The 55,114-nt window shown below is 72.7% G+C and carries 52 protein-coding genes (1 of these 52 cut by a window edge); 25 read left to right on the top strand and 27 right to left on the bottom strand.

Annotated features, from left to right (window positions below):
• Window positions 1–838 carry the 5' portion of a 1-aminocyclopropane-1-carboxylate deaminase/D-cysteine desulfhydrase gene (locus tag ACFWIA_RS26590; RefSeq protein WP_387009285.1) on the bottom strand. Its footprint begins 56 nt before the window's first position, so only the first 838 of its 894 coding nucleotides appear in the window; the start codon lies at window positions 836–838; its stop codon lies beyond the left edge, outside the window.
• 205 nt (window positions 839–1,043) lie between these two features.
• Window positions 1,044–1,277 carry a hypothetical protein gene (locus tag ACFWIA_RS26585; protein ID WP_385491867.1) on the bottom strand — a complete coding sequence of 78 codons (234 nt, stop codon included), beginning with the start codon at window positions 1,275–1,277 and terminating at the stop codon, window positions 1,044–1,046.
• A 294-nt stretch (window positions 1,278–1,571) separates the two neighbouring features.
• Here ACFWIA_RS26585 and ACFWIA_RS26580 point away from each other — a divergent pair, with 294 nt between their 5' ends.
• The 4 genes from ACFWIA_RS26580 to ACFWIA_RS26565 all read left to right on the top strand — a co-directional run bounded on the left by ACFWIA_RS26580 (window position 1,572) and on the right by ACFWIA_RS26565 (window position 5,238).
• Window positions 1,572–2,972, top strand: a complete 1,401-nt coding sequence (locus ACFWIA_RS26580) for a family 2B encapsulin nanocompartment shell protein (RefSeq protein WP_387009262.1) — start codon at window positions 1,572–1,574, stop codon at window positions 2,970–2,972.
• On the top strand, window positions 2,969–4,093 hold the full coding sequence (locus ACFWIA_RS26575) for a family 2 encapsulin nanocompartment cargo protein polyprenyl transferase (RefSeq protein WP_387009260.1): 1,125 nt from the start codon (window positions 2,969–2,971) through the stop codon (window positions 4,091–4,093). Before ACFWIA_RS26580 ends, ACFWIA_RS26575 begins: the two co-directional genes overlap by 4 nt.
• A gap of 140 nt (window positions 4,094–4,233) precedes the next feature.
• Window positions 4,234–4,836 (top strand): GNAT family N-acetyltransferase, encoded by a 603-nt coding sequence (locus tag ACFWIA_RS26570; RefSeq protein ID WP_387009258.1) that lies wholly within the window; start codon window positions 4,234–4,236, stop codon window positions 4,834–4,836.
• 15 nt (window positions 4,837–4,851) lie between these two features.
• Window positions 4,852–5,238, top strand: coding sequence for a VOC family protein (locus ACFWIA_RS26565; RefSeq protein WP_387009256.1), 387 nt, complete (start codon window positions 4,852–4,854; stop codon window positions 5,236–5,238).
• Between the two features lie 141 nt (window positions 5,239–5,379).
• Here ACFWIA_RS26565 and sodN read toward each other — a convergent pair whose 3' ends face one another.
• Window positions 5,380–5,775 (bottom strand): superoxide dismutase, Ni, encoded by a 396-nt coding sequence (sodN, locus tag ACFWIA_RS26560; protein ID WP_387009254.1) that lies wholly within the window; start codon window positions 5,773–5,775, stop codon window positions 5,380–5,382.
• A 141-nt stretch (window positions 5,776–5,916) separates the two neighbouring features.
• On the opposite strand from sodN, the gene sodX reads away from it, so the two are divergent.
• Entirely contained in the window at window positions 5,917–6,345 is a 429-nt protein-coding gene (gene sodX, locus ACFWIA_RS26555; protein WP_387009252.1) for a nickel-type superoxide dismutase maturation protease, read from the top strand.
• On the opposite strand, the gene ACFWIA_RS26550 is transcribed toward sodX, so the two are convergent.
• On the bottom strand, window positions 6,252–6,878 hold the full coding sequence (locus ACFWIA_RS26550) for a CGNR zinc finger domain-containing protein (RefSeq protein ID WP_387009250.1): 627 nt from the start codon (window positions 6,876–6,878) through the stop codon (window positions 6,252–6,254). The two genes, sodX and ACFWIA_RS26550, sit on opposite strands and share 94 nt — an antisense overlap.
• 177 nt (window positions 6,879–7,055) lie before the next feature.
• Between ACFWIA_RS26550 and ACFWIA_RS26545 the strand changes: the two genes are divergently transcribed.
• Window positions 7,056–7,817: a class I SAM-dependent methyltransferase gene (locus ACFWIA_RS26545; RefSeq protein WP_387009248.1), complete on the top strand. Its 762-nt coding sequence runs from the start codon at window positions 7,056–7,058 to the stop codon at window positions 7,815–7,817.
• Window positions 7,818–7,932: 115 nt separating this feature from the next.
• On the opposite strand, the gene ACFWIA_RS26540 is transcribed toward ACFWIA_RS26545, so the two are convergent.
• The 3 genes from ACFWIA_RS26540 to ACFWIA_RS26530 are packed head-to-tail and all read right to left on the bottom strand — an operon-like array spanning window position 7,933 to window position 10,651.
• Window positions 7,933–8,694 (bottom strand): amino acid ABC transporter ATP-binding protein, encoded by a 762-nt coding sequence (locus ACFWIA_RS26540; RefSeq protein WP_387009246.1) that lies wholly within the window; start codon window positions 8,692–8,694, stop codon window positions 7,933–7,935.
• On the bottom strand, window positions 8,691–9,632 hold the full coding sequence (locus ACFWIA_RS26535; protein WP_387009244.1) for an amino acid ABC transporter permease: 942 nt from the start codon (window positions 9,630–9,632) through the stop codon (window positions 8,691–8,693). Before ACFWIA_RS26535 ends, ACFWIA_RS26540 begins: the two co-directional genes overlap by 4 nt.
• Window positions 9,633–9,679: 47 nt before the next feature.
• A complete protein-coding gene (locus tag ACFWIA_RS26530; RefSeq protein WP_387009242.1) occupies window positions 9,680–10,651 on the bottom strand; it encodes an ABC transporter substrate-binding protein in 972 nt (323 codons plus the stop codon).
• A 581-nt stretch (window positions 10,652–11,232) separates the two neighbouring features.
• On the opposite strand from ACFWIA_RS26530, the gene ACFWIA_RS26525 reads away from it, so the two are divergent.
• The 6 genes from ACFWIA_RS26525 (at window position 11,233) to ACFWIA_RS26500 (ending at window position 16,382) form a co-directional block, all read left to right on the top strand.
• Window positions 11,233–12,501, top strand: coding sequence for an NADP-dependent malic enzyme (locus ACFWIA_RS26525; protein WP_387009240.1), 1,269 nt, complete (start codon window positions 11,233–11,235; stop codon window positions 12,499–12,501).
• 154 nt (window positions 12,502–12,655) lie between these two features.
• On the top strand, window positions 12,656–13,618 hold the full coding sequence (locus ACFWIA_RS26520; protein WP_387009238.1) for a zinc-binding dehydrogenase: 963 nt from the start codon (window positions 12,656–12,658) through the stop codon (window positions 13,616–13,618).
• Between the two features lie 114 nt (window positions 13,619–13,732).
• The gene (locus ACFWIA_RS26515) at window positions 13,733–14,389 is read left to right on the top strand and encodes an RNA polymerase sigma factor (protein WP_387009236.1); all 657 of its coding nucleotides are present in this window, start codon (window positions 13,733–13,735) and stop codon (window positions 14,387–14,389) included.
• A complete protein-coding gene (locus tag ACFWIA_RS26510; RefSeq protein ID WP_387009234.1) occupies window positions 14,386–15,474 on the top strand; it encodes a CU044_5270 family protein in 1,089 nt (362 codons plus the stop codon). Before ACFWIA_RS26515 ends, ACFWIA_RS26510 begins: the two co-directional genes overlap by 4 nt.
• Window positions 15,475–15,570: 96 nt before the next feature.
• Entirely contained in the window at window positions 15,571–15,780 is a 210-nt protein-coding gene (locus ACFWIA_RS26505) for a helix-turn-helix domain-containing protein (protein ID WP_387009232.1), read from the top strand.
• The gene (locus ACFWIA_RS26500) at window positions 15,780–16,382 is read left to right on the top strand and encodes a Clp protease N-terminal domain-containing protein (protein WP_387009230.1); all 603 of its coding nucleotides are present in this window, start codon (window positions 15,780–15,782) and stop codon (window positions 16,380–16,382) included. Before ACFWIA_RS26505 ends, ACFWIA_RS26500 begins: the two co-directional genes overlap by 1 nt.
• Window positions 16,383–16,458: 76 nt before the next feature.
• On the opposite strand, the gene ACFWIA_RS26495 is transcribed toward ACFWIA_RS26500, so the two are convergent.
• Window positions 16,459–17,583 carry a helix-turn-helix transcriptional regulator gene (locus ACFWIA_RS26495; protein ID WP_387009228.1) on the bottom strand — a complete coding sequence of 375 codons (1,125 nt, stop codon included), beginning with the start codon at window positions 17,581–17,583 and terminating at the stop codon, window positions 16,459–16,461.
• 1 nt (window position 17,584) lies between these two features.
• Complete coding sequence (locus ACFWIA_RS26490; protein ID WP_387009226.1) at window positions 17,585–18,457, bottom strand: DUF4097 domain-containing protein; 873 nt, start codon at window positions 18,455–18,457, stop codon at window positions 17,585–17,587.
• Between the two features lie 189 nt (window positions 18,458–18,646).
• On the opposite strand from ACFWIA_RS26490, the gene ACFWIA_RS26485 reads away from it, so the two are divergent.
• Window positions 18,647–19,375 (top strand): hypothetical protein, encoded by a 729-nt coding sequence (locus tag ACFWIA_RS26485; protein ID WP_387009224.1) that lies wholly within the window; start codon window positions 18,647–18,649, stop codon window positions 19,373–19,375.
• Between the two features lie 511 nt (window positions 19,376–19,886).
• On the opposite strand, the gene ACFWIA_RS26480 is transcribed toward ACFWIA_RS26485, so the two are convergent.
• From ACFWIA_RS26480 to ACFWIA_RS26460, 5 genes are all read right to left on the bottom strand, one after another.
• Window positions 19,887–20,060 carry a DUF6104 family protein gene (locus ACFWIA_RS26480; protein ID WP_387009284.1) on the bottom strand — a complete coding sequence of 58 codons (174 nt, stop codon included), beginning with the start codon at window positions 20,058–20,060 and terminating at the stop codon, window positions 19,887–19,889.
• A gap of 121 nt (window positions 20,061–20,181) precedes the next feature.
• Window positions 20,182–24,009 (bottom strand): multifunctional oxoglutarate decarboxylase/oxoglutarate dehydrogenase thiamine pyrophosphate-binding subunit/dihydrolipoyllysine-residue succinyltransferase subunit, encoded by a 3,828-nt coding sequence (locus ACFWIA_RS26475; protein ID WP_387009222.1) that lies wholly within the window; start codon window positions 24,007–24,009, stop codon window positions 20,182–20,184.
• 394 nt (window positions 24,010–24,403) lie between these two features.
• Complete coding sequence (locus ACFWIA_RS26470) at window positions 24,404–25,513, bottom strand: ATP-binding protein (protein WP_387009282.1); 1,110 nt, start codon at window positions 25,511–25,513, stop codon at window positions 24,404–24,406.
• A gap of 92 nt (window positions 25,514–25,605) precedes the next feature.
• Window positions 25,606–26,346: a response regulator transcription factor gene (locus tag ACFWIA_RS26465; RefSeq protein ID WP_387009220.1), complete on the bottom strand. Its 741-nt coding sequence runs from the start codon at window positions 26,344–26,346 to the stop codon at window positions 25,606–25,608.
• A 110-nt stretch (window positions 26,347–26,456) separates the two neighbouring features.
• A complete protein-coding gene (locus ACFWIA_RS26460; RefSeq protein WP_387009218.1) occupies window positions 26,457–27,188 on the bottom strand; it encodes a spermidine synthase in 732 nt (243 codons plus the stop codon).
• A gap of 187 nt (window positions 27,189–27,375) precedes the next feature.
• Between ACFWIA_RS26460 and lon the strand changes: the two genes are divergently transcribed.
• Entirely contained in the window at window positions 27,376–29,808 is a 2,433-nt protein-coding gene (gene lon / locus ACFWIA_RS26455) for an endopeptidase La (RefSeq protein WP_387009216.1), read from the top strand.
• A 78-nt stretch (window positions 29,809–29,886) separates the two neighbouring features.
• Here the strand turns inward: lon and ACFWIA_RS26450 are convergent, their stop codons facing one another.
• A complete protein-coding gene (locus ACFWIA_RS26450; protein ID WP_387009214.1) occupies window positions 29,887–30,834 on the bottom strand; it encodes a GH25 family lysozyme in 948 nt (315 codons plus the stop codon).
• A 227-nt stretch (window positions 30,835–31,061) separates the two neighbouring features.
• On the opposite strand from ACFWIA_RS26450, the gene ACFWIA_RS26445 reads away from it, so the two are divergent.
• The gene (locus ACFWIA_RS26445) at window positions 31,062–31,589 is read left to right on the top strand and encodes a MarR family winged helix-turn-helix transcriptional regulator (protein ID WP_387009212.1); all 528 of its coding nucleotides are present in this window, start codon (window positions 31,062–31,064) and stop codon (window positions 31,587–31,589) included.
• A 119-nt stretch (window positions 31,590–31,708) separates the two neighbouring features.
• Here ACFWIA_RS26445 and ACFWIA_RS26440 read toward each other — a convergent pair whose 3' ends face one another.
• Complete coding sequence (locus tag ACFWIA_RS26440) at window positions 31,709–32,485, bottom strand: protein phosphatase 2C domain-containing protein (RefSeq protein ID WP_387009210.1); 777 nt, start codon at window positions 32,483–32,485, stop codon at window positions 31,709–31,711.
• Between the two features lie 394 nt (window positions 32,486–32,879).
• Here ACFWIA_RS26440 and ACFWIA_RS26435 point away from each other — a divergent pair, with 394 nt between their 5' ends.
• From ACFWIA_RS26435 to ACFWIA_RS26415, 5 genes are all read left to right on the top strand, one after another.
• The gene (locus ACFWIA_RS26435; RefSeq protein ID WP_387009208.1) at window positions 32,880–35,840 is read left to right on the top strand and encodes a nitrate- and nitrite sensing domain-containing protein; all 2,961 of its coding nucleotides are present in this window, start codon (window positions 32,880–32,882) and stop codon (window positions 35,838–35,840) included.
• 23 nt (window positions 35,841–35,863) lie between these two features.
• Window positions 35,864–36,484, top strand: coding sequence for a roadblock/LC7 domain-containing protein (locus tag ACFWIA_RS26430; protein WP_387009280.1), 621 nt, complete (start codon window positions 35,864–35,866; stop codon window positions 36,482–36,484).
• Window positions 36,481–36,915 (top strand): DUF742 domain-containing protein, encoded by a 435-nt coding sequence (locus ACFWIA_RS26425; RefSeq protein ID WP_387009206.1) that lies wholly within the window; start codon window positions 36,481–36,483, stop codon window positions 36,913–36,915. The genes ACFWIA_RS26430 and ACFWIA_RS26425 overlap by 4 nt, the downstream gene beginning before the upstream one ends.
• A complete protein-coding gene (locus tag ACFWIA_RS26420; RefSeq protein ID WP_387009204.1) occupies window positions 36,896–37,543 on the top strand; it encodes an ATP/GTP-binding protein in 648 nt (215 codons plus the stop codon). Before ACFWIA_RS26425 ends, ACFWIA_RS26420 begins: the two co-directional genes overlap by 20 nt.
• 80 nt (window positions 37,544–37,623) lie before the next feature.
• Window positions 37,624–38,880 carry a styrene monooxygenase/indole monooxygenase family protein gene (locus ACFWIA_RS26415; protein WP_387009202.1) on the top strand — a complete coding sequence of 419 codons (1,257 nt, stop codon included), beginning with the start codon at window positions 37,624–37,626 and terminating at the stop codon, window positions 38,878–38,880.
• Between the two features lie 18 nt (window positions 38,881–38,898).
• On the opposite strand, the gene ACFWIA_RS26410 is transcribed toward ACFWIA_RS26415, so the two are convergent.
• Both ACFWIA_RS26410 and ACFWIA_RS26405 read right to left on the bottom strand, forming a co-directional pair.
• Window positions 38,899–40,056: an NlpC/P60 family protein gene (locus ACFWIA_RS26410; protein ID WP_387009200.1), complete on the bottom strand. Its 1,158-nt coding sequence runs from the start codon at window positions 40,054–40,056 to the stop codon at window positions 38,899–38,901.
• A 103-nt stretch (window positions 40,057–40,159) separates the two neighbouring features.
• A complete protein-coding gene (locus ACFWIA_RS26405) occupies window positions 40,160–40,447 on the bottom strand; it encodes a hypothetical protein (protein ID WP_387009198.1) in 288 nt (95 codons plus the stop codon).
• Window positions 40,448–40,677: 230 nt separating this feature from the next.
• Between ACFWIA_RS26405 and ACFWIA_RS26400 the strand changes: the two genes are divergently transcribed.
• Both ACFWIA_RS26400 and ACFWIA_RS26395 read left to right on the top strand, forming a co-directional pair.
• Entirely contained in the window at window positions 40,678–41,601 is a 924-nt protein-coding gene (locus ACFWIA_RS26400; protein WP_387009197.1) for an ADP-ribosylglycohydrolase family protein, read from the top strand.
• Between the two features lie 100 nt (window positions 41,602–41,701).
• Window positions 41,702–42,316, top strand: coding sequence for a Uma2 family endonuclease (locus ACFWIA_RS26395; RefSeq protein ID WP_387009195.1), 615 nt, complete (start codon window positions 41,702–41,704; stop codon window positions 42,314–42,316).
• Here ACFWIA_RS26395 and ACFWIA_RS26390 read toward each other — a convergent pair.
• The 5 genes from ACFWIA_RS26390 to ACFWIA_RS26370 all read right to left on the bottom strand — a co-directional run bounded on the left by ACFWIA_RS26390 (window position 42,313) and on the right by ACFWIA_RS26370 (window position 47,740).
• Window positions 42,313–43,791 carry a penicillin-binding transpeptidase domain-containing protein gene (locus ACFWIA_RS26390; RefSeq protein WP_387009278.1) on the bottom strand — a complete coding sequence of 493 codons (1,479 nt, stop codon included), beginning with the start codon at window positions 43,789–43,791 and terminating at the stop codon, window positions 42,313–42,315. The two genes, ACFWIA_RS26395 and ACFWIA_RS26390, sit on opposite strands and share 4 nt — an antisense overlap.
• A gap of 44 nt (window positions 43,792–43,835) precedes the next feature.
• The gene (locus ACFWIA_RS26385; protein WP_387009193.1) at window positions 43,836–45,194 is read right to left on the bottom strand and encodes an FtsW/RodA/SpoVE family cell cycle protein; all 1,359 of its coding nucleotides are present in this window, start codon (window positions 45,192–45,194) and stop codon (window positions 43,836–43,838) included.
• Between the two features lie 49 nt (window positions 45,195–45,243).
• Entirely contained in the window at window positions 45,244–45,603 is a 360-nt protein-coding gene (locus tag ACFWIA_RS26380) for an SH3 domain-containing protein (protein ID WP_387009192.1), read from the bottom strand.
• Window positions 45,604–45,713: 110 nt separating this feature from the next.
• Window positions 45,714–46,889 carry an ATP-binding protein gene (locus tag ACFWIA_RS26375; protein WP_387009276.1) on the bottom strand — a complete coding sequence of 392 codons (1,176 nt, stop codon included), beginning with the start codon at window positions 46,887–46,889 and terminating at the stop codon, window positions 45,714–45,716.
• A 107-nt stretch (window positions 46,890–46,996) separates the two neighbouring features.
• On the bottom strand, window positions 46,997–47,740 hold the full coding sequence (locus ACFWIA_RS26370; RefSeq protein ID WP_387009190.1) for a hypothetical protein: 744 nt from the start codon (window positions 47,738–47,740) through the stop codon (window positions 46,997–46,999).
• Between the two features lie 314 nt (window positions 47,741–48,054).
• Here ACFWIA_RS26370 and ACFWIA_RS26365 point away from each other — a divergent pair, with 314 nt between their 5' ends.
• A complete protein-coding gene (locus ACFWIA_RS26365) occupies window positions 48,055–48,858 on the top strand; it encodes a nuclease-related domain-containing protein (RefSeq protein ID WP_387009188.1) in 804 nt (267 codons plus the stop codon).
• Between the two features lie 31 nt (window positions 48,859–48,889).
• Here the strand turns inward: ACFWIA_RS26365 and ligD are convergent, their stop codons facing one another.
• Window positions 48,890–49,777, bottom strand: a complete 888-nt coding sequence (gene ligD / locus ACFWIA_RS26360; protein WP_387009186.1) for a non-homologous end-joining DNA ligase — start codon at window positions 49,775–49,777, stop codon at window positions 48,890–48,892.
• Window positions 49,778–49,850: 73 nt separating this feature from the next.
• Here ligD and ACFWIA_RS26355 point away from each other — a divergent pair, with 73 nt between their 5' ends.
• Window positions 49,851–50,858, top strand: a complete 1,008-nt coding sequence (locus ACFWIA_RS26355) for a Ku protein (RefSeq protein WP_387009184.1) — start codon at window positions 49,851–49,853, stop codon at window positions 50,856–50,858.
• Window positions 50,859–50,878: 20 nt separating this feature from the next.
• On the opposite strand, the gene ACFWIA_RS26350 is transcribed toward ACFWIA_RS26355, so the two are convergent.
• Both ACFWIA_RS26350 and ACFWIA_RS26345 read right to left on the bottom strand, forming a co-directional pair.
• Window positions 50,879–51,442, bottom strand: a complete 564-nt coding sequence (locus ACFWIA_RS26350; RefSeq protein ID WP_387009182.1) for a TetR/AcrR family transcriptional regulator — start codon at window positions 51,440–51,442, stop codon at window positions 50,879–50,881.
• Between the two features lie 9 nt (window positions 51,443–51,451).
• Complete coding sequence (locus ACFWIA_RS26345; protein ID WP_387009181.1) at window positions 51,452–51,907, bottom strand: SgcJ/EcaC family oxidoreductase; 456 nt, start codon at window positions 51,905–51,907, stop codon at window positions 51,452–51,454.
• A gap of 117 nt (window positions 51,908–52,024) precedes the next feature.
• On the opposite strand from ACFWIA_RS26345, the gene ACFWIA_RS26340 reads away from it, so the two are divergent.
• A complete protein-coding gene (locus tag ACFWIA_RS26340) occupies window positions 52,025–53,758 on the top strand; it encodes a glycosyltransferase (protein ID WP_387009180.1) in 1,734 nt (577 codons plus the stop codon).
• On the opposite strand, the gene ACFWIA_RS26335 is transcribed toward ACFWIA_RS26340, so the two are convergent.
• The gene (locus ACFWIA_RS26335) at window positions 53,717–54,964 is read right to left on the bottom strand and encodes a hypothetical protein (RefSeq protein ID WP_387009178.1); all 1,248 of its coding nucleotides are present in this window, start codon (window positions 54,962–54,964) and stop codon (window positions 53,717–53,719) included. The genes ACFWIA_RS26340 and ACFWIA_RS26335 overlap by 42 nt on opposite strands.
• Window positions 54,965–55,114 lie beyond the last annotated feature (150 nt).

Below are 55,114 nucleotides of genomic sequence, written 5' to 3'. Positions count from 1 at the left end.
CCGCCGGGAACGCGCCCTCCTCGGTGAGCTTCAGCAGCGCCCACAGCAGCTTCGCGACGTAGAGGCGCTCCACCGCGAGCCCGTGCCGCCGGGCGAAGTCGTCGGCGAACTTCCGCAGGGGCGGGGGCACCCGGGCGTACCCGCCCCAGTGGAAGCGGTCGTCCAGCGACCAGCTGCCGCGCCGCTCCCCGAAGGTCGCCCGCTGGAGCCCGGCCGTCGCCTCGGTGAGGAACCCGCCGCCCACGACGGGCACCCCGAGCGCACGCTGCTCGGGGTCGAGCCCCGCAGCCAGTCCGGCGAGGGTCCCGCCGGTGCCGCAGGCCACCGCCACGACGTCCGCCCGTCCCCTCAGTTCCCGACCGAGCGGTACGCAGCCCCGGACGGCGAGCGGATTGCTCCCGCCCTCCGGGACGACGTACGCGTCCGCGGGGGCGAGGTCCAGGGCGGCCAGCAGTGCGGCCAGCGCCTCCGGCTCGGCGGCCCGCCGGTAGGTCGCCCGGTCGACGAACCGCAGCCGCATGCCGTCGGCGGCGCAGCGGGCGAGCGAGGGGTTCAGCGGGCGGTCGGCCAGTTCGTCGCCGCGCACCACACCGAGGGTGCGCAGCCCGAGGAGCCGTCCCGCGGCGGCGGTGGCCCGCAGGTGGTTGGAGTAGGCGCCGCCGAAGGTGACGACCGTGCGGCGACCCGCCGCGGTCAGGTTCGGCGCGAGCTTGCGCCACTTGTTGCCGACGAGTTCCGGGTGGATCAGATCGTCCCGCTTCAGCGCGAGCCGCACGCCCCGGGCGTCGAAGCGGTCGTCCCGCACGTCGAGCAGGGGAGAGGGCAGCCGCGCCGCCATCCCGGCGAGTGCTGCGACTGCTCCGCCTTCCCCGCCTTCCCCGACCCGTCCCGTCACCCGTCCATTCTCGCCGGACGGCCGGGAGCCCCGACGCGGGGGCGGGCCGGGACCGGGATCGCGGCCGGAGTCGGCCGAGGCGCGGCGGCGGGGGCCGGGGGCGTCTTGCGAACGGCCTCGGCCCCGCACTGCGCCGGTGGGGCGGGGGTCAGTGGCGCAGGACCCCGTCCCCGTGCACCGCGATGTGGCTCTCCAGCTCCTGGACGGCGCGCTGGGTCGCCTCCGGCGAGCCGTTGCCCTGACGCTCCGCGTAGTACGCCGCGCCGAGCCGCTTCAGCAGGTCCGCGCCGGCCCGCTGCGCCTGCACCTCGTCCAGCTTCTGCTTGCCCTGGGTGAGACCCTGCTGGACCTGCTCCTTGGCACGGTCGAGGAATCCCGCCATCGTGAACCACTTCCGTTCGTCCCGCCGCCTTCCGGCGGCTCGGTGTCGTGTTCGGTACGCGCATCCGGTGAACGCGCGGTGGGATCTTGGAGTTCCCCCCACCGCCTCCGCGTCATCCGAACGGCGGTGTGGCGCACCGGAACGCCGCTGTGTGTAGAAACGGTTCGCCACATATCGACGTCTGACCCGAACGGCGGCTTCCAATCCCGCTCTTTTGTGTGATGGCATCGGCACGCTCCGTGCTGTCAGGCTCCTCCCCGCAGGTCAGTGCACGCACCGGGAGGGCAAGTACAGATGTCGGTAGGCGAAGAGGTCCGCAACGAACAGCCGCAGCGCAGTCTCGGCACCGCGGCAGCGCGGAACCTGGCCACCACGACCAAGTCGGCACCGCAGATGCAGGAGATCAGCGCGCGCTGGCTGCTGCGGGTGCTGCCGTGGGTCCCCGTGCAGGGCGGCGCGTACCGGGTCAACCGGCGGCTGACCTACGCGGTCGGCGACGGCCGGGTGACCTTCGTGAAGACCGGGGACAGCGTCCGCGTCATCCCCGCGGAACTCGGCGAGCTACCGGTCCTGCGGGACTACGGGGACGAGGGGGTCCTCGGCGAGCTGGCCGACGGCTGCGAGCAGCGGCACTACGCACCGGGCGAGGTGCTCACCGGGTCCGGGAACCCGTCCGACGGGGTCTTCCTGCTCGCGCACGGCCGGATCGAGAAGCTCGGCACCGGACCGTACGGGGACGAGACGGTCCTCGAAGTCCTCGCGGACGGCGCGTACTTCGGTGAGCAGGCGCTCATCGACCCGGACGCCGTCTGGGGGTTCACCACCCGTGCCGCCACCGCCTGCACGGTCCTGGTGCTGCCCCGCGCGGCGTTCGCACGGGTGGCCGACCGCAGCGACTCGCTGCGGGCGCACCTCGCAGCCCTCCGGACGATCCCCGGGCAGCGCGCGAACACGTACGGCGAGCGGGAGATCGACCTGTCCGCCGGGCACGTCGGCGAGGCCCGGCTGCCGGGCGCCTTCGTCGACTACGAGGCGTCCCCGCGCGAGTACGAGCTGAGCGTGGCGCAGACCGTCCTGCGCGTCCACACCCGGGTCGCCGACCTCTACAACCAGCCCATGGACCAGACCGAACACCAGCTCAGGCTCACGATCGAGGCGCTCAAGGAACGCCAGGAGCACGAGATGATCAACAACCGGGACTTCGGTCTGCTCCACAACTGCGAGTACGAGCAGCGCATCCCCCCGCACGACGGGGCGCCGGGCCCCGACGACCTGGACGAACTCCTCAGTCGCCGGCGCGGATCGAAGCTCTTCCTCGCCCATCCGCAGGCCATCGCCGCGTTCGGGCGCGAGTGCAACCGGCGCGGGCTGGTCCCCGAGTCCATCGACGTCGAGGGCACCCGCATCCAGACCTGGCGCGGGGTGCCCCTCTACCCCTGCACCAAGATCCCGATCACCGACGCCCGGACGACCTCCATCATCTGCATGCGCACCGGCGAGGCCGAACAGGGCGTCGTCGGCCTGCGCCAGTCCGGCATCCCGGACGAGGTCGAGCCGAGCCTGTCCGTGCGGTTCATGGGCATCAGCGAGCAGGCGATCACCTCGTACCTGGTGACGACGTACTACTCGGCCGCGGTGCTCGTCCCGGACGCCCTCGGCATCCTGGAGAACGTCGAGATCGGCCGCTGGCAGTGACGCCCACCGGCCCCGACCCCACGGCGGGCGCGGACGTCCTGGCCGCGCCCCCCGCACCGACCTCCGGCGCAACGGCGGTCCCGGAGCGGGCGGGTGCGGACTCCGAGGCGGCGGCCCTGCTGGACGGGGCGCGCACCCGGGTCGACCCGGAGCTGCGCCGCTGCGTCGGCACCCTCCCCGGCCAGCTGCGCCGGATCGCCCGGTACCACTTCGGCTGGGAGCACGCGGACGGCACCCCGGCCGACGGCAACGCGGGCAAGGCCGTCCGGCCCGCCCTGGTGTTGGCGGCGGCGCGGGCGCTCGGCGGCCGGCCCGAGGACGCCGTGCGGGCGGCGGCGGCCGTGGAACTGGCGCACAACTTCACCCTGCTGCACGACGACGTGATGGACCGCGACGCCACCCGGCGGCACCGGCCCACCGTCTGGGCCGAGTTCGGTGACGCCGATGCGATCCTCACCGGTGACGCCCTCGCGGCGCTCGCCCAACGGGAGCTGGTCGAGGACGCCCACCCGGCGGCCCCCCGGGCCGCCGCCCGACTGGCCGCGTGCGTCATCGAACTGTGCGCGGGCCAGCAGTCCGACACCGCCATGGAACGGCGGGCGCCCGACGAGGTGACCCTGGACGAGTGCCTGGCCACGGCGGAGGCCAAGACGGGGGCGCTGCTCGGCTGCGCGTGCGCCATCGGCGCGCTGTACGCCGGCGCGGGGGAGGAGGAGGTGGCCGCGCTCGACGCCTTCGGGCGGCAGGCGGGGCTCGCCTTCCAACTGATCGACGACGTGATCGGCATCTGGGGCGACCCGCGGCGCACCGGGAAGCCCGCGGGCGCCGACCTCCTCGCCCGCAAGAAGTCCCTGCCGGTGGTCGCCGCGCTCGGTTCGGGCACCGCGGCGGGCGCCGAACTGGCGGCGCTCTACCGGGTCCCCGCCCGGTCCGCCGCCCCCGGCGACCTCGAACGCACGGTGCTCGCCGTGGAGGCGGCCGGGGGGCGGGACTGGGCGCAGCACCACGCGGCCGACCGGATGGGCCGGGCGGTGCAGCTGCTGGCGCGGGCCCTGCCGGGGCCGGAGGCGGCCGGGGAACTGTTGTCCCTGGCCGAGTTCGTCACCCGCCGCTCCGCGTAGCCGCGGGGGCGAACCGCGGGGCCGTTGGGCGCCCGCGCGGTTCGCCCCCGCCCGTCCGGCCAGGTCACTCACCGCCCCGTTACCCCGCGTGAGGTTCAATTGTGGCTTCCGATGCGGATGTTGACGGGAAGGCGGCAGTGATGAGTGTGGGGATTCGGACGGCGGGGGCCACGGACCGGGAGACCGTGGTGGGCTTGCTCGACCGGGGTTTCCGGGGGGACCCGGTCAGCCAGTGGGTGTTCCCGGCCGAAGGGGACTTCCGCCACAAGCACCGGCTGATGATGGGGGGCATCCTGGACATCGTGCTGGAGGCGGGCCGCGTGGACCTCACCGAGGACGGGTCCGCCGTCGCCCTGTGGCTGAGCATGCCCGAGGGCGGCCACGAGGACCCGGACGGGGTGGACGGGCCCGCGCTGATGCGGGAGGCGGTCGACCCCGGCAACGAACGGATCGAGCAGGTCGGCCGGCTCACCGGGCGCCTCCACCCCACCCACGCCGCCCACGAGTACCTGTGGATGATCGCGGTGGACCCGGACCGTCGGAGCCAGGGGCTGGGCACCACCTTGATCCGGCCGGTCCTCGAACGGTGCGACCGGGCGGGCACGGCCGCGTACCTGGAGGCCAGCAACGCCCGCAGCCGGGACCTGTACCGACGCCTGGGCTTCGAGGTCCGCGAACCGGTGCTGGAGCTGCCGGACGGTCCGACGATGTGGCCGATGTGGCGGGAACCCGCCGCGTCCTGAGGGGGAGGTCCCGACATGGCCAGCAAGTTCACCGACCTGGAGATCGACTGCGCCGACCCCCGGACCCTCGCCCGGTTCTGGTGTGCGGTCCTCGACTACGAGGTACGGGACGACCGCGACGACGTCGTCACCATCGGCTCCCCCCTGGTGCCCGAGGGCAGGAACCGCCCGGGCCCGGTGCCCCCGACGCTGACCTTCGCACGGGTGCCCGAGGGCAAGACCGTCAAGAACCGGCTCCACGTCGACGTCAACCCCACCGACCGGTCGCAGGACGAGGAGGTCCGTCGACTGCTCGACCTGGGCGCTCGACACGCCGATGTCGGGCAGGGCGAGGTGAGTTGGATCGTCCTGCTCGACCCGGAAGGTCATGAATTCTGCGTCCTGGCGGGCCGCCACCCCTGAGCGGACGGCTCGACCCGGTCGGTCGGGCCCGGCGGTGCACCGGGACGCACAGAAGGGCCCGCCCGGCGAGATCCTGCCCGGGCGGGCCCTTCTCGGTGTCGCGTCGACCGCACGGCGGCCTGCGGCGCCGTCGACCGGTGATCAAGCCTTCTTGGTCTCCCAGAAGATCTTGTCGATCTGGGCGATGTAGTCCAGCGCCTGCTGCCCGGTGGCCGGGTCGGTGGACGCCTTCGCGGCCGACAGGGCCTTGAGGGTGTCGTTGACCAGCTGGTGCAGCTCGGGGTACTTCTCGAAGTGCGGCGGCTTGAAGTAGTCGCTCCACAGGACCGAGACGTGGTGCTTGGCCAGCTCGGCGCGCTGCTCCTTGATGACCGTCGCGCGAGCCTGGTAGTGCGGGTCGTCGTTGCCGGCCATCTTGTCCTGCACGGCCTTGACCGACTCGGCCTCGATGCGGGCCTGGGCCGGGTCGTAGACCCCGCAGGGCAGGTCGCAGTGTGCGCTGACCTTCACCCGGGGGGCGAATAGGCGGGAGAGCATGGAGCGGTCCTTCCTCGTGATCGTCTTCTCAGGTGGGACATTACTCCGTGGGGAAGGGGTTTTTGCGAGCGCCCCCGGGGGCCTAGGACGAAAGTCCGGGCGGGATTCGGACTGGTGGCGGAACGGACCGGGAGGTATGCGATGCCGGAAGCGGCACAGGAGCGGGAGGCCCGTGCGCTGTTCGGGTTGGCCGAGGTGGAAGGGCCCTCGATGGTGCCGACGCTGTACGGCGGGGACCGGCTGCTGGTGCGCTACGGGGCCCGGGTGCGGCCCGGACAGGTCGTCGTGCTGCGCCATCCGCTCCAGCAGAACCTGCTCGTCGTGAAGCGGGCCGTGGAGCGGCGCGGCGGCGGGTGGTGGGTCCTCGCGGACAACCCGACGGCGGGCGGGGACAGCACGGTGTACGGAACGGTGCCCGAGGAGTTCGTCCTGGGGCGGGTCCTCGGGCGGTACCGGCCGCGGCGCCGGACCTCCGGTCAGCGGTCCTGGAGCGGGGCGCTCGGCTGGGCGCTGACCGCCGTGCGGCCGGTGTCGGCGCGCTCCGCCTCCAGGCGCTTGCGGGCGCGGTAGGCGGCCACGTTGGCCCGGGTCGCGCAGCGGTCGGAGCAGTAGCGCCGGGAGCGGTTGGTCGAGGTGTCGAGGTAGGCGTTGCGGCAGGGCGCGGCCTCGCACAGGCCCAGGCGGTCGACGCCGTACTCGGTGAGGTGGATGGCGAGGCCCATCGCCGCGATGGCCGCGTACCCGGCGGTCGCGTTCGACGGGTGGTCCGCGAGGTGCATGTGCCACAGCGGGCGGCCGTCGTCGTCGCGGTAGTCGTGGCCGGAGATCTGCGGGCTCACCGGGAACTCCAGCAGCAGGGAGTTCAGCAGGTCCACCGCCAGGGTCTCGTCGCCGCGGTCCGCCGCCTCGAAGACCGAGCGCAGCCGGGTCCGTACCGAGCGCAGCCGCGTCACGTCGGTGTCCGTGGCCCGTCGCGCGGCGGACTTGTTGGCGCCGAACAGGTCCCGCACGGCCTCGACCGACGTCAGCGCGTCCTTGCCCCGTTCGGGTTCCTCGCTGTTGACCAGGCGTACGGCATAGTCCGAGTAATAGGCGAGTTCCACTTGTAGTCCTTACGGGCGCCGTCTATGGTCGTGAAGGCAATGGGTAATGGTTGCTCATTGCCCAAGGGTATTACGTTCATCGGGTGGTTCCTCGGTGCTGCGCCCGGAACGGCCCGCCGGGTCGGAACGGGACCGGGTGCGCCTCCCGAACGGCCGCGCAGGAGAGGTACGGGACGAATGACCGGGACCACGACCGGAACCGACTGGCGAGCCTGGCAGCGGAGCTGGGACCGACAGCAGGAGTGGTACATGCCGGACCGCGAGGAGCGGTTCCGGGTCATGCTGGACATGGTCGAGGCGATCGCCGGCCCCGAACCCCGGGTGCTCGACCTCGCATGCGGTACGGGGAGTATTACGGATCGGCTGCTCCGGAGGTTCCCGAACGCGACAAGTACCGGGGTGGATCTCGATCCGGCGCTCCTCATGATCGCCGAAGGCACCTTCGCGGGCGATGACCGTGTCTCCTTCGTGACCGCCGACCTGACCGCACCGGACTGGTGGGACCAGTTGCCGCACGACTCCTACGACGCGGTCCTCACGTCGACCGCCCTGCACTGGCTGCACCGGGAACCGCTCGCTGCGCTGTACGGACAGCTCGCCGGGGTCGTCCGGGACGGCGGTGCGTTCATGAACGCCGACCACATGATCGACGAGCTGACGCCCCGGATCAACGAGGCGGACGCCGCGTTGCGCCGGGGGCGGCGCGAGCGGGAGCGGGAGGCCGGGGCGCTCGACTGGGCCGCCTGGTGGGAGGTGGTCGGACGGGACCCGGTGCTCGCCGAGGCCACCGCACGGCGGTTCGCGATCTTCGGTGAGCACGCGGAGGGGGACACGCCCTCGCTCGACTGGCACGTGCGGGCGCTGCGGGAGGGCGGGTTCGCCGAGGCGCGGGGGGTGTGGGCCTCGCCGTCCGACGCGATGGTCCTCGCCCTGCGGTAGGACGCCTTGCCGGGGACGCCCTGCGGCGGGACGCCTGGTGGGAGGACGACGAATGCGAGGTGCGCCCCGGGCGGGGGCGCACCTCGCGGTTCGTGCCGGGTGGTGCGGGCGGGGGCTACAGGACCTTCGAGAGGAAGGACCGGGTGCGCTCCTGCTGGGGGTTCGTCAGGACCTCGCGCGGATCGCCCGATTCGACGACGACACCGCCGTCCATGAAGACCAGCGAGTCGCCGACCTCACGGGCGAAACCCATCTCGTGGGTGACCACGACCATCGTCATGCCCGACTCCGCGAGGTCCCGCATCACGTCCAGCACGTCGCCGACCAGCTCCGGGTCGAGCGCGGAGGTCGGCTCGTCGAACAGCATCAGCTTCGGGTCCATCGCCAGGGCACGGGCGATGGCCACCCGCTGCTGCTGACCGCCGGAGAGCTGCGAGGGGTAGTTGCCCGCCTTGTCGGCGAGGCCCACCCGTTCCAGCAACTCCCGGGCGCGCTCCCGGGCCTGGGCCTTCGACTGCCGCTTGACCTGGACCGGTGCCTCCATGACGTTCTCCAGCGCCGTCATGTGCGGGAACAGGTTGAAGCGCTGGAAGACCATGCCGATGTCACGGCGCTTGAGGGCGACCTCGCTGTCCTTGAGCTCGTACAGCTTGTGGCCCTTCTGGCGGTAGCCGACGAGCTGCCCGTCCACGTACAGCCGCCCGGCGTTGACCTTCTCCAGGTGGTTGATGCAGCGCAGGAACGTCGACTTGCCGGAGCCGGACGGGCCGATGAGGCAGAACACCTCACCCGTCGCGACCTCCAGGTCGATGCCCTTGAGGACCTCGACGTTGCCGTAGGACTTGTGGACGCCTTCGGCCTTCACCATCGCGGTCATGCCGTGGCCCCCTTTCGGCTGGACAGGGAGAACACGTGCTTCCTGACCTTCTGCCAGGGCGTGGGCGGCAGCTGACGGCTGGAGCCGCGGGCGTAGTACCGCTCGATGTAGTACTGGCCGACGCTCAGCACGGAGGTCATGATCAGGTACCAGGCGGCGGCGAGGAACAGCATCTCGACCGGGGAGCCCGAGGTCTGACCGATGTCCGTGGCGTATTTGAGTAGTTCGTAGTACTGCACCGCCGACACCAGTGAGGTCGTCTTGAGCATGTTGATGACCTCGTTGCCCGTCGGGGGCACGATCACGCGCATGGCCTGCGGGATGACGATGCGGCGCAGGGTCTTGGAGTGGCTCATGCCCAGGGCGTGCGACGCCTCGGTCTGCCCCTCGTCCACCGACAGCAGGCCGGCCCGGCAGATCTCCGCCATGTACGCGGCCTCGTTGAGACCGAGGCCGAGCAGCGCCGTCAGGAACGGCGTCATGAAGCTCGACCAGTAGTCCTTGTAGACGAAGCCGAGGTTGATGTATTCGAAGACCAGGCCCAGGTTGAACCAGACGAACAGCTGGACCAGGACCGGGGTGCCCCGGAAGAACCAGATGTAGAACCACGCGATGGACGAGGTCACCGGGTTCTTGGACAGGCGCATCACCGCGAGGAGGATGCCGCCGCCGATGCCGATCACCATCGACAGGGCGGTCAGCACCAGGGTGCTGCCCACGCCCTTGATGATGCGGTCGTCGAAGAAGTAGTCGGGGACGGCACCCCAGTTGATCTTGCCCTGGGCGAACGCGTAGACGATCGACGCGAGCAGGGCGACGGCGATCAGGGCGGCGACGTACCGACCGTAGTGCCGGACCGGAACGGCCTTGATGGCTTCCGGCCGGGAGGACGGCGGGCTCGGGGGAGCACCGTCCGTCTTGCCGATGTCAACGGACACGGATCTTGCCTTTCGGTGGCCTTGGCGGCTTCAGCGCGGGCGCGGGGTCACTTGCCGCCGTTGACCACGGCCGCCTTCACGGCGCCGCCGTCGACGCCCCACTTGGCGACGATCTTGGCGTACTCGCCGTTCTTGATGATGGCGTCGAGCGCGGCCTTGATGGCGTCCCGCAGCTCGGTGTTGCCCTTGGCCACCGCGATGCCGTACGGGGCGGCCTCGACCTGCTCGCCGACCAGCTCGAAGTCCTTGCCGCCGCCGGAGGTCTCCACCGCGTACGCGGCGACCGGGAAGTCCGCGGAGCCGGCGTCCGCGCCACCGGAGCGCAGTCGGGTCTGGGCCTGCTGGTCGGTGTCGTACGCCTCGACGCTCAGCTTCTCGCCGGACGGGCACTTCTTCGCCTGGTCCTTGGCGAGGTCGTGGGAGACCGTGCCGCGCTGGACGACGATCTTCTTGCCGCAGAGGTCGTCCCAGGTCGCGATGGACTGGGTCTTGCCCTTGAGGGTGTAGATGGAGACGCCCGCGTTGAAGTAGTCGACGAAGTCGACGCCCTCGCCGACCTTCTTGCCCGTGTCGCCGTCGACGCCGTTCTGGCGGTCCTTGGTGTCCGTCATGGCGGACATGGCGACGTCGTACCGCTTGGACCGCAGACCGGTGATGAGGGTGTCGAACGTACCGTTCTCGAAGGTGAACTTCACACCGAGCTGCTTGCCGATCGCGGCGGCGATGTCCGGGTCGATGCCGACCGTCTTGCCGGACTTGTCCTTGAACTCGACCGGCGCGTAGGCGATGTCCGAACCGACCTTGACCTCACCCTTGTCCCGGATGGCCTGGGGGAGCTTGTCGGCGAGCGGAGCGGCGGCCTTGACGTCGTCGCCCGCCTCTGACTTGTCCTTCGCCTTCGTCTGGTCGCCGCAGCCGGTCAGCAGCAGCGAGCCGGCGACCGCGATCGCGCCGATCGCGGCGAGCCGTGACTGCCCGGACTTCGCGGCGAACGAGCGACGGGTGGAGCGTGCGGTCATGGTGAATCCTCCGGCGAGTGGGTGAGGTGCCGGTGGTCGGCGGGCACACACCTTCGGGTGTCGCGACCACGTGTGATTACGGCATCTTGCCATTCGTGCCTGGTCAAACAGTCGGCCCGCTATGTCAAAATCGGATAACGGGTCACCCCCGAATCCCGACAGGCCGGTACATCCCGACCGGACCTTCTGCGGGACTGATCATCCCGGGCCGAAAAATCTTCGGCGAGACCGAGCGTGCGCGAACAGACCAGTCGGGACGATCGTGCAGAGATGGCGACCCGTCGCGGTCTTGTCCATATGTTCACGAAATTCGCGTATGAGTCACGTCACCGTGCCGCCCCGGACTCGTCCGTCAAGCGGTCCGTCCGGTATGAAGGTTCTTTACACCCCTCATCAGGGGCTCAGGGCGCGCGTGCGGCGCGCCCGTCGTGTCAGGTCCGCATGCGTCACAGGCAGTTGCGTGTTCGAAGCGCTCCGGGCTTCCGCTCCGGGCTTCGAGGACAACGGATCCGGCACGGTGCCCGCCCACCCCTTTACCAGGAGTGGTCACCCTCAGGCTTAAGAATTAAGGGGCAAGACAAGTGGCAGCGGAGATCGTCAATCCTCGCAGCGACAGCGACAACAGCGCACCCGGCGTCGACGGGGGCACGCGCGGCAAGGGCAGTGCGGGATTCGAGGGCGACGGTGAGCCCCTCGATTCCTTCGACCCCGCGTTCGCCCTCCACCGGGGCGGCAAGATGGCCATCCAGGCGACCGTGCCCGTCCGCGACAAGGACGAGCTGTCCCTCGCGTACACCCCCGGCGTCGCCCGGGTGTGCAGCGCCATCGCCGAGCAGCCCGATCTCGTCCACGACTACACCTGGAAGTCGCAGGTCGTCGCCGTGGTGACGGACGGTACCGCCGTGCTCGGGCTCGGCGACATCGGACCCGAGGCGTCCCTGCCCGTCATGGAGGGCAAGGCGATCCTCTTCAAGCAGTTCGCCGGGGTCGACGCGGTGCCGATCGCCCTCGCGACCACCGACGCGGACGAGATCGTCGAGACCGTCGTCCGGCTGGCCCCGTCCTTCGGCGGCGTCAACCTGGAGGACATCTCGGCGCCGCGCTGCTTCGAGATCGAGCGCAAGCTCCAGGAGCGGCTGGACATCCCGGTCTTCCACGACGACCAGCACGGCACGGCCGTCGTCACCCTCGCCGCCCTCCGCAACGCCGCGAAGCTGACCGGGCGCACGCTCGGTGACCTGCGCGCGGTCATCTCCGGGGCCGGTGCCGCCGGGGTCGCCATCGCCAAGTTCCTGCTCGAAGCGGGCATCGGGGACGTGGCGGTCGCCGACCGCAAGGGCATCGTCAGCCGGGACCGGGACGACCTCAACCCCGCCAAGCAGGAGCTCGCCGAGATCACCAACCGGGCCGGCCTCAGCGGTGGCCTCGATGCCGCGCTGGCCGGGGCGGACGTGTTCATCGGGGTGTCCGGGGGAACGGTGCCCGAGGCCGCGGTGGCCTCGATGGCGCCCCGGTCCTTCGTGTTCGCGATGGCGAACCCGGACCCCGAGGTGCACCCCACGGTCGCCCACAAGTACGCGGCCGTGGTGGCCACCGGGCGCTCCGACTTCCCGAACCAGATCAACAACGTGCTGGCCTTCCCCGGCATCTTCGCCGGCGCGCTCCAGGTGCGGGCCTCCCGGATCACCGAGGGGATGAAGATCGCGGCTGCCGATGCGTTGGCGGCGGTCGTCGGCGACGAACTCGCCGCCGACTACGTGATCCCCTCGCCGTTCGACGAGCGGGTGGCCCCCGCGGTCACCGCGGCGGTCGCCGCGGCGGCCCGCGCCGAGGGCGTCGCACGCCGATAGCCCGTTCGGCAGTCGTACAAGGGCCCTGCCCCGGGAGGAATCCCGGGGCAGGGCCCTTCGTGCGGGTCCGGTCGGGCGCTCGTGGCGCAGGGTGCTGCGCGTCACCCGGGCCGGGCGTTCCTGCGGGACGGCGGTCGGGCCTATCGTCGCGGGCATGTTCGCTGCCTACGCCGCTCGCATTGACCGTGATCAACCACTGAACGGGCTGGAGCTGGGGGAACGTCCCGCCCCCGGGGCCCGGGACGGCTGGACCACCGTGAACGTCCGGGCCGCCTCGCTGAACCACCACGACCTCTGGTCCCTGCGCGGGGTGGGGCTCGGCGAGGACACCTTGCCGATGATCCTCGGCTGCGACGCCGCGGGGGTCGACCGGGACGGCAACGAGGTCGTCCTGCACTCCGTCATCGGGCAGACCGGGCACGGGGTGGGGCCCCACGAGGGGCGCTCCCTGCTGACGGAGAAGTACCAGGGCACCTTCGCCGAACAGGTGTCCGTGCCGGTGTGGAACGTGCTGCCCAAGCCCGCCGGCCTCTCCTTCGCGGAAGCCGCCTGTCTGCCCACGGCCTGGCTCACCGCCTACCGGATGCTCTTCACCAACGCCGGGGTGCGCCCCGGGGATTCGGTGCTCGTCCAGGGCGCCGGCGGCGGGGTCGCGACCGCCGCGATCGTGCTGGCCAAGGCCGCCGGGCTCCAGGTCTTCGCCACCAGCCGCGACGAGGCCAAGCGCAAACGCGCCCTTGAACTGGGGGCGGTGGAGGCGCTGCCCACGGGGGCGCGGCTGCCGCGACGGGTGGACGCGGTGATCGAGACCGTGGGGGCCGCCACCTGGTCGCACTCCATCAAGTCGCTGCGGCCCGGCGGCACCCTGGTCATCTCGGGCGCCACCAGCGGTGACGCGCCCTCACATGCCGAACTGACCCGGGTGTTCTTCCTGGAGCTGCGGATCGTGGGCTCCACGATGGGCTCCAAGGACGAGTTGGAGGACCTGCTCGCGTTCTGCGCCGCGACGGGCGTGCGTCCGGTGATCGACGAGGTGCTGCCCCTGGACCGGGCCCGAGCAGGGTTCGAACGGATGCTCACCGGTGACCTGTTCGGGAAGATCGTGCTGACCGTGTAGCTCCTGCGGCACCACCACGGGGTGGTATCCGCGTACCCGGACGGGATGCGAGGTGACGAGGGTCACGGGAAGTCGGTCGGTGGTGCCGGACAGCTCATCGTTGTGAGCACTCATATGCGTACCCGGGTGCGGGCCGGGGAATCGACCGCGTTCGCGGAGCTGTTCGACAGCTATGCCCGCGCGGTGTACAACCATGCCTTCCGACTGACTGCCGACTGGTCCACGGCCGAGGACGTGATGGCCGCGACCTTCCTGGAGGCGTGGCGGCTACGGGACCGGGTCGAGCCGGAAGGCGGCTCCCTGCGGCCCTGGCTGCTGGGCATCGCCACCAACACCGCACGCAACCAGTACCGGAGCAATCGACGCTACCGGGCCGCCGCCGGCGCCGCCGCAGCCGCGGAACTCGCGGTGCCCGACCATGCCGACGAGGTGGCCGCGCGGGTCGACGACCGGCGACTGCTGGCGAAGGCGCTCGGTGCCCTGGCCAAGCTCCGCAGACCGGAACGCGAGGTGGTGGCCCTCTGCCTGGGGGAGGGGCTGGACTACGAGAGCGCGGCGGAGGCCCTCGGGATTCCGGTGGGGACCGTCGCCTCGCGACTCTCCCGGGCCCGCAAGAAGCTACGGGCGTTCGCCGAGGAGGAACCGATCCGCCCGGTGCCGAGGAGATCCTTCGAGGAAGTGCCCGGAAAACGGGAAGGCGGTCGCCCCGCCCGACAGACAAGAGGTGATCACACCCACGTGATCCGGCCCGCGCAGGGAGGAAACCGATGAACGCGCACACGCCCCGACAGGCCCCGCCCGAAGGGGAACAGGACGCACAACTCCTGTCCCGGACGGCGCGTGACCTGCCGGCGGGCCGCCACCAACTCCACAAGGAGCGTCTGATGGCCCGCATCCAGCAGGAACAGCGTGAGACGACGACGGTCCCGGACGGGGGGCGCCGCTTCCGGCTGCCCCGCCCGGCGGTCACCCTGCCCCTGATGGCCGCCGCACTGGCCGGGGTGGTCGTGGCCGGCGTCCTCAAGGACGACGGTGAGGGGGTGCGGGACGGTGGTGCCGCCACCGCCGCGCTCCCGACCGTGGACATCGGCACCGCGACCACCAAGGGGATGCCGCAGCTGCTCGACCGGATCTCCCTGGCCGCCGCCAAGACGCCCCGTCCGAACATGCGGCCCGGACAGTACGTCTACATCGAGTCCAAGGCGGCCGGCGTCCATCTGAAGCACGTCGGGGACGAGGTCTCCCTGGGCAGCCACGCGCTCCACCGCCGCCAGGTCTGGAAGTCCGCCGACGGCACCAAGGGATGGCTGATCGACCCCTCCGTCAACGACGGCCCCGAGGGGGAGACGCTGAGCGGCACCGACGAGAAGGGCAACGTCCCGGTGGCCGGTCTGCACAATCCCTCGTACGACTACCTGGCCGATCTGACCACCGACCCCGATCAACTGCTCGCCCGCATCTACAAGGAGACGAAGGGACAGGGCAACTCCCCCGACCAGCAGGCGTTCACCACGATCGGGGACCTGCTCGGCGAGAGCTATCCGCCCGCGAAGCTCTACCCGGCCTTGTTCAAGGCCGCCGAGAAGATCCCCGGTGTCGTCGTCGTGCCGAAGGCGGTGGACGCGGTGGGGCGCGAGGGGGTGGCGGTGGCCCGGCTGGACGAGTTCGGCGGGCAGCGCGAGGAATGGATCTTCGACAAGAAGACCCATGTGTTCCTGGGCTCCCGTACGGTCCAGGTCGAGGAGCGCCCGGAGGACGAGGGGCTGATCAAGCCCGGCCAGGTGACCCACACCCATGCCGTTCTGAAGCGGGCCGTGGTGGACGAGATGAAGCAGACCCCGTCATCGACCGACTGACCGTCCGGCTCGAACCCGCACCGGCTCGCGTGGCTTCGACGTCGACACATGTCAACTTTGATTGACGTGAGGCGCTTGTCAATGTACGTTGACGTCATGACCGAAGCAACGGATCTCGCCGCGCGAGCCGGTGATCGTGACCCCCGGGTCGGCCTGCGGGCCGTCGTCGCGCTGCGACGGCTGCTGGAGCGCCTGGAAGCCGTGCAGGTGCGCAGTGCCCGCCAACAGGGGTGGTCCTGGCAGGAGATCGCCACGGAGCTGGGGGTCAGTCGGCAAGCGGTGCACAAGAAGCACGGGAGGCAGTGATGTTCGAACGGTTCACCGGGGACGCACGGGCCGTGGTGGTCGGGGCGGCCGAACAGGCGGCACTGCAGGGAAAGCGGCAGGTGGAGGCGGAGCACCTGTTGCTCGCGCTGCTGGACCGTACGGGTGGCCGGGCGTCGTCCGTCCTGGTCGCCCTCGATGTCGACCGGCGGCGGGACTCCCTGGTCCGGGCGCTGGCCGACGCACGGCGGCGGGCGGGGTTGTCCCGTGCCGAATCCGAGGCCCTGGCCGGCCTCGGGATCGACGTCGAGCAGATCGTGGATCGGGTGGAGGAAGGGCACGGTGCCGGTGCGCTCGAACCGGGGGCGGGCCGGGGGGCGCCCCCGTCGTCGCGCCGCGGCTGGTTCTCGGGGCCCGCGTTCTCCTCGGGGGCCAAGGCCGTGGTGAAGGGGGCGCTGCGGATGGCGTTGGAGCGCGGGGAGCGGGAGATCGGCGACCAGCACCTGTTGTTGGCGTTGACGGCCCACCCCGGAGTGGTCTCCGAAGTCCTCGCCGACCACGGGGTGGGGCTGCCGGAGGTGTGGAAGGTGCTGTCCGCGGGCTCGTTCGGAAGCGGAGACGGGGGCGCTGGACGAGCTGCGTGAGGGAAGGGGCGGCCCCGTGGACAGCAGGTGCTGTCCACGGGGCCGCCCCGCGTCCGTGCGGGACGCGGCCCTGCCGTCAGGAACTCCGGTCCTCCGGGGTCCTGGTCGTCAGCGTTGCGGCGATGTGGGCCGCGGCGGTGGAGAGGTGACGGCGCGCGGTACGGAACTGGGCCTCCGTGACGCCGTGATCGCGGGCGGCGTCACGGATGTCGTCGCGGAAGCGGTCCAGTAGGCGGTCGAGGTCGCGGGCCGGGTTGTCCGAAGGGGATTGCTCGGACCACTCCGGGGCGTAGCCCGCCGGGAAGGCGGACGGAACCTCGCTGTACTCGGGCGGAGCCGTCCCGGGGTCGGCTTCCGCCGTGACGTCCGGCTTCGCGGTGAGGTCGGGCTCCACTGGGGGGTCCGGCTTCGGGACGCGGTCGGTCTCCGCGGTGGGGTCGGTCTCGCGGGTGGGGCGGGTCTGCCCGAACTCGCCGAACTCCTTGACCAGTTCCGACAGGCCCTCGCGGACCCCTGTGGGCCAATCGCCGCGCTGGAAGTGGGACTGCACCTGTTCCTGGACCCGCTTGGCGATCCGCTGGACCTCCTGCTGGGCCTGGGTCTGGGCCTCCTTGGCCTGGCGGCGGGCCCGCTGGGCCTCGTCACGGGCCCGGCGGCTCTCGTCCTTCGCCCGGCGGGCCTGTTCCTTCCACTCCTGCTTGGCGCGCTTCAGGTCCTCCTTGGCGCTCTGCCACGCCTGTGGGTCGCCCCACGAGCCGTCGAGGAGACCGGAGGGGTCGGGGAAGCCCGGCCCGCCCGTCGTGCCGCCGGAGGTCCGTGCCTGCTGGGCCGCCGCGCGCATGTCGCGGCGCAGGTCGCCCGCCGAGGTGCGCACGTCGTCGCGGATCTCCGCGGCGAGTTCCGCGACGGATTCGCGGATCTCCAGCTCCAGGTCGACCAGCTCGCCCTGGCGATTGGCCAGCTCGGCGCGGCCCGCCTCCGTGATGGAGTAGACCTTCCGCCCGCCCTCGGTGGTGTGGGTGACCAGCCCCTCCGTCTCCAACTTGGCGAGGCGGGGGTACACCGTCCCGGCGGACGGTGCGTACAGCCCCTGGAAGCGTTCCTCCAGGAGGCGGATCACCTCGTACCCGTGGCGGGGGGCCTCGTCCAGGAGCTTGAGGAGGTAGAGGCGCAGTCGGCCGTGGGCGAAGACGGGGGGCATGTCACATCACCTTCCGGTCGGCGTCGACCCCGTCGGGGGCGGCGGAGGGCGGGGCGCCTGGGTGCTCGGCGCCGGGTCTGCGGAGCAGGGCGATCGAACCGGACATCGTACTGGCCTTGAGTTTGCCGGTGCCCGCGCCGAGGCGGCCGGTGATGCGCTTGGCGCCCCACTGGTCGCTGACCCGTAGGCCCTCGAAGTGGTTCGACACGGCTCCGCTCGCGGTGTTCGCCTCGACCTCGGCGTCGGCGGGGTCCGGCAGCCGGATCGCGATCTCGCCGGAGACGCTGTGCAGCTCGACGTCTGCGGGGCGGCCGGTGGGATCGAGGTCCACGATCATGGAGCCGCTGACCGAGTCCGCCCGCACTCTGGTGCCGGAGCCTTCGACGACGGTCAGATCGCCCGAGACGGAGTGGAACCGGAGGGTGCCCGTCAGGGCCTGCGCCTCGATGTTCCCGGAGACCGTGTCGGTGCGGACCGGGCCGTCCATGCCGACGAGCGTGGTGTCGCCCGTGACGCCCCGGACGTCCGTACGCCCCGCGATGCCGGAGATCACGGCTCCGGCGCCGACGACGCCCACCTCCACCCGGGTGCCGGTCGGGACCGTCAGGGACACGACCGCGCTACGGCGCCAGCCCTTGTTGTCGAGCCAGCGCAGGAAGCCCTTCCAGGGGAGGTCGTCGTACGCCACGGTCAGGACGCCGTCCTCATGGGTGATGGCCAGGGGCGGGCCCTCGATCTCGGACACCTGGAGCCGGGCGGAACTCTCCTCGGTACCCACCACGTTCACCGTTCCGTTGACGATGCGTACGTGGAGTGCCGTGACCGGGGCGTCGAGGCTGAGCTGTTGTGGCTCGGCGACGGACCACTCGGACATGGAACCTCCCTCGGTCGGGACTGGACGCGCCATATCGCGTCTTCTGCAATACACGATATATCGCGGATCGTCGGGGTCAAGTACCCGAAGGGGTGACCTTCGCGTTCCGCCGGTGGACCGGGGTGTGCCGAGGTGCGCCGGAATGCACTGTGCGCGGCGGTTCGTCCCGTGGTGATCTAGCGTGGGGACATGGCGTTCGACCCGAGCTCCGCGACCGGGGCGCTGCTGCTCTGCCGGGCGGCCCCCGAGACCGTCACCGCCGCGGCCCGGCTGCTGCGCGAACCCTTCCGGTGCGTCGCCGCGGGGGAGGGGTGGACGGCGCTGGTCCCCGGGACGACGCCCTGGGCGGACGGCGGCGATCCCGTGGACCGGGTGGTCACCGGCTGGGCGGGGGCGCTGGCCGTCGGCGGTCAGTGGGCCGTGCTGGCGCTGTGGTGGGACCCCGGGCACAGCGGCTTCGTGCTCGCGTCCGGGTTCCGGCGGCCCGTGGCCTTCGAGTGGCTGGCGGGCGGCACGCCGGTCGGCGAGGCGGAGGCCCTGCACACGTTCGCGCTGCGGCTCGGGCTGGACCCCGTGCTGGACGTGCAGGCGCTGGAGGAGCTGGCCCGGCCGGACTCCGACGCGGATGCGCGGGCGCGGCTCATCGGGCTGGTCGCGGTGCTCGCGCGGACGGGGCTGGCGCTGCCGCGTGGGTTGGCGCCCGGGGCTCCCTCGGGGGTGCTGTGGGCCGTTGCGGCGCGGTACGAGGTGGTCGACGTGGTGTGGTGGGCGGTGCCGTTGCGGGGGGCCGCGGTGGTTCAGGTGGTGGGGGGTGCGCCGCTGCTGCTCATGGGCCTTCGGCGGCGGCGGGGGTCCTGGGTGTTGGGTGGTGGGGTTCTCGTTGCCTCTGGGGTGTGGGGGTTGCGCCGTACGCGGTGAGGGTGCGGTTCCCCGCGGAGTTCCGGTGCGGGTGCGTTGTGGTTGCTCGCGCCGTTCCCCGCGCCCCCTTCGGGTGCGTTCCGCCGGGGTGCGCTGCTCTGCGCCGTGCGCTGCGGCTTCGCGCAGTTCCCCGCGCCCCTTCCCGGTGCGTCCACCTGGGGGTGCGCTGTCCCGTGCGGTGCGCTGGGTGGTTTGCGCAGTTCCCCGCGCCCCTTGGATCGGGGACTTCTCGTCGCCGCCGTCCGCCCCGCCGCCACAGCACCCGCACGGGCCAGCGCACCCGCAGGTGGATGTACCTCAGGGGCGCGGGGAACGGCGCGGGCAACCCCCACGCACCCGCACGGGCCAGCGCACCCGAGCCGGAGCGGCCCCGACAAGGGGCGCGGGGAACTGCGCAACAGCGCCGCGCACCCGCACGGGCCAGCGCACCCGCAGGTGGATGTACCTCAGGGGCGCGGGGAACGGCGCGGGCAACCCCCACGCACCCGCACGGGTCAGCGCAGCCGAAGGGCTACTCTTCGTCGTCCAAGCGGGCAAGCCACGTCGCGAGGCGTTCCACCGGAACCTCGAAATCGGGGTTCAGGTCCACGAACGCGCGCAACTGCTCGGCGAGCCACTCGAAGGTGACTTCCTCCTCGCCGCGCCGCTTCTCCAGTTCCTCGATGCCCCGGTCGGTGAAGTACAAGGTTCCGCTCCTGCTCAGGACCACGTGTTGGTCCCTTCAGGGTACGGCCCCGGGAACGCGGGAAGGCCCGGGCGTCCGCGATCGCGGACACCCGGGCCTCCTCACGGACGTGCCGGGGGCGTTACGCCTCGAACACCTCGTTCACCAGCTGCTCCTGCTCGGCCTGGTGCCGCTTCGCCGAACCGACCGCGGGCGACGAACCGTGCGGGCGGGAGATCCGCCGCAGCCGCTCGCCGTGCGGGACGTCCGCGCCGACCGCGAGGTCGAGGTGGTCGATCAGGTTCAGCGCGATGAACGGCCACGCACCCTGGTTCGCGGGCTCCTCCTGGACCCAGAGGTACTTCTCCGCGTTCGGGTACTTGGAGATCTCCGCCTGGAGCTCCGCGCCCGGCAGCGGGTACAGCCGCTCGATCCGGATGAAGGCGGTGTCCTGGGTACCGCGCTTGATCCGCGCGGCCTCCAGGTCGTAGTAGACCTTGCCCGCGCAGAAGACGACCTTCCGGACGGCCGCCGGGTCCACGGTGGTGTCGCCGATGACCGGGCGGAAGCCACCCGTGGTGAACTCCTCCGTCTTCGACGCCGCGGCCTTCAGCCGGAGCATCGACTTCGGGGTGAAGACGACCAGCGGCTTGTGGTGCGGGTTGTGGACCTGCCAGCGCAGCAGGTGGAAGTAGTTCGACGGCAGGGTCGGCATCGCGACCGTCATGTTGTTCTGCGCGCACAGCTGGAGGAAGCGCTCCGGGCGGGCGGACGAGTGGTCCGGGCCCTGGCCCTCGTAGCCGTGCGGCAGCAGCAGGGTGACGCCCGAGGTCTGGGCCCACTTCTGCTCGGCGGAGGAGATGAACTCGTCCACCACGGTCTGCGCGCCGTTCACGAAGTCGCCGAACTGCGCCTCCCACATGACGAGGGCGTCCGGGCGGGCCAGCGAGTAGCCGTACTCGAAGCCCATCGCCGCGTACTCGGACAGCAGCGAGTCGTAGACGTTGTACCGGGCCTGGTCGTCCGACAGGTAGAGCAGCGGGGTGTAGTCCTCGCCGGTCGCCCGGTCGATCAGGACCGCGTGCCGCTGGCCGAAGGTGCCCCGGCGGGAGTCCTGGCCGGACAGCCGGACCGGGGTGCCCTCCATCAGCAGCGAGCCGATGGCGAGGGTCTCGCCCATGCCCCAGTCGATCGTGCCGTCCTCCACCATCGCCATCCGGCGCTGGAGCTGCGGCAGCAGCCTCGGGTGGACGGTGACCCGCTCGGGGATGTTCACCTGGGACTCGGCGATCCGCTTGACGACCTCCTGCGAGACCGCCGTGGTGACGGCCACCGGGAACTCGGGCTGCGGGTCGGGGCTGTGCACCTCACCGGGCTGCGAGGTGGCCTCGCGGACCTCGGTGAAGACCTTCTCCAGCTGGCCCTGGAAGTCCTGGAGCGCCTGCTCGGCCTCCTCCAGCGTGATGTCGCCGCGACCGATCAGGGACTCGGTGTACAGCTTGCGCACCGAGCGCTTCTTGTCGATCAGGTCGTACATCAGCGGCTGGGTGAAGGCCGGGTTGTCCGTCTCGTTGTGCCCGCGGCGGCGGTAGCAGATGAGGTCGATCACGACGTCCTTGTTGAACGCCTGACGGAACTCGAACGCCAGCCGCGCCACCCGCACCACGGCCTCGGGGTCGTCCCCGTTGACGTGGAAGATCGGGGCCTCGATCATCCGGGCCACGTCCGTCGCGTACATCGACGAGCGGGAGGACTCCGGGGCGGCGGTGAAGCCGACCTGGTTGTTGATGACGATGTGGACCGTGCCGCCGGTGCGGTAGCCCCGCAGCTGCGACATGTTCAGCGTCTCGGCCACGACGCCCTGGCCCGCGAAGGCCGCGTCACCGTGCAGGGCGACCGGCAGGACCGTGAAGTCCGTGCCGCCCTTGTTGATGATGTCCTGCTTGGCCCGCGCGACGCCTTCGAGCACCGGGTCGACGGCCTCCAGGTGCGAGGGGTTGGCCGTCAGCGAGACCTTGATCTGCTCGCCGTCGAGACCGGTGAAGGTGCCCTCGGCGCCCAGGTGGTACTTCACGTCGCCGGAGCCGTGCATCGACTTCGGGTCGAGGTTGCCCTCGAACTCGCGGAAGATCTGCGCGTACGACTTGCCCACGATGTTCGCGAGGACGTTGAGACGGCCGCGGTGGGCCATCCCGATGACGACCTCGTCCAGCCGGGACTCGGCCGCCGAGTCGATGACCGCGTCCAGCAGCGGGATGACGGACTCCGCGCCCTCCAGCGAGAACCGCTTCTGACCGACGTACTTGGTCTGGAGGAACGTCTCGAACGCCTCGGCGGCGTTCAGGCGGCGCAGGATGCGCAGCTGCTCCTCGCGCTCCGGCTTGGAGTGCGGGCGCTCGACGCGGTCCTGGATCCACTTGCGCTGCTTGGGGTCCTGGATGTGCATGAACTCGATGCCGGTGGTGCGGCAGTACGAGTCGCGCAGCACGCCGAGGATCTCGCGCAGCTTCATCATGGACTTGCTGGCGAAGCCGCCGACCGCGAACTCCCGCTCCAGGTCCCACAGGGTGAGGCCGTGCTCGGTGATGTCCAGGTCGGGGTGCTTGCGCTGGCGGTACTCCAGCGGGTCGGTGTCGGCCATGACGTGGCCGCGGACCCGGTAGGAGTGGATCAGCTCGAAGACGCGGGCGGCCTTGGTGACGTCGTCGTCGTGCGAGGCGTCGATGTCCTTGAGCCAGCGGACCGGCTCGTAGGGGATGCGCAGCGCCTCGAAGATCTCGTCGTAGAAGCCGCTCTCGCCGAGCAGCAGGTTGGCGACGACCCGGAGGAACTCGCCGGAGGCGGCGCCCTGGATGACCCGGTGGTCGTAGGTCGACGTGAGCGTCATGACCTTGGAGATGCCGAGCTTGGTCAGGGTGTCCTGGGAGGTGCCCTGGAACTCCGCCGGGTAGTCCATCGCGCCGACGCCCATGATCACGGACTGGCCGGGCATCAGACGCGGCACGGAGTGCACGGTGCCGATGCCGCCGGGGTTGGTCAGGGAGACCGTGACCCCGGTGAAGTCGTCCATGGTCAGCTTGTTGTCCCGGGCGCGGCGGACGATGTCCTCGTACGCCTGCCAGAACTCGAAGAAGTTGAGCGTGTCGGCCTTCTTGATGGCCGCGACGACGAGCTGGCGGTCGCCGTTGGGCTTCACCAGGTCGATCGCGAGCCCGAGGTTGATGTGCTCGGGCTTGACCAGGGTGGGCTTGCCGTCCTTCACCGCGAAGGAGTTGTTCATGGCCGGCATGGCCTTGATGGCCTGCACCATCGCGTACCCGATGAGGTGCGTGAAGGAGATCTTCCCGCCCCGGGCGCGCTTCAGGTGGTTGTTGATGACGATGCGGTTGTCGAACAGCAGCTTCACCGGGACGGCGCGCACGGACGTGGCCGTGGGCAGTTCCAGGGAGGCGTTCATGTTCTTGGCGACGGCGGCCGACGGGCCGCGCAGCGTCACGAACTCCGGGCCGGCGGTGGCCTCCGGCGCGGGGGCCGCGGCGGCGGGCGCCTTCGCGGGCGCCGCGGCCTTGGCCGGCGCGGGGGCACCCTGTGCGGTGGTGCCCCGGGCCGGTGCGGCGGGAGCCTGCTGCGCAGGCGTGGCCGGGGGAGCGGCGGCGGCCTGCGGGGCCGGAGCGCTCGGGACGGCCGCGGCCGGGGTCGCGGGCTTCTCGGCCTGCGTGCCCGGGGCTGCGGTATCCGCCGGAGCCGGCGTGGCAGCAGCCCCCGGCTTGTAATCGGCGAAGAAGTCCCACCAGGCGCGGTCTACCGAGTTCGGGTCCTGGAGGTACTGCTGATAGATCTCGTCGACGAGCCACTCATTGGCGCCGAAAGCCGCGGCGGGGTCGTGACCCTGCCCGGGTTGTTCGGTCGTGGGGGCGCCTCCCGGCCGGAGGCTGGGGGAGCTCGAGTTACTGGGGGACTGTGGCGACACGGCGGCAACCGCCCTCTTCCGCTTCACAAGATGATGGACAGCGGGAATTAAGGCTACGCCTTGCGAGGCCAGGAGTGCAGGCGGGGCGGGTGATCCGTCGCGTAAGTCACACCGGAACCCGTGTTTCGGGGCTCGAAATGGCGGGAAACAACCGAGGTTCTCTGTCAGCCGGACGGCAAACGTGCACGTCACGGCAGGGCGGGGCGCGGCGCCGGGCGTACGGGACGCCGTCGGCGGCGGCTCTCGGCCGTACTGGATCGTGTCAGTCCGGGCGCTTCCACACCCCGGTTCACAGCCCGACCGGGTCGGTTCGGGACGTGATCGGAACTGACGGAAGCGCATGCGAGCGCACCGGCGCTCTGACGATCTTGGCCTGCCGCCCCGAACCATAACGTCAACCGGGGCCGCGGAACAGCCCCGGAAGGAGGACCTGGATCCGGCAACCCCGGGAGGACTCGGCCACTCCGATCCGGCCCCGGTGCAGTTCCACCGCCCACCGGGCGATCGCGAGCCCCAGTCCGGTGCCGCCGTCGCTGCCCTGGCCGCCCGGAGGCTTCCCGGCGGGCGCGCTCTGGGCGGTGGGCGCGGAGCCCGCCGCCGGGTCGGTGTAGGGGCCGCGGTTGAACCGTTCGAAGACCCGGTGCCACTCCGACTCGGGGATGCCGGGGCCCTCGTCGGTGACCTCCAGGGCCAGCGATTCGGGGCCGGCGCCCCGCCGTGCCCGGACCGTGACCCGGCCGTGCGGGGGGCTGTGCTTGACGGCGTTGTCGATGAGGTTGGCGACGACCTGGTGGATGCGCTCCGGGTCGGCGTGCGCGGTCAGCTCCGGCGGCCACACGTCCAGGTGCAGGTGCACGTCGGTGCGGGTGTGGCTGCCCGATCCCGAGGCGATGCCCCCGCGGGCCGAGGACACCATGTTGGCCTCCTTCAGCACCCCCGACAGATAGGGCCACACCTCGAAGCGGCGGGCCTTCAGCGGGACGACGCCGTTGTCCAGCCGGGACAGGTCCAGCAGGGTCTCCACCAGCCGCCCGAGGCGTTCCGTCTGCTTCAGGGCGGTGCGCATGGTCTCCGGGTCGGCGGCCGACACCCCGTCCACCACGTTCTCCAGCACCGCCCGCAGCCCCGCGATCGGGGTGCGCAGTTCGTGCGAGACGTTGGCGACGAGTTCCTTGCGCTGCCGGTCCTGGGCCTCCAGGTCGTCGGCCATGCGGTTGATGGTGGTCGCCAGGTCGCCCAGTTCGTCCCCGCGGTCGTGGCCCCGTACCCGCCGGGTGTAGTCGCCGTGCGATATCGACCGGGCCACGGTGTTCATCTCGTCCAGCGGCGAGGTCAGCGAGTGCGCCACGAACTGGGTGATCAGCAGGGTCGCGATCACCGAGAAGACGGTGATGAACCGCAGCTCGGTCGCGGTGCGCACCGCGATCATCAGCAGTCCCGTGGTGATGAACACCGAGACCACGACCAAGGTGCCGAGCTTGGTCTTGATGGAGAACGGGCGCAGCTTGCGGGAGCCGGGGCCGATGCCCGCGGCCTCCGCCGCCGCGCTGCCGGAACGGTCGGGGCCGAGGGGGCCGGGGTGCCCGGCGGGGGCGCTCACGGCGCCGGCGTCTCCAGCGCGTAGCCGACTCCGTGCACCGTGCGGATGCGCTCGGCGCCGATCTTGCGGCGCAGCGCCTTGATGTGGCTGTCGACGGTCCGGGTGCCGGAGGCGTCCGCCCAGTCCCAGACCTCGGCGAGCAACTGTTCGCGGGAGAGCACCGCGCGCGGGGTGTTCGCCAGGCACACCAGCAGCTCGAACTCGGTCGGGGTCAGGTGCACGTCCTCGCTGCGGATGCGGACCCGGCGCTGGGCGTGGTCGATCTCCAGTTCCCCGAGGCGCAGCGTGCCGCCCCGGGGGGTGGTCGCCGCGAGGGTGGCCCGCTCGACGCGGCGCAGCAGGACGTGCACCCGGGCGGCCAGCTCCCGCATCGAGAACGGCTTCGTCATGTAGTCGTCGGCGCCGACGCCGAGGCCCACCAGCATGTCCGTCTCGTCGTCGCGGGCCGTGAGCATCAACACCGGCACGGGCCGCTGGGCCTGGACCCGGCGGCACACCTCCAACCCGTCGAAGCCCGGCAGCATCACGTCCAGGATCAACAGGTCGGGTTGCCACGCCTGGGTGGTCTCCACGGCGGTCGGGCCGTCGCCCGCGGTCTGCACGACGAACCCCTCGGCCCGGAGCCGGGCGGCGATCGCCTCCACGATCGTCGCGTCGTCCTCCACCACGAGCACGCGCCGCTGGGCGCCGGGCGCCGCTGGGGCGCTGCCGTGTTGGGTGGTGTGTGTCTGCTCCATCGCCCGCCCCTGACTGCTGTTCGGAATCCGTGGGGTGATCCCATGGCTGTGCCCGGCACCGGAGTGATCCACGCGCCGGTTGCAGACTAAAGGCACGGAACGTGATCAGGCTATCCAGCTCGGACCGCGAGGTGGACGACGTCCGGAACGCCCCGGGCGACCGGGATTTCATGGGTACGGACCCCTTGGAACCCGGAATTCCGCAATGCCCCTTCGAAATCGGCGGAGGGCTGCGCCGACCACACGGCGAGCACCCCGCCGGGGGCGAGCCGTTCGCGGCAGCGGGCGATGCCGTCGGGGGTGTAGAGCCCGCCGTTGTCGTCGGTGACCGTCCAGTCGGGCCCGTTGTCGACGTCGAGGCAGAGCGCGTCGTAGGTGCGACCGCCGGTCCGCAGGTGCGCCAGCAGGTCGGTGTGCAGGACCTCGGTGCGGGGGTCGGCGAGGGCTTCGCGGGACAGCGCGGACAGGGGGGCGCCGGGGCGGTGCCAGTCGATGATCGCGGCCTCGCGCTCCACCACGGTGATCCGACCCCAGCGCGGTTCGGCGGCGGCCCGCGCCAGGCTGAAGCCGACCCCCAGGCCCCCGATCAGGAGGCGGGGGCGCGCCGCGGGGTCACGGTCGGTGAGCGCGGCGGCGGCCAAGTCCACCAGAAGGCGTTCCGAGCGGCCGTCGGAGGTGTCCATCAGGAAGCAGCCGTTGGCGATGATCTGGAGCAGGTGGCCGTGGCGGCGCAGCACCACCTCGCCGTGGGGTCCGGTTCTGCGGTCGAGTACGTCCGGTGTGGTGTCGGGGGCGGGAGCGACTGCGGGGACGGTGCTCTGCTGGGGCGACATGGCGGCCATTGTGGCGCGGTGGGGTCGGCCCGCGCGGGGGAATTTCCGAGGGCGGCGGGCCGCGGACGCGGCCCGGAAGCGCGGTGGCGGGCGCGGCCCCGACCGCTCCGCTCTGGGCGAACGAACGGCCGGGAACAATCGAACGGCCCCACGCATTGAGTCGACATAGCTCAACTTGAATGCCGAAGGGGAGATCATGGCTGCTGAGTCCGTTGGTTCCAAGAGCACCGTGCTGTCGCTGCCCGTGCTGCCCCTCGACGACGAGGTCGTGCTGCCCGGCATGGTGGTTCCGCTGGACCTGAACGACCCCGACGTACGCGCCGCGGTGGAGGCCGCCCAGGCCGCCGCCCGCTCCGCACCGGGCAAACCACGGGTCCTGCTGGTCCCGAGGATCGACGGCACCTACGCCGGCACCGGAGTGCTGGGCACCGTGGAGCAGGTCGGCCGGCTCGCCGACGGCGACCCCGGGGCCCTGATCCGCGGTCGTGAGCGCGTCCGCATCGGCGCCGGAACCACCGGACCGGGCGCCGCCCTGTGGGTGGAGGGCACCCTCGTCGAGGAGCACGTGCCCGACCCGCTGCCCGGCGCCGTCACCGAACTCGTCACGGAGTACAAGGCCCTCGCCACCAGTTGGCTGCGCAAGCGCGGCGCCTGGCAGGTCGTGGACCGCGTCCAGCAGATCGAGGAGGTGTCCCCGCTCGCGGACAACTCCGGCTACTCGCCGTTCCTCACCGTGCAGCAGAAGGTCGCCCTGCTGGAGACCGCCGACCCGGTGGCCCGCCTCAAGCTCGCCACCGAACAGCTCCGCGAACACCTCGCCGAGCAGGACGTCGCCGAGTCCATCGCCAAGGACGTCCAGGAGGGCGTCGACAAGCAGCAGCGCGAGTTCCTGCTCCGCCGCCAGCTCGACGCGGTCCGCAAGGAACTGCGCGAACTGAACGGCGACGGGGACGGCGAGGACGAGTCCGACGACTACCGGGCCCGCGTCGAAGCCGCCGACCTGCCCCGGAACGTCCGTGAGGCCGCGCTCAAGGAGGTCGACAAGCTGGAGCGGTCCAGCGAACAGTCCCCCGAGGGCGGCTGGATCCGCACCTGGCTGGACACCGTCCTGGAACTGCCGTGGCACGAGCGCACCGAGGACCGCTACGACATCGAGGGCGCCCGGGCCGTGCTGGACGCCGAACACGCCGGCCTCGCCGACGTGAAGGAACGGATCACCGAGTACCTGGCGGTGCGCAAGCGGCGCGCCGACCGCGGCCTCGGGGTCGTCGGCGGACGGCGCGGCGGCGCGGTGCTGGCCCTGGTGGGTCCCCCCGGCGTCGGCAAGACCTCGCTCGGCGAGTCCGTCGCGCACGCCATGGGCCGCTCCTTCGTCCGGGTCGCCCTCGGCGGCGTCCGCGACGAGGCGGAGATCCGCGGCCACCGGCGCACCTACGTCGGGGCCCTGCCCGGGCGCATCGTGCGCGCCATCAAGGAGGCCGGGTCGATGAACCCGGTGGTGCTGCTCGACGAGATCGACAAGGTCGGCTCCGACTTCCGGGGCGACCCGGCGGCGGCCCTGCTGGAGGTCCTGGACCCGGCGCAGAACCACACCTTCCGGGACCACTACCTGGAGGTGGAGCTCGACCTCAGCGACGTGGTCTTCCTGGCCACCGCGAACGTCCTGGAGGCCATCCCCGAGGCGCTGCTCGACCGGATGGAACTGGTCAGGCTCGACGGCTACACCGAGGACGAGAAGGTCGTCATCGCCCGGGACCACCTGCTGCCGCGCCAGCTGGAGCGGGCGGGCCTGGACCCCGACGAGGTCACCCTCGACGAGGGCGCGCTGCGCAAGCTCGCGGGCGAGTACACCCGGGAAGCGGGCGTGCGCACCCTGGAGCGGGCGATCGCCCGACTGCTGCGCAAGGTCGCCGCACAGCACGAGCTGGGCGAGCGCACGCTGCCGTTCACCGTCACCGACGGGGAACTGCGCGGGCTCATCGGACGCCCGCACCACGTGCCCGAGTCCGCCCAGGACCCGGCCGAGCGGCGGACCTCCGTCCCCGGGGTGGCGACCGGACTCGCGGTGACCGGGGCCGGTGGTGACGTGCTCTACGTGGAGGCGTCGCTCGCCGACCCGGAGACGGGCGCGGCGGGGCTGACCCTGACCGGCCAGCTCGGTGACGTGATGAAGGAGTCGGCGCAGATCGCGTTGAGCTTCCTCCGCTCGCGGGGCGCCGAACTGGAACTGCCGGTCGGCGACCTGAAGGACCGGGGCGTGCACATCCACTTCCCGGCGGGCGCGGTCCCCAAGGACGGTCCGAGCGCGGGCGTCACCATGACGACCGCCCTGGCCTCGCTGCTCAGCGGGCGCCCGGTGCGCACGGACGTGGCGATGACCGGTGAGGTCTCGCTGACCGGTCGGGTGCTGCCCATCGGCGGGGTGAAGCAGAAGCTGCTCGCCGCGCACCGGGCGGGGGTCACCACGGTGGTGATCCCGAAGCGGAACGAGGCCGATCTGGACGACGTCCCGGCCGAGGTCCTGGAGAAGCTGGACGTCCACCCGGTGTCGGACGTCCGCCAGGTCCTGGAGCTGGCGCTCAGTCCGGCGACCCGGGGCGCGACCGAGCAGGTGCCGGTCGCCGCGTGACGCCTGCGCCCCGCACGAGGACGGCCCTCCCCCTCCGGGGAGGGCCGTCGGTCGTGACGGGCACGCGGACCCGGGCGGTCAGCCCGTGGCGAGGGCCTGGACCCGGTCGAGCGCGCCGTTGAACTTGTTGTGGTCGCCGACCGTGGGACCGGTCGAGGTGTACTGCCACATGGTCTGCACCGCCCAGCCCGCCGGGAGGGTCCCGGGGGTCGACGCGTAGCGGGCGATCCACAGCGGGTTCACGCCGCCGAAGGCGGAGGAGTTGCCGGTGCACTGGGTCCACCAGCTGGTCGCCGTGTAGATGACGGCGTCCCGGCCGGTGCGGTGGCGGTACCGGTCCAGGAAGTCCTTGATCCAGGCGACCATCTGGGAGGACGTCTTGCCGTAGCAGGCGTCCCCGTACGGGTTCCACTCGATGTCCAGGGCGCCGGGCAGGGTGCGGCCGTCGCGCGACCAGCCGCCGCCGTTGTCGACGAAGTAGTCCGCCTGGGTTGCTCCGTTCGTGGTGTCCGGGGTCGCGAAGTGGTACGCGCCCCTGATCATGCCCACGTCGTACGAGCCGTTGTACTGCTGCGGGTGGTACGGGTTCTCGTAGTACGTGCCCTCCGTCGCCTTCACGTAGGCCCAGCGCACCCCGTTGTTCCACAGCGTCGACCAGGCCACGTTGCCCTGGTGGCTGCTGACGTCCACGCCCTCGGTCTGGGTGACGCGCCGCTGGGGCGGTACCCCGTCCTGTCCGTCGTGGGCGAGGACCCCCATCCCCATGTACGCGGAGCCGCGTTCCGGCACCGCCGGTGGGGTGACGGCGGCCGGGTCACCGTCGCTGACGGCCGGATCGCTGACGGCCGGGTCACCGGGGGGCGGGCCCTCGGTGGCGGAGGCCGTCCCGGTCGCGAGAGCGGTGCAGAGGGCGCTTATCGAGAGGAGCAGCGCCGCAGCGGGCCGCCACGGTGACCGACCCGAACGGGTGCGGGCACGGTTGCTGACGCCGGGTCGGGGTCGGGACGTGGTGCGGGGGTGGTGCACGGGTGCCTCCGTCGGCCTGGGGGAGTGCGGACTCAGATTCCAGGAGTACGGCGCCCGGCGGCCGTCCGCGCGTCGACGGCGGCGGGTGCGGCGGGCCGATCGAGCGGTCCGGCGGCCCGGTCGGCGGCGCACCGCGGGGGACGGAACTGCGAAATACTGGTGCAGCCGGGACGACGTCGCCGTCCCGGCACGAGGGCAGGGACCACGGGGAACGGGAAGACGGGGCAATGGGCGCGGATGCGGGCGAGGGCCGGGGCGGGGCACGGAGCGGGCGCGGCGGGGACACCGGGCCCGCCGGGAGCACGGCGAGCGCCGTGGAACGGGTACGGGTGGAGTTCCTGGCGCTCGAACGGGAACTGACGGTCTTTCTGCGGCGCGCCCGCTCGGCCTCCGGGGAGATCGCCCGGTCCGTGCACCCGGAACTCGAACCCGGTGCGTACGGACTGCTCGTCATGCTCGACGAGAACGAGGTGCTGCGGGCGACCGACCTCGCCGGGTACGTGGGCGTCGGCAAGGCCACCATGAGTCGACAGCTGAAGGCGCTGGAGTCGCTGGGGCTCGTGGTCCGGGAGCCGGACCCCGCGGACGGGCGGGCGTCATTGATCCGTTTGACTGACGCGGGACGGGTGCGGGTGCAACGGGTCCGTGAAGCGCGGCGGGCGCGGTACGTCAGCCAACTGGCCGACTGGGCGCCTTCCGAGGTCGCCGAGCTGGCCCGCCTGCTGCACCGCCTCAACGAGTCGACGTCCCCCTGACCCTGCGTACTGGCCGAACGGGTGAGACCGAGCCGACCGAGGAGCCCGTCGGCGATCCACCGGTGGAACCGTGACGGGGCCCGGTGCCGGCCGGGCCCCTTAGCGGGGCGGGGTCGTCGTTACGGGATCACGTACGCGGCCGTCGCGTCGTCGTGCTGCTTGCCCGACGCGGGGCGGCCCTGTGCGTGCTCCGCGGCGCGGACCTGGTCGATCAGCGTCTGGGGGCCCTGCTTGGCGAGCACGTCCAGGCACTCGGCCCAGGTGCCCGAACGGAACCGCTCGACCCAGCGGGACGCCCCGTCGGTCAGCGCGGCGAGCGAGCGCACCCCGGCCCGGGGCAGCACCCCGGTGACCGCCCGGGCGGACACCTCGGGGTCGGCGGCTGCGGTGAAGAAGCCGCCCTCCTTGTTGCGCAGGGTGGTGTCGGTGGCGTCGGTCGACCGCAGGACCTCGCGCGGGGCGCGGTCGAGCCGGTCGTCCAGCACCGCCTCGACGCCCCCGTCCACGTGCTCCACGAGCAGCACGGAGTCGGAGAGCACCAGGTACTCGATCCGGGTCTCGTCCCACCGCGCCAGGACCACCGTTGCTTGCGGTGTTCGCGCGTGAGAAAGGTCACAGAGTTGACGGTGTGCGTCCGCGGTCCTACGGATTGCGTGCGAAAGCACCTCCCGCAGCGTCAGATCCGTTCGCGAAACGGACAGTTCGCCGAGCGCTCCGCCGAGCCGGGCGGTGAACCAGGGAACGGTGTGCCGGCAGCCGTAGTCACCCGAGGGCGGGGTGACCCCGTCGAGTACGACCAGCGTTCCGCCCTGACCGGAGGCGGGAGCCGCGGTCGAGACGAAGTCTTCGTTGGGGCGGTCGGGGTCTCCTGGAGCCGTGGCGATTTCCATGCGCATCGGATCAGTCTGCATGAGCCCGCACCGATGCCCACGAATCGGTGGCGGGGGTGACGCTGAGGTGAACAGGGGTCAACGTTCCGCCGGTCGTCCCCCGCGGGGAGCTGCCTGATTTGCGGGATAATGATCTATTCCGTCAACACGTGGTGGGGCATCCTTCCAAACCCAGTCGATCACGTCCAACCGGCACACCGCACACCCCCGCTGACGCGTGCCATCGGAACTTGCCGCCCAACTCCCGGTCGATGTTCACTCCTTCGGGTGGCGGGTCCGGTGATGCGCGACCGCTCTTCACCGGCGCTGGAATGGTCAGGTCCGAATCCGGCGGACCTGGTGGCCTGACGGTCCGTCATCCGGACCCATGAGTGCCGGAACCATGGGTAGTCGAGTCAGAATGCGAGCACCGGTGCAGAAAATGCGGCCTCGGCGCAAGGGTGGGCGGGCGGCCTCGAAGCAGGGTGCGCTCCCGTCCGGGTCCGGCACGCCCCAGGGTCCCCCCGGCGTGCCCGGAACCCTCGCCACCCCGCCGCCGCCCGGCGGGCCCGCGGCGCCCGCAGCCCCCGCCGCCCGGGGGGAGGGCCCCGGTGACCCGCCGCCGCCCGCCGCCACTCCCGAGAAGCCGGCCAAACCCCGCGCCCGGGTCCGCAACCGGCTGCTGATCTCCGTCGCCGTCGTCGCCGCCGCCATCGCCGGCGCCGGCGCCCCCGCGCTGCTGTCGACCACCGGCGACCTCCGGGACGCCCAGCGCCTCGTCACCGCCGCCGAGCGGGCCCGCGAGGGCAGCTCGCTCGCGCACGGCCTGGCCGACGAGCGCGACGAGGTCATCGCCTTCATCGCCGCCGGGCGCCCCGAGGGCAAGGGCCTGTCCGAGCAGCGCAGCGCCCGGGTCGACCGCCGCGTCCAGGAACTGCGCGCCGACGCCCCCGCCGCCCTGCGCGCGGACCTGGACGCCGTCGCCGCCGCCCGCCGCGCCGCGCTCACCGGCAAGAGCAGCGCCCTCCAGGCCCACGACGCGTACGCGAAGGTCATCACCGAACTCCACCGGCTCGCCGAGGACGTCGCCGAACGCACCCCGCCGGCCGCCGCACCCGGCGCCCGTTCGCTGGCCGACCTGGACCGCGCGGTGGAACAGGCGTCCGGGGCCCGCGGACTGCTGCTCGCCGCGTTCGCCGTGCCCCGCTCCACCGCCACCCAGATCAACCAGGTCACCGGGCTCCCCGAGACCGTCCCCGACGAGTCCGGGGCCCAGGCGGCGCAGCGCCTCGCACTCAGCACCGCGGCCCAGCTCGCCCACCACCGCTCCACCGCGGCCCTCGCCGACTTCCGGGACGTGGCCCCCGCCGCGGACCTCGCCTCCTTCGACTCCACCGTCAACGGGGCCGAGGTCACCACCGCCGAGCGCCAGCTGAAGCGGCTCACCGACGAGGCGAAGCTCAGCGAGGCCGACCTCGCACTCGACCCCAAGGAGATCGCCGGCGCGCTCGCCTCCCGCGTCGACCTCATGCGGGGCGCGGAGGCGTCGCTCGCCGAGGCCCGCATCGACCGCCTCGAACAGCTGCGCGACGACGCCGTCACCGATCTGGAGATCCGGGTCGCCGTCCTCGGGGTGCTGCTGCTGGTCGCGGTGGGCGTCTCCATGGGCATGGCCCGTTCGCTGACCCGCCCGTTGGCCGTGCTCCGGATCGGCTCCGCCCGCCTCGCCGCCGACCCGGCCGCCGAGGAACCCGTCACGTTCACCGGCCGCAACGACGAGTTCGCCCAGGTCGTCCGTTCGGTCAACGCCCTCCACGCGCACGCCGTCGCCCTCCAGGAGCGGCTGGTCACCCTGGAGGGCGACCGCAAGCACCTCATCGGCGAACGCCAGACCATGGCCGACCGCACCGCCGAACTGCGTGCGGAACTCGCCGACGCCTCCGCCCACCTCGAACGGGTCCGGCACAGCATCCAGGGCACCTTCGTGAACCTCGCGTTGCGCACCCTCGGCCTGGTCGAACGGCAACTCGCCGTCATCGAGGGGCTGGAGGCCCGCGAGCAGGACCCGGAGCGGCTGGCCACCCTCTTCAAGCTCGACCACTTCGCCACCGTGATGCGCCGGCACAGCGAGAACCTGCTGGTCCTCGCCGGAGCCGACCACGGACACCAGCACCCCGGCCCGGTGCCCCTGGTGGACGTCGCCCGCGCCGCGGTCAGCGAGATCGAACGGTACGAGCGGGTGCGGATCACCGCCCTGCCGCCGCACGCCCACATCGCCGGCTTCGCCGCCGACGACCTCAGCCACCTGCTCGCCGAACTCCTGGAGAACGCGACCTCGTTCTCCCCGCCGGACGCCTCCGTCGAGGTCTCCGGCTGGCTCCTGGAGAACGGCGAGGTGATGCTCTCGGTGCAGGACGAGGGCATCGGGATGACCGCCGAACGGCTGCGCGAGCTGAACGTGCGGCTGTCCGATTTCGACCCCGCGGACCAGGTCGCCGGCCCCGAGTCGGAGGACGGCCTCGGCCTCGGCCTGTACGTGGTGGCCCGGCTCGCCCACCGCCACGGGGTACGGGTCCAGTTGCGCGAGCAGAAGCAGGGCGGCGTGACCGCCGTCGCCGTGCTGCCGAAGGCGATGCTCGCCGCCGAACCCGCGACGGCCCTGGCCGTCCCGCCGCCGGCCGGGTCCACCGGGCCCGCCCTGCGGCTGCCCGGCTCCGAGGCCGAAGCCAACGCCAATGTGCTGGGGGGACGGGGAACTCCGGGGGACCCCCTCATCGCCGCGGCCGAGGACGCCGTCCGCCAGTCCGGGACGTCCGCCGAGGCGTCGTCCGAGACGCTGTCCGAGACGACGATGGAGTTGGTGCTCCCGCCGGAACCGCCGGCCGCCGCGGCGACCCCCGCGACGGACCCGGGCGCCGCACCGGAACCCGCGGCCCTGCCGTCGCGGAATCCGGCGCAGCCACCCGCGGCCGGACCGGCGCGCGCACCGGCGCACCGGCTGGCCGGGGACGACGGCGGACACCACGCGCGCGCCCGTGACGAGGCACCGTCCGCGTCACCTGCACCGCCCGGTGCACCGTCCGTCGACCCGTCACCGACGAACACCGCGTCCGCCGTTCAGGGGGACGCGCCCGCGCGGACCCGCCTGACCGACAAGGGCCTGCCCAAGCGGACGCCTAGGATCAGTGAGCCCGCAGCCGTGGCCCAGCCGAGAGGAGGGGGCGTCGACGCCGACGCCCTCCGGCGCAAGCTCGGGGGCTTTCACCAGGGGGCCGCGGCCGGCCGCCGGGACGTTGCCGTCGAGATCGACGGCGCACCGGCGACACCGTCCGGACGCGGCGGAGGAACACAGGGGGACACAGTCGAGGAGGGAAGCAGTTGACTGCGCCCAGCACATCACCCGGTATCGGTACGCCGTCCCAGACCGCCCGCGAGGGTGCCCGGACGGAAGGCGCCGCAGGTGCGTTCGGACTGAGCCGTGAGGCCCGGAACCTGCACTGGCTGTTGGCGAACCTGGTGGAGGAGGTGCCCGGTCTGCTGTCGGTGGCGGTCGTTTCGTCGGACGGCCTGCTGTTGCTCTCCTCCGACCCGGGCAGAGCCGAGGAGGCCGCGGCGGCCGACCGGCCGCAGGGCCCCCGCGGATCGTCCGCGGACCTCGCCACCATCGTCTCCGGACTCGGGAGCCTAACCCTCGGCGCCGCCAAGCTGATGGACGGCGGCGGGGTGAAGCAGACCATGGTCGCCATGAGCGAGGGCAGTCTGTTCGTCATGTCCATCAGCGACGGTTCGCTGCTGGGGGTGCACGCCACCCCGGACTGCGACATGAGCGTCGTCGCCTACCACATGGCCCTGTTCGTGGGCCGCGCCGGACACGTCCTGACCCCGGAACTCCGCAGCGAGCTGCGCCAGTCGGTCGAGGCGCTGTCCCCGGACCCGGAGGCCGAGTCGGTCGAGGAGACGCCGGAGGTGCCCCGGCCACGGGGACCCCAGGAGTCGGGGTCCCGGACCGTGGGGAGCGCGCAGTGACCGCATCCGGTCCTTCGGCCGCCGCGGACGGCGCGCCCGCCGGCAAGCTGCCGGTGCGCGGCGGCGACAAGCGGCCGGCACGGGTGCGCCCCTACTCGCTCACCGGCGGGCGGACCCGCTTCGGGCACGTCCTGCTGGTCGAGACGTTCGTCGCGGCCCTGGAAGCACCCGAGGAGCGGCGCGAACTGCCGGGCGGCTCGCTCGCGACACGGGTGATGCCCGAGATGCGGGCCATCGTGGAACTGTGCCGCCGGATGCGGACGGTGGCCGAGATCGCCGCGCTGCTGAAGATGCCGCTCGGCGTGGTCCGCGTCCTGCTCAGCGATCTGGCGGACCAGGGCAAGATCCGTGTGTACGGAACCGGTCACGGCCCGGGACAGCCGGACCGCGCGCTGCTGGAAAGGGTGCTCAGTGGACTCCGTCGTCTCTGAACCGCTGCCGTCCACCGTCCCGGACGTCGACGTCGACACCGACGGGGAGTCCCTGCGGGCGTGGCAGAAGGACCGCACCCGGGCCCCGATCGCCACGAAGATCGTCATAGCCGGTGGGTTCGGCGTCGGCAAGACCACCCTCGTCAAGGCCGTCTCGGAGATCGAACCCCTCCAGACGGAGGCGCTGATGACCGAGGCCAGCGTCGAGACCGACGACCTGTCGGCGACCCCGGACAAGAAGACCACCACGGTCGCCATGGACTACGGCCGCATCACCCTGGCCGACGACCTCGTCCTCTACCTGTTCGGCACGCCCGGACAACAGCGGTTCTGGTTCATGTGGGACGACCTGGTGCGCGGGGCGATCGGCGCGGTCGTCCTCGCTGACACGCGTCGCCTCGCCGACTGCTTCCCCGCGCTCGACTACTTCGAGAGCTGCGGGCTCCCGTACGTCGTGGCCGTCAACCACTTCGACGGCAGCGAGCGGTTCGAGGAGGAGGACGTGCGCGACGCGCTGACCGTCCCCGCACACGTACCGATCCTGATCATGGACGCGCGCCGACGGATATCCGCCGTCGAGACGTTGTTGGCCGTGGTCCGCCAGGCCCTGGAGTTCAGCCCCGCCTAGCCGCCGGCGGCGGGCGCGGGCGACCCCCGCTCCGCCCCCGGACGTTCAGTGGTCCAGAGGTTCAACAGGAGAACACCCGTATGCGGAGAATACTCATAGTCGGAGCCGGCCAGTCCGGTCTCCAACTCGCCCTCGGCCTCCAGTCGCAGGGGTACGAGGTCACCCTCATGTCCAACCGCACGGCCGACGAGATCCGTACCGGTCGCGTCATGTCGACGCAGTGCATGTTCCACACCGCGCTCCAGCACGAGCGCGACCTCCAGATCAACTTCTGGGAGTCCCAGGCCCCGCAGATCAAGGGCCTCGGCGTCTCCGTCGCCGGACCGCCGCCCGAGACCGACGTCGACGGCCCGCGGCCCCGCGTCATCGACTGGGTCGGCGCCCTCGACGGGTACGCCCAGTCCGTCGACCAGCGGGTCAAGATGGCCGGCTGGATGGACACCTTCGCCCAGCGCGGCGGACAGGTCGTCATCCACGGCGCCGCCGTCTCCGACCTCGACTACTTCGCCCGCACCTACGACCTCGTACTCGTGTCAGCGGGCAAGGGCGAACTCGTTTCGATGTTCGAGCGGGACCCCTCGCGTTCCCCCTACGGCGAGCCCCAGCGGGCGCTGTCCGTCGCCTACGTGCACGGCCTCGGGCCCCGCCCCGAGCATCCCGACTACGACGCGGTGCGCTGCAACCTGGTGCCCGGGGTCGGCGAACTGTTCGTGATGCCGACGCTCACCACCTCGGGCCGGGCGGACATCCTCTTCTGGGAGGGCGTGCCCGGCGGCCCGCTCGACGTGTTCCGGGGCGTGCGGGACCCCGCGGAGCACCTGGCGCTCACCCTGGAGCTGATGGAACGCTTCACCCCCTGGGAGTACGCGCGCGCCACCGAGGTGGAACTGACGGACGCCGGCGCCACCCTGGCCGGACGGTACGCCCCGACGGTCCGCCACCCCGTGGGACGGCTGCCCGGCGGGGGCGCCGTGCTCGGCGTCGCGGACGTGGTCGTCGCCAACGACCCGATCACCGGCCAGGGCTCCAACTCGGCGTCCAAGTGCGCCGCGGCCTACCTCGACGCGATCGTGTCCCACGGGGACGCCGCGTTCGACGAGACGTGGATGCAGGCCACCTTCGACCGGTACTGGGAGACGGCGCAGCACGTCACCCGGTGGACCAACACGATGCTGGCGCCGCCGCCGGAGCACGTGTTGAACCTGATCGGCGCGGCGGGCGGACTCCAGCCGGTGGCCGACCGGTTCGCCAACGGGTTCAACGACCCGGCCGACTTCGAGGGCTTCTTCTACGACCCGGACAAGGCGAACGCCTACCTCGCGGAGGTCGGTGCCTGACCTCCCGGTCCGGACGCCTCAGGGCCCGGGCGGGGTGCTCGCCCCGTACCCGGTGTCCGAGCCGTCGCGCGCGCCCTCGGGCAGCTCCGGGGGCGCGTAGGAGGCCAGCGGCTCGGCGGCCGGGTCCGGACGGACCGCGCCGAGCACCGGGTTCGCCGCCACGGGGGAGACCTTCACCCGGGCGCCCGGCCGGGGCGCGTGCACCACCTGGCCGTCACCGAGGTAGAGCGCGACATGGGTGGCTCCGGGGAAGTACACCACCAGGTCGCCCGGGCGCAGTTCGTCCAGCGCGACGCGCCGCAGCTGACGCCACTGCTCCTGGCTGGTCCGCGGCACCGTGGCGCCCGCCGCCTCCCAGGCCCGCGAGGTGAGCCCCGAGCAGTCGAAGGACGCGGGCCCCTCGGCACCCCACTCGTACGGCTTGCCGAGTTGCGCCACCGCGAACCGTACGGCCGCCGCTCCGCCCGCGGTGGGCGTCCGCGCGGCCGGGGAGCCGCCCAGTGCGCCCGAGGCGAGGAAGTCGCTCTGCGCCTCGGCGGTCGTCGCCGCCTCCAGGCGCCCCAGTGCGGCGAGTTGCGCGGCCGTGAGGGAGGCGAGCAGTTCCTCGACCTCGTCGAGCCGTCCCTCGACCTCGTCCCGGGCGTCCTCCCGGCGGTCGGCGAGGGTCTGCTGTTCGTCCAGGGCGGCCCGGGCCCGACCGGCGAGGACCGCGGCCGTGCGCTCGTCGGCGGTGAGTTCGTCGACCGCCGCCACCCAGTGCCGGGCGGCCCGGCCCAGGACGCGCTTCTCGGCGAGCAGCCGGTCCGGGTCACGGGCCGTCAGCAGTCGTAGGTACGGGGAGAGCGAGCCGCTGGCGCGGTACTGGCTGCGGGCCAGCCGCCCGGCGGTGCCGCGGCTCGCGTGGAGTTCGCCGCGGGCCCGCGCCAGCCGGGCCTGGACGGTGTCGACCTCGTGGCGGCGCCGTGCCAGCTGCTCCTCGGTGGCGTTGAAGCGGTCGGTGGCCTCGCCGGCCTCGCGGTACAGCCGCTGAAGGTCCGTCAGCAGTGCGGAGACCGGACGGTCCGGCGGGGCGGGCGCCGCGTCCGCGGTCACCGGGGCGGACAGGGCCGCCACCACGAGCGCGGCCACCGCCGCCCGGGTCGCCCGGTGTGGCCGGCGTGTCGAAACGTCTGACATGGCGTCACCTCCACCCGCGGGGCGCCCCGTGCGGCCCGCAGGGGGAGCCTGGGGGGCGGGTCGCCGGACCGCGCGCCGGGGTGGGCGAAACGGAGCAGCGCCGTCACCCGGAGTCGGTACCCGGCCCCCGTCGCGGCTTGCTCCACGGCCAGCGCGGGCCCACCGGTCCGCCCTCGGGGTCGTACTCGTACTTCCAGCCGCGGTGGAGCACCAGCCGACGGCCGGCCTGGACGGACACCCGGCGGTAGACGAGGACGGTCCCGGGCTCGCCGTCCGGGCCCGGGACGGGCACCTGGTAGACCTTCGGGGGATGACCGGTCGGCCCCACCAGCACCGGGATGACCCGGCCGTCCAGGGGGCCGCCGACGAACAGGGTGTCTTCGCTGCGCACGTCAGGCAGTGTCGCACCCGGTGCGTCCGGGCCGGTGGACCGGACCCCGGCCGGGGCGCCCGGCGGGGTCCGGCAGCGGCGCCCGGGCCTCACCACCCGTGACCGTCCGACCACCGGGGACGGACATGACGCCCAGGGAAAGGGAATCCGACGGCCAGGTGTCGGCAAGGCTTACGGAAAGCCGGGCAAAGGAGCGGGTCAGCACGGTGATCAGCTGACACCATGACGCCATGAACGAAGCCCTGGCCCCCGCGGACCGCCGCGCCGCCGCACACGACAGCATCGACGCGCTCGCCCTGGGCGATGCCTTCGGCGAGCGTTGGTTCCCGCTGTTCCGGGAGCGGGAGCAGGCCGTGTCGGAGATCCGTAGCCGCCGCATGCCGCGCGAGAAGGAGTGGCGCTGGACCGATGACACCGCGATGGCCCTCGCGGTGCTGCGCTGCCTCGAACAGCACGGCGAGATCGACCCGGTGGCGCTGGCCGCCGCCTTCGGCCGGGCCCACGCGGCGGACCCCGGTCGCGGGTACGGGGCCGGGATGCACGAACTGCTGCCCCGGCACGTCGAGCGGCCTGAGGCGTGGCGCGAGTCGGCCGGTGCGCTCTTCGACGGTCAGGGCAGCCTCGGCAACGGTGCGGCGATGCGGGTCGCGCCGCTCGGTGCCTGGTTCTCGGACGACCTCGAACGCGTCGCCGCGCAGGCCGAACTGTCGGCGCGGGTCACCCACGCCCACCCGGAGGGCGTCGCGGGCGCGGTGGCGGTCGCGGTCGCCGCGGCGCTCGCGGCCCGGGCCCGGCTCAGCGTCGCCGCGGTCGCCGAGGCCACTCCGCCGGGCGCGGTGCGGGACGGTCTGCTCGCGGCCGACCGGCTGTCCTTCGCCACCGAGCCGTGGCGGGCGGCCGACGCGCTGGGCAGCGGGCAGCGGGTCCGGGCCGACGACACGGTCCCGTTCGCCGTGTGGACCGCCGCCCGCCACCCCGACGACCTGGTCGCCGCGCTCTGGGCCACGGCGGAGGGCCTGGGGGACGTCGACACCACGTGTGCGATCACCGCGGGCATCGTCGGCGCCCGCACCGGCACGGCCAGCGTGTCGGAAGCCTGGCTGAAACGCCGGGAGGCCCTGCCGGGCTGGCTCACGGACGTCACGACGCCCTGACCGGGGCCGAGCCGGAGGATTCACCCGATTGGCTGATCTCCCCCGGTATCCGCTGGGTACGCTTGCCCCATCAGGCAGACTCCGACCCATGGGAGCGATCATGAGCGCTGAACGCGACTACGGGGTGGACGAGGGGTATCAGTGGCCACGCCCGCCGGTCGGTGGTTGGACGGCGGACGACCTCGACGAGCTTCCGAATCTTCCTCCGCACACGGAGCTGATCGACGGGAGCCTCGTCTTCGTGAGTCCGCAGACCCGATTCCACGTCCGCATGGTGCGGTTGTTGGAGAACGAGTTGATCGCTCAGGCGCCACCTCACCTGGAGGCGATCCGGGAAATGACCACGGTGTTGGACGAGACGAACCGGCCCGAGCCGGACGTCATCGTGGTACCCGTGGACGCGGACACGGGGCCGGCACAGACCTGGTTCAAGCCGGAGGACATCCTCCTCGCCGTAGAGGTGGTGTCCAGGGATTCAGTGGAGCGTGACCGGGAGGTCAAGCCCCGCAAGTACGCGGGGGCGGGCATCGCGCACTACTGGCGGGTGGAGGAGAACGACGGGCTGCCCGTCGTCTACGTCTACGAGCTGGACCCGGCGACCAGCACGTACGCCCTCACCGGCATCCACCACGACAAGCTGAACCTCACGGTCCCGTTCCCGGTCGACATCGACCTCACGACCCTCCACCCGCGCCGCCCGGACGACTCCGGCTAGTCGCCGCCCTCCGCGGCCCGGGCGGCCAGCACCGACCGCATCACGTCCCGGGCGATCGGCGCCGCGTCGCCGCCGCCGCTGATCTCGCCGCGCACCGCCGAGGCGTCCTCCACGACCACCGCGACCGCGACCGCCGGCTGCGGAGCGCCATCGGCCTGGGCCCAGGAGATGAACCAGGCGTACGGGACGCCCGTGTTGCCGACGCCGTGCTGGGCGGTGCCCGTCTTGCCGCCGACCGTCGCCCCGGGGATCGCCGCCCGGGCCCCCGTGCCCTCCTCGACGACCCCCGTCATCAGCTCCCGCAACTGCGCCGCGGTGCGGGGGTCCATCGCCTGCCGGGAGGTGCGGGGCGGGGCCGTGCGCACCGGGGTGCCGTCGTCGGTGGTGGTCCGCTCGACCAGGTACGGGGACCGCACGGTGCCGCCGCCCGCGACCGCCGCCGCGACCATCGCCATCTGGAGCGGAGTCGCGCGGGTGTCGAACTGGCCGACAGACGACAGCGCGAGCTGCGCCCGGTCCATGTGGCGGTCGAAGGTGCTGGGCGCCACCGCGAACGGGATGCGCAGCCCCGGTTCGTTGAAGCCGAAGTCCCGGGCCGCGCCCGCCATCCCGGTCAGCCCCACCCGGGTGCCGAGCTTCGCGAACACCGTGTTGCAGGACCAGGTGAACGCGTAGCGCAAGGTGGCGTCCGCGCAGCCGTCGACCTCGTTGCTCAGGGTCGTCGTGGTGCCCGGCAGCCGGTACGGGTCGGGGGAGTCCGTCGGCTCGTCCAGGTCGCCCACCGCGCCGGACTCCAGGGCCGCCGCCGCGGTGACCACCTTGAAGGCGGAGCCCGGCGGGTAGGTCTGCCGGACCGCGCGGTTGAGCATCGGTTGCTCCGGGGACGCGTTGAGCCGGCGCCACGCCTGCTCGACCGCCCGGCCGGTGCCGGAGAGCACGCCCGGGTCGTACGAGGGCGACGACACCAGGGCGAGCACGCGGCCCGTCGACGGGTCCAGGGCGGCGACCGCGCCCTTGCGCCCCGCCAGCCCCGCGTACGCGGCCCGTTGCGCGGAGCCGTCGAGCGTCGTGACGACCCGGCCGCCCCGGCTGCGCGAACGGGTCAGTTCGTGCCAGAGCGGAAGCGGTGCCAGCATCGGGTCGGTGCCCGACAGGAGCGGGTCCTCCGCGGCCTCCAGGAAGCTCGTCCCGTACACCTGGGAGGAGAAGCCCGTCACCGGTGCCCACAGGGGGCCGTCCCGGTAGACGCGTTCGTAGCGCAGGTGTTCGTGGGTGTCCTCGGAGCCGGTGACGGGCCGTCCGTCCACCACGATCTCGCCGCGGGGCTCGGCGTAGCGGTCGATGGCGCCGCGGCGGTTGGCCGGGTCCTCGTTCAGCGCGCCCGCCTGGACCAGTTGGACGCGGGCCGCGTTCGCCAGCAGGGCGGCGAGCAGCACCAGGCAGACGAGGGCCGTGTGACGGGTGCAGCGATCCATGGTGCGCGGGGTGCGCCCGGTGCGCGGTGGTCGTCGGGTCGCCGTCACCGGGGTGGCTCCTGCGGGTCGGGGCGGCGGGCGGAGTCGCTGAGCCGGATCAGCAGGGCGACGATGATCCAGTTGGTCACCACGGAGGAACCGCCCTGGGCGAGGAACGGCATCACCATGCCGGTGAGCGGGATCAGTCCGGTCACGCCGCCCGCGATCACGAAGGACTGGAGCGCCACGATCGAGGCGAGGCCCACCGCGAGCAGCTGACCGAACGGGTCCCGCAGGGCGAGTCCGGTCCTGAACCCCCGCTCCACCAGCAGCGCGTACAGCAGGAACAGGGCCGAGAGGCCGGCGAGCCCCAGCTCCTCGCCGGCGGTGGCGAGGATGAAGTCCGACTTCGCGGCGAAACCGATCAGGATCGAGTCGCCGAGCCCGAGGCCGGTGCCCAGGAGCCCACCGGCGGCGAAGGCGAACAGCGACTGGGCGAGTTGGTTGGGGCCCCGGCCCGCTTCGATCGAGGCGAAGGGGTGCAGCCAGTCCTGGACGCGGGTGTGCACGTGCGGTTCCAGCCAGCCGACCGCCGTCGCGCCCGCCGCGGCGAGCAGCAGCCCGACCGCGATCCAGCCGGTCCGGCCGGTGGCCACGTACAGCAGGATCACGAACAGGAAGAAGAACAGCAGGGAGGTGCCGAGGTCGCGTTCGAGGACCAGCACCAGGACGCTCAGCGCCCAGACGGCGACGATCGGTCCCAGCACCCGGCCGGTCGGCAGGGTGAGCCGCCACAGCCGGCGTCCGGTGTACGCGAGGGCGTGCCGGTTGGCGGCGAGGTAGCTGGCGAAGAACAGGGCCAGCAGGACCTTCGCGAACTCGCCGGGCTGGATGGAGAAGCCGCCGGCCCTGATCCAGATGCGGGCGCCGTTCACGGCCGGGAAGAAGATCGGGACGACCATCAGGACCAGGGCGGCGGTCATCGAGAGGTAGGCGTAGCGCCGCAGGGCGCGGTGGTCGCGCAGGGCCAGGACGACCAGGGTGAACAGTCCGATGCCGAGGGCCGACCACACCAGCTGGGCGGGGGCCGCGCGGTCGCCGGGGGTCTCCAGGTCCAGCCGGTAGATGAGGACCAGGCCGATGCCGTTGAGGAGCACCGCGATCGGCAGCAGCAGCGGGTCCGCGTGCCGGGCGCGCAGCCGGACCGCGCCGTGGGCGAGCAGGGCGAGCGCCCCCAGTCCGGCGCCGTAGCCGGCGACGCCGGGCGGTACGGCACCGGTCCTGCCGAGCCCCGCGGCGCAGTAGCCGAGGAGGACCAGCAGGACCGCGGGGACCAGGAGGGCGAGTTCGGTGCCGCGCCCCCCGGGGCGGCGGGCGGCGGGCGCCCGGCCGGTGGGCGGGGCCTGCGCTGCCGTTCCGGTCATGCCGGGAACGTAGCAAGTCGCGTGGGAGATGTCCCGTTATGTGAAGTATTCAGCAGTAGTGCGGCACTTTTCCGATGTTGTCGATGTAGTGGGCCGCGCCCCAGGCCCAGGTGCCGTCCGTGAGGAGGTACCAGAGGGGGTTGCCCTCCACGCGTTCGCCGCGGGTCTTGCAGTAGATGCTGACGATCGCGCCGTAGCGCTCCTTGCGCAGGACGCGGCTGCCCCGGGTGGGGGAGTCGCGCAGCAGCAGTCCGCCGTGGGCGACGACCCGGCCCTTGTAGTGCTGGTGGTGGTCCTGGTCGTTCCCGGCGGGGGTGACCGGTGCGGCGGTGGCGGGGGTGACCGCGGCGGCGAGGGCGAGGGCGGTCGCGGCGGTGGCTATCGCCGCGGTGCGCAGGCGTGGGCTCATGAGGGCTCCTGGGCTGGGAGGGTGGGGGGTTCGTGCCGGTTTCACCCTAGGAGCGGGGGTGGGGGCCCGCGCGCTGCGTACGGCCATCGGGTGGGCCCCCGTGGTGGGCGTCAGCCGCCCGGCAGGGTCAGGGTCGCCACCGCGCCGCCCTCGGGCGGCGGGGCGTTGGTGAAGGTCAGCCGGGCCTCCAACGCCGTCGCCTGGCCGAGGGCGATGGTGAGCCCCAGCCCGTGGCCCTTGGAGCCGCCGTCGGTGCGGAACCGCTGCGGCCCGTGCTGGACCAGGTAGTCGGGGAAGCCGTCGCCGTGGTCCCGGACGGTGATCTCCGGGCCGTCGACCGTGACCGTCACGGGCCCCCGGCCGTGGGTCACCGCGTTCGCCACCAGGTTGCCGAGCACCCGTTCCAGCCGGCGGCGGTCCGTCTCCACGCACAGGTCACGGACGATCACCGGCTGCGCGCCGGCGGCCCGGGCGACCCGCTCGGCCAGCGGGCCGAGCCGGTGCTCGTCGAGGTCCGGCCGCTCACCGCCCGACTCCAGCCGGGAGATCTCCAACAGGTCCTCGGTCAGGGTCCGCAACGCCGCCACCCGGTCCCGCACCAACTCGGTGGGGCGTCCCGGCGGGAGCAGTTCGGCCGCCGCGTGCAGTCCGGTCAGCGGGGTCCGCAGCTCGTGCGCCACGTCCGCCGTGAAGCGTCGTTCGCTCTCCAGCTTGCCCTGGAGCGAGGACGCCATGGAGTCCAGCGCGGAAGCGACGGCCGCCACCTCGTCCTGCGCCCGGCGCGGGTCCTTCGTCCTGGGGTCGTTGACGCGTGCGTCGAGGTCCCCGGCGCTGATCCGCCGCGCCACCCGGGCGGTCGCGTGCAGCCGTCGGGTCACCCGGGTCACCGCGAACGCCCCGACCAGCAGGGTCGCCCCGATCGCCAGGGCGGAGGAACCGAGGATCGCCCGGTCGAGACCGGCGATCGTGCGCACGCCCTGCGAGTAGTCGACGGCCACCGCGATGACCCGGTCGTCGTCCGCGGGGCCCGCCGCCCACATGGTGGGCCGCGGCGAACGGTCGCCGACCATCGTGCCGCGCTCCCCGTCCAGCGCCAGCCGCCGCAGCGAACGCGGCAGGTCCGGCGGGTCCACCGCGGCACCGGGACCGAGCGTGTCACCGTCCTCGAACGCCCGGGTCGCGTCGGTGAGCCGGGTCAGTGCGCGCTCCCGGGCCTGGCCGACCGTCTGGTGGGTCACCGACGTGTGCACCAGCACGCCCAACAGGGCGGCGAGGGCGCAGCACATCACCGCGATGAACGCCCCCGCCTTCCAGGGCAGGGACGCCGTCCACGAGCGCAGCCGCCGCAGCGGTCCGCGTCCGGTCCGGCGCCCGGTCCGGGGCGGCGACGCGGTCACGGGGCGCTCCCGGACGGTGCTGCGGTGGCCCGGGGGCGGGCCACGGGGGACTTCGCCGCTCCGTCCACCCGCAGGAACTCGTCCTTGGTCGGCAGCATCGCCCGCTGGTGCCGGTCCCACGACCAGACGGTCCGGTACTCGTAACCCGGGATGCCGGACACCGCCCGGAGCACCAGGTCCCGTCCCGCTATCTCCACCCCGGTCATCGCGTCGGACGTGGACATGACTTGGATCAGCTTCCCCTCGTCCTGGGTGAGGACCCGGATCGCCAACTGGCCGTTCAGGAGCCGGATGCCGATGATCGCTTCCTCGCGGCCGTCGCCCGTCAGATCCCGGTACTGCGTCTTCAGCACCGGGCAGCCCGCGGTCCCGGCCGCGCCGCGACCGCACCGCGCGATCCGCTCGGCGGTCTCCTCGTCCAGGGCGAGCGGACCGGTGAAGGTGTCCGGGTGTTCGGTGGCCTGCGCCTTGAGGAAGGCGACCGGGTCGAGCCGCCGGAGGTCGCCGCCCGGCACCGTGACGTCCTCCACGGTCTCGGTCGCGGCCTCCCCGTAGTCGTACGCGGGGGCCGAGGCAGGGGGGAGATCCGGCCACAGCTCGGCCGGGGCCACGGCGGTCGGCGTGGGGCCCGCGCTCCTCAGATCACCGGGGTTCCCGCACCCGGCCAGCAGCAGTCCGGCCAGTCCCAGGGCACCGGCCAGCCGGGCCGCGCGGGGCCGGGGGGCTGGGCGGTGGAACACGGTGCGCACTCCTGCGGACGTACGGGGACTCACTCCTTCAGCCGGCAACGGTACGGGACCCGCTCCCGAACCCCCTAAGCGAGGACATTCCTCCCACCCCGATCGCCTGGTTCCTCCCCTCCCCCCTCCCCTGCCCGCCCGCACCACGGCCCCCCGTGCGCACCCGAGTCACCCGTCCGGGGCCCGCACTCCCCCCGGTGCGGGGTGGGCGGACCGTTGCACGCCCCCGACCTGGCCGGTTCCCGCGGCCCCGGGCGGCCGTTCCTTGCGGGCCCCGACGCCCACCTGTTCCCATGGGGCACGGGGGTGATCCCATGACGGGACTGCGCGTCGTGCCCGCCCGGCGACACGGCCGGGAGCTGCTCCACGTCACCCTGCCGGACGGCCGGACCCTCGCCTGGTACGACCACGAGAACGCCCGGGTGACCGTACTGAGCACCCCCGACACGGACGCGGTGCTCACCGCGCTGAACCCGTACCTCAGCGGACGCGTCACGATCGGCCCGCCGCCCGTCCCCACCACCGCCGACCTGGCGAGGCTCGCCCTGCACCCGGACGACGACCTCGCCCCGAACCGGCCCGGCGAGGCCCTGCGCATCGCCCTGGAACGCGACCCGGACCCGCCCCGCCGACTGCGTGCGGACCGGCGCCGCGCGGCCCTCGCCGCCGAGGAGTCCACGGGCGCCGCACTGGAAGCGCTGGAACCCGGCGGCTGGCGCGTCCTGCACTCGGTGCCGCTGCCCGGCGGGGACCGCATCCCCCACCTGGCGATCGGCCCCGCGGGACCCTTCGTGGTGTGGGCGGTGCCGGCCCGGGGGCGCCGGGTGCGCATCGCCGACCCCGAGGTGACGGTGGGCAGGTCGGCGCCCCGCCCGCTGCTGAGCACCGTCCGTGCGCTCGCCGAGCGCGCCGCGCACGCGCTGACCGCGCACGTCACCCCCGTCCTGGCGCCCTGCGGGGCCTCGGCCGTCACCGGGGCGCCGACCGGCCGGGGCGTACGGGTGCTGCGGGACGGGGAACTGGCCGTGCTGGCCCGGGAGGCCGGCGTCCTGAAGCCGACGGAGGTGGCGGCCCTGTACGCGGCGGCCCGCGACCGGACCCTGTGGCGTCACCTCTGACCCGGGTCCGGCCTCGGTCTTGACCCGGTTCCTATCCCGGGGGGAGTTCGCCGGCCCGCGCCGGGTCGTACAGCGGTTCCAGCAGGTCCCCGTACCGCTCCAGCCGCCCGGCGATGTCGTCGGCCCGTACGCGCAGTTGCCCCGGAGCGCGGCACGCCTCGGTCTCCGCCCAGGTCAGCGGTGCCGACACGGTCGGCTCCGGCTGGGCGCGCACCGTGTACGGGGCGGCCGTGGTCTTGGCGGCGGCGTTCTGGCTGAAGTCCACGAAGACCTTGCCGGGCCGCAGGCTCCGCGTCATCCGATGGGTGACCAGGGCGGGCAGGGCGCGCTCGGCGGCCAGCGCGAGGCGCTTCGCGTACGCGCTGACCTCGTCGGACGGCGTCGGACGCAGGGCCACGAGCAGATGCAGCCCCTTCGCCCCGGAGGTCTTCACGAAGGCGTCGAGCCCGTCGGCGGCCAGCCGTTCCCGCAGCCACCGGGCGACCGTGCAGCACTCCACGACGGTCGCGGGCGGCCCCGGGTCGAGATCGAGGACCAGCCGGTCCGCGCGGGCGTACGCGCCGTCCCGCCACTGCGGGGTGTGGAACTCGGTCACCAGGTTCGCCGCCCACATCAGCGAGGCGAGGTCCTGGACGACCACCTGCCGCTGGGCGCCGTCCGAATGGGGGACCTCGGCGGTGCGCACCCACGCGGGGGTGCCCGGCGGCACGTTCTTGCTGACGAACCGCTGGCCACCCGGCCCGTCCGGATACCGCAGGAACGACACCGGACGGTCCCTGAGCTGGGCGAGCACCGGCCCCGCGGTGGTGGCGTAGTAGTGCAGGAGCCGTCCCTTGGTGAAGCCGGTCTCCGGGTACAGCACCTTGTCGAGGTTGCTCAGCGACAGCCGCCGCCCCTCCACCTCCGTGATCGGCGTCATACGATGAGACTGCCATGAATCGCTGGATACCGGACATGGCGGATGGCCCTCGGCCCTGCGGAAGGCGGCGGACGTGCGCTCGATCTGGAACGGCTCCCTCGCCTTCGGACTGGTCAGCATCCCCGTCAAGCTGATGAGCGCCACCGAGAACCGCGCGGTGTCCTTCCGGCAGATCCACACCGCGGACGGCGGTCGCGTCCGCTACCGCAAGGTGTGCGAACTGGAGGACGAGGAGGTCGCCGCCGCCGACACCGTCCGCGGCTACGAGATGCCGGACGGCACCGTCGTCACCGTCACCGACGAGGACCTCGCGTCCCTGCCGCTGCGCACCACCAAGACCATCGAGGTCGTGGCGGTGCTGCCGGCCGACCGGATCGACCCCCTCCAGATGGACGCCGCGTACTACCTGGCGGTGAACGGGACGGACGCGGCGAAGCCGTACGTGCTGCTGCGCGAGGCCCTCCGGCGGACCGGGAACGTCGCCCTGACGAAGTTCGCCCTGCGGGGCCGCGAGCGGTTGGCGATGCTCCGGGTCGTGGGCGAGGTGCTGTGCCTGCACGCGCTGCTGTGGCCCGACGAGATCCGCTCCACCGACCACGTCGCGCCCGAGGGCCGGGTCACCGTCAAGGACGCCGAACTCGACCTCGCGGACGCCCTGATGGACACGCTGGGCGAGATCGACCCGGACTCCGTCCACGACGAGTACCGCACCGCGCTGGACGAGCTGATCACCGCGAAGCTCGCCGGCGAAGTCCCCGCGCCGAGCCGGCCGCAGGAGCCGGCGGGAGCGGACGTCATCGATCTCGCGGCGATCCTGGAACGCTCCGTCGAGGCGGCCCGGAAGAAGCCCGGGGGCACGCCCCGCAAGGCGTCCGCGAAGAAGTCGACCGGCCCGGCAGCGAAGAAGACCGCCCGTCCGGCCCCGAAGAAGACGGCCAAGAAGACGGCCAAGAAGACGGCCAAGAAGGCGGCCAAGAAGGCGGTGGCGAAGACCGCTGCGAAGGCGAAGAAGGGGACGGCGGCGAAGACCGCTGCGGCGACCGCCAAGAAGTCCGCCGCGCCCCGCAAGCGCAGCGCGTAGGTCGTCCGCCGCGGGACCGACTAGCCCGCGGAGTCGGGCTGCGCCGCGGGGAGCAGGGCCGCGGCGATGGTGCGGGCCCGGTGCGCGGCGCGGGCGTCGCGTTCGCGTTGTGCCGTCACTATCGCACCGTCGATCAACAGCAGGAACTGGTCGGCGAGTTCGGCGGGACGGGGGGAGCCCGCGGTGGTGAGCAGTCCGGTCAGGTAGCGGACCACGTCGTCCTTGTGGGCGGCGGCGACCCGGTGCGCGGCGCTCTCCGGGTCCGCGCTCTCGATGATCGTGTTGATCGCCGCGCACCCCCGGTAGTCGTCCCGTTCGAAGCGGTCCGCCAGCGCGTCGAAGACGGCCAGCGGGTGGCCGCCGCGGGCCGCGACGTCCTGGGCGAGCGAGTCGAGGAAGCGGACGCCGTACCCCTGGACCATGGCGACGACCAGTTCGTCCTTGCCCGCGAAGTGCCGGTAGAAGGAGGCCCGCCCCACGCCGGAGGCGGACAGGAGTCGCTCGACTCCGACCGCGCGGATGCCCTCCGCGTAGAACAACTCTTCGGCGGCGGCCAGGAGGCGGGCGCGTGCGTGCGTCGGCATGCCCCGACTCTAGCCCCGCCGGTCTGCCAGGACGGGGCCGGCCGCCCCGCCCGGGCCGAGCCCGTTCTCCCGCGTGTTGTGGGCCGCGCGGATCAGCCACTCGCCGGTCCGCTGCTTCACCAGGACCAGGGTGACCAGCCCCCGCCGGTCCTCAGGCCCGTCCGCGGACGGCAGGCGCAGGCCCGGCCAGGTCCAGACCGTGTGCACGAGGGCGACGTCCGGGGTGATGCCCCGGATGCTGACGACCTCCTGCGCGTAGTTCTCCTTCTGCGCGAGGATGACCTCGGGGACGTCCTGGTGCCCCACCACGTTCTGCTGCCGCGAGGTCCACCGGATGCCGCGGTGGGTGATGAAGTCCGATTCCTCGGTGAAGAGTTCGCCCCATTCCTCCATCCTGTGCTGGATCCAGAGCTCGGTGTACTCGGCAAGCAGCCTTCTGACGTCCCGCTCGTCCGTCTCGTCCATGCAGGCAGTCTCGAACCTCAACTCCGGTTGACGTCAAGGGCCTACGCCCCGGGCCGTAGCCTCATGGGTTCGAGCGGACCCCGTGACCGATGCCGACCTCCCAGGAGAACCGCCCCGATGCCTGCGACCCCCTGCCCGCCGTTCACTCCGCAGCGCCTGTGGGCCTGGCGGGCCGGGCTGTTCCTGGCCGCCGTCGCCGTACTGCAACAGCTGGCCGTCGCCGCCGGCGCCGGCGGCTGGTTGCCGGGCTGGCAGCCCTGGCCGTTCCTGCTGCTCGCCGGGCCCCTGCTGTGGTGGGGCAGCCGACCGTTACGCCGGCTGCCCGCCGATCCGGCGGACCCGGGGCCCTGCGGTGCTCCACGGGTTCCGTCGGGCGCCCTGCTCGCGGGGCTGCTGGTCCTCACCGCGGGCGCGTGGGCGGTGCTCCAGGACCACGAATCCCTGATCGGCCACGAGGAGTCCGTCTACGGGAACCGGGCGCGTTCCTGGTCGGGCGCCGGCACGCCCGCCGCCGGCTGGGGTCCCTACCGGCCACCGGTGCTCCCGCTCCTCGGCAGCCTCGCCCTGCGCGTCCACCAGGACGTGGGGGCCCTCCGGGTCGTCGGACTGCTGCTGGCCCTGGCGACCGTCACGGTGACGTACCTGGTCGTCGCGCACTGGACCTCTCCCCGACAGTCGGCGCTCGTGGTGCTCCTGCTGCTGGGCGGGCTCGGCTTCCTGCGCAGGTTGCCCCAGTTCCTCACCGACATAGGGGCGACGGGGCTGCTCCTCGTGGTCGTGTGGATACTCGTCCGGGTCCAGGAGAAGCCCGGCTCGCGTGCCCTCTGGGCGCTGCCGCCGGTCGTGCTGGCGGCCTTCTACCTGCGCTACGGGGTGGTGGGCAACCTGCTCGCCATCGCCCTGGGCGCCCTGTTCGCCTACGGTCCGCGCGCCTGGGCGGCGCAGGGCCGTCGGCTCGCACCCGTCGGTGCGCTCGTCCTGCTCGGCGCCGTGCCGCACCTCGTCCAGGCCGTCCGGCTCACCGGCTCCCCCCTGGGGCTGCTCACCTGGGCCACCGAGCAGGCGGAGCGGGCGTTCATCGGTGACGGCCTGCTGTACTACCTCGCCATCCTCCCGTACCGGCTGGCCGGTGACCTCGGCGGTCTCTTCCTGATCGTCGGCCTGGTCGGACTGGCCGCTGCCGTGCGCCGGACCAGGGGCGGCGCTCCCGCCGACCGCGACCGGCGGACCGTGTTCCTGGGCTCCGCGTCCCTCCTGACGTTCGTGGTGCTGGGCTTGGCCACCGACGGCGAACCCCGGTTCGTCTACCTGCCGGTGGTGCTGCTCACCGTGCTGGGCGTGCAGACCGTCAGGGGCGCCCTCGCGGCCCGGGCCGTGCCCGTGCTGACGGCCACCGCCGGCATGGCGGTCCTCACCCTGCTCGGCACGGTGCACGTGGTGGCCCACGGAGCCATGCCCGGGCCGATGGACCAGCACCGTTCCACCGTGCCGGTGGCGCGTGCGCTGGCCGCCGGGCCGGGCGAACGGTGTCTGCTGGTCACCGGGTACGAGCCGGAGAACGGCTGGTACTCGCGGTGCGACGCCGTCACCTACGGGCAGTACCGGCGACTGGACCCGGACCCCGGCACCCGGGTGAGCTTCATACGCTTCACCCGGGGCCGGGAGCAGCCGACCGCCGAGGGGGTGCGCCGCCTGGCCGGCGACCACCCGGTCCGCACCCGGCGCATACCCACCGGGGGCTCGCTGGGCACGGCCACCGTCGTCACCCTGGTCGTACCCGGGGCATCCGGGGCATCCGGGGCATCCGGATCAGCGGGGCGCCCTGCCGAAGACGCGGACCACCTCCGGTAGGGCGCTGCGCACACTGCCGTTGTGGTCGCCCAGCACCTCCTCGACCTCGTGCTCGACGCCGTTCGCGGTCAACTGCTCCGCGCAGTGCTCCGCGTGGGTGAAGGCGACGTCCGCGTCGGTGGGGGAGTGGAAGATGCGCACGGGCACGTCGGGGCGCCAGTCGCAGGTGGTGTCCAGGGCCCGCAGCTGCTGTCGCAGTTCCCCGGTGGGGTGTCGGACCCGGTCCAGGAACTCCGGGGTGAACAGCTCCCTCGACGTCGCCGGGAGCGCGGCGGCCACCTCCGACGACCGGTGGTGGCCGTCGAACAAGGTCTCCACCACCGTGTCGTACGGGGCGCGGAACACCTCGCTCGGCGTGCCGTACAGCCCGTACATCCGCTGCCACGCGGTGGCGAAGTAGGCGAGGTAGAGCGAGGAGCGGACGACCCGGTCGTCCGCGGCGGCGGCCTCGAAGCCGCTGAGGTCGAACGGCCCGCCCACGGGTGCCAGCGCGCCGGGCCGGAAGTAGCGGTCGGCGCCCCGGTGCAGGGCCCGGCCGAGCATCATCGTGGCCGGACCGCCCTGCGAGAAACCGCTGATGAGGACCCTGCGTTCCAGGTCACGGCCGTCCCGTCGGACGAAGGCCCGGGTCGCCCGGAGCGCGTCCACCGCGGCGCTGACGGTCCCCTCGGGATGTCCGTACGGGTGGAAGCCGGGGCCCTCGCCCAGGCCCAGGTAGTCCGGCGCGGACACCGCGTGGCCCGCCCCGGCGAAGAGGAAGGCGGCGGCCCGGTCGGTGGACCGTTCGTTCATCGAGGCCACGTCCCCGCGGAACACGGTGGTGCCGTGCAACCAGGACACCACGCGCAGGTCGCGCACGCCGTTGGCGGGGACCACGACCAGCTGACTGGCGGTGGTGGGCCGGCCCGTGATGTCGATCGTGCGGTACACGATCCGATGGGCCCGCACTCCGTGGCGGACCCGGTCGGCCTCGATGTTCGCCTGCGCCAGGTGCGCCCTGACCCGGTCGGCGTCCCACTGCGCCACCGGCGTCGCCGAGACCACCGAACCGCGTCCGGTGTGTGGGGGATGCCCGGCCGCGGCGGCGGCAGCAGGTGCGGTGGCGGGGGAGACGGCGTGCGCGGTGCCGCCGAGTAAGGACACGGCGCAGGCCAGGGCGAGCGTACTGGTGACGAGCGGTCTTCCGCGGAGCCGTTGGGAGATCATGACGGGAACACTGTCAGTCCCGGTGCCCGCCCCGCAGTGCGGTGCGCCCGCCTATCCACCAGGGGGTTTTCCCCAGGCCCCGGCGGGGGTTGGGCCCGGCAACGGGGGACGCAGAGGGGCGCCGGAGCCCCCATGGGCCAAGGGGGGCTC

This window comes from Streptomyces sp. NPDC127068 (assembly GCF_042724695.1).
Taxonomy (GTDB): Bacteria; Actinomycetota; Actinomycetes; order Streptomycetales; family Streptomycetaceae; genus Streptomyces.
The sequence above is the reverse complement of the archived record's forward strand: the minus strand, read 5'-3'. Positions and strand labels throughout refer to the sequence as shown.

What these genes read in the sequence shown, in the direction of transcription:
- ACFWIA_RS26505 (WP_387009232.1), top strand. Translation starts at nt 15,571, where the DNA reads ATGACCGAAGCAACGGATCTCGCCGCGCGAGCCGGTGATCGTGACCCC.
- ACFWIA_RS26445 (WP_387009212.1), top strand. Translation starts at nt 31,062, where the DNA reads ATGGGCGCGGATGCGGGCGAGGGCCGGGGCGGGGCACGGAGCGGGCGC.
- sodN (WP_387009254.1), bottom strand. Translation starts at nt 5,775, where the DNA reads ATGCTCTCCCGCCTATTCGCCCCCCGGGTGAAGGTCAGCGCACACTGC.
- ACFWIA_RS26515 (WP_387009236.1), top strand. Translation starts at nt 13,733, where the DNA reads ATGCGTACCCGGGTGCGGGCCGGGGAATCGACCGCGTTCGCGGAGCTG.
- sodX (WP_387009252.1), top strand. Translation starts at nt 5,917, where the DNA reads ATGCCGGAAGCGGCACAGGAGCGGGAGGCCCGTGCGCTGTTCGGGTTG.
- ACFWIA_RS26365 (WP_387009188.1), top strand. Translation starts at nt 48,055, where the DNA reads ATGACGGGACTGCGCGTCGTGCCCGCCCGGCGACACGGCCGGGAGCTG.
- ACFWIA_RS26565 (WP_387009256.1), top strand. Translation starts at nt 4,852, where the DNA reads ATGGCCAGCAAGTTCACCGACCTGGAGATCGACTGCGCCGACCCCCGG.
- ACFWIA_RS26345 (WP_387009181.1), bottom strand. Translation starts at nt 51,907, where the DNA reads ATGGACGAGACGGACGAGCGGGACGTCAGAAGGCTGCTTGCCGAGTAC.
- lon (WP_387009216.1), top strand. Translation starts at nt 27,376, where the DNA reads ATGGCTGCTGAGTCCGTTGGTTCCAAGAGCACCGTGCTGTCGCTGCCC.
- ACFWIA_RS26400 (WP_387009197.1), top strand. Translation starts at nt 40,678, where the DNA reads ATGAACGAAGCCCTGGCCCCCGCGGACCGCCGCGCCGCCGCACACGAC.
- ACFWIA_RS26580 (WP_387009262.1), top strand. Translation starts at nt 1,572, where the DNA reads ATGTCGGTAGGCGAAGAGGTCCGCAACGAACAGCCGCAGCGCAGTCTC.
- ACFWIA_RS26485 (WP_387009224.1), top strand. Translation starts at nt 18,647, where the DNA reads ATGGCGTTCGACCCGAGCTCCGCGACCGGGGCGCTGCTGCTCTGCCGG.
- ACFWIA_RS26460 (WP_387009218.1), bottom strand. Translation starts at nt 27,188, where the DNA reads ATGGCCGCCATGTCGCCCCAGCAGAGCACCGTCCCCGCAGTCGCTCCC.
- ACFWIA_RS26540 (WP_387009246.1), bottom strand. Translation starts at nt 8,694, where the DNA reads ATGACCGCGATGGTGAAGGCCGAAGGCGTCCACAAGTCCTACGGCAAC.
- ACFWIA_RS26395 (WP_387009195.1), top strand. Translation starts at nt 41,702, where the DNA reads ATGAGCGCTGAACGCGACTACGGGGTGGACGAGGGGTATCAGTGGCCA.
- ACFWIA_RS26390 (WP_387009278.1), bottom strand. Translation starts at nt 43,791, where the DNA reads ATGGATCGCTGCACCCGTCACACGGCCCTCGTCTGCCTGGTGCTGCTC.
- ACFWIA_RS26465 (WP_387009220.1), bottom strand. Translation starts at nt 26,346, where the DNA reads ATGGAGCAGACACACACCACCCAACACGGCAGCGCCCCAGCGGCGCCC.
- ACFWIA_RS26545 (WP_387009248.1), top strand. Translation starts at nt 7,056, where the DNA reads ATGACCGGGACCACGACCGGAACCGACTGGCGAGCCTGGCAGCGGAGC.
- ACFWIA_RS26510 (WP_387009234.1), top strand. Translation starts at nt 14,386, where the DNA reads ATGAACGCGCACACGCCCCGACAGGCCCCGCCCGAAGGGGAACAGGAC.
- ACFWIA_RS26375 (WP_387009276.1), bottom strand. Translation starts at nt 46,889, where the DNA reads ATGTGCTGCGCCCTCGCCGCCCTGTTGGGCGTGCTGGTGCACACGTCG.
- ACFWIA_RS26435 (WP_387009208.1), top strand. Translation starts at nt 32,880, where the DNA reads ATGCGAGCACCGGTGCAGAAAATGCGGCCTCGGCGCAAGGGTGGGCGG.
- ACFWIA_RS26410 (WP_387009200.1), bottom strand. Translation starts at nt 40,056, where the DNA reads ATGTCAGACGTTTCGACACGCCGGCCACACCGGGCGACCCGGGCGGCG.
- ACFWIA_RS26500 (WP_387009230.1), top strand. Translation starts at nt 15,780, where the DNA reads ATGTTCGAACGGTTCACCGGGGACGCACGGGCCGTGGTGGTCGGGGCG.
- ACFWIA_RS26530 (WP_387009242.1), bottom strand. Translation starts at nt 10,651, where the DNA reads ATGACCGCACGCTCCACCCGTCGCTCGTTCGCCGCGAAGTCCGGGCAG.
- ACFWIA_RS26440 (WP_387009210.1), bottom strand. Translation starts at nt 32,485, where the DNA reads ATGCGCATGGAAATCGCCACGGCTCCAGGAGACCCCGACCGCCCCAAC.
- ACFWIA_RS26570 (WP_387009258.1), top strand. Translation starts at nt 4,234, where the DNA reads ATGAGTGTGGGGATTCGGACGGCGGGGGCCACGGACCGGGAGACCGTG.
- ACFWIA_RS26415 (WP_387009202.1), top strand. Translation starts at nt 37,624, where the DNA reads ATGCGGAGAATACTCATAGTCGGAGCCGGCCAGTCCGGTCTCCAACTC.
- ACFWIA_RS26340 (WP_387009180.1), top strand. Translation starts at nt 52,025, where the DNA reads ATGCCTGCGACCCCCTGCCCGCCGTTCACTCCGCAGCGCCTGTGGGCC.
- ligD (WP_387009186.1), bottom strand. Translation starts at nt 49,777, where the DNA reads ATGACGCCGATCACGGAGGTGGAGGGGCGGCGGCTGTCGCTGAGCAAC.
- ACFWIA_RS26520 (WP_387009238.1), top strand. Translation starts at nt 12,656, where the DNA reads ATGTTCGCTGCCTACGCCGCTCGCATTGACCGTGATCAACCACTGAAC.
- ACFWIA_RS26350 (WP_387009182.1), bottom strand. Translation starts at nt 51,442, where the DNA reads ATGCCGACGCACGCACGCGCCCGCCTCCTGGCCGCCGCCGAAGAGTTG.
- ACFWIA_RS26490 (WP_387009226.1), bottom strand. Translation starts at nt 18,457, where the DNA reads ATGTCCGAGTGGTCCGTCGCCGAGCCACAACAGCTCAGCCTCGACGCC.
- ACFWIA_RS26380 (WP_387009192.1), bottom strand. Translation starts at nt 45,603, where the DNA reads ATGAGCCCACGCCTGCGCACCGCGGCGATAGCCACCGCCGCGACCGCC.
- ACFWIA_RS26385 (WP_387009193.1), bottom strand. Translation starts at nt 45,194, where the DNA reads ATGACCGGAACGGCAGCGCAGGCCCCGCCCACCGGCCGGGCGCCCGCC.
- ACFWIA_RS26495 (WP_387009228.1), bottom strand. Translation starts at nt 17,583, where the DNA reads ATGCCCCCCGTCTTCGCCCACGGCCGACTGCGCCTCTACCTCCTCAAG.
- ACFWIA_RS26335 (WP_387009178.1), bottom strand. Translation starts at nt 54,964, where the DNA reads ATGATCTCCCAACGGCTCCGCGGAAGACCGCTCGTCACCAGTACGCTC.
- ACFWIA_RS26585 (WP_385491867.1), bottom strand. Translation starts at nt 1,277, where the DNA reads ATGGCGGGATTCCTCGACCGTGCCAAGGAGCAGGTCCAGCAGGGTCTC.